This window comes from Micromonospora sp. CNZ303, assembly GCF_004345505.1.
Genome location: NZ_SLVT01000016.1, coordinates 113,078 through 170,748, shown reverse-complemented (window position 1 = coordinate 170,748; position 57,671 = coordinate 113,078). Strand labels below are relative to the sequence as shown.

The 57,671-nt window shown below is 71.1% G+C and carries 47 protein-coding genes and 1 tRNA gene (1 of these 48 cut by a window edge); 21 read left to right on the top strand and 27 right to left on the bottom strand.

The window, feature by feature from the left end; translation table 11 throughout:
* Positions 1-3 precede the first annotated feature (3 nt).
* Together EV374_RS23735 and EV374_RS23730 are read left to right on the top strand one after the other, a co-directional pair.
* On the top strand, positions 4-1,788 hold the full coding sequence (locus EV374_RS23735) for a hypothetical protein (RefSeq protein ID WP_132238928.1): 1,785 nt from the start codon (positions 4-6) through the stop codon (positions 1,786-1,788).
* Between the two features lie 228 nt (positions 1,789-2,016).
* Positions 2,017-2,514: a DUF4839 domain-containing protein gene (locus EV374_RS23730; protein ID WP_132238926.1), complete on the top strand. Its 498-nt coding sequence runs from the start codon at positions 2,017-2,019 to the stop codon at positions 2,512-2,514.
* Between the two features lie 118 nt (positions 2,515-2,632).
* Here EV374_RS23730 and EV374_RS23725 read toward each other — a convergent pair whose 3' ends face one another.
* The 3 genes from EV374_RS23725 to EV374_RS23715 all read right to left on the bottom strand — a co-directional run bounded on the left by EV374_RS23725 (position 2,633) and on the right by EV374_RS23715 (position 4,907).
* Positions 2,633-3,412 (bottom strand): transposase family protein, encoded by a 780-nt coding sequence (locus tag EV374_RS23725; RefSeq protein ID WP_132238968.1) that lies wholly within the window; start codon positions 3,410-3,412, stop codon positions 2,633-2,635.
* 336 nt (positions 3,413-3,748) lie between these two features.
* Complete coding sequence (locus EV374_RS23720; protein WP_132238924.1) at positions 3,749-3,970, bottom strand: hypothetical protein; 222 nt, start codon at positions 3,968-3,970, stop codon at positions 3,749-3,751.
* Entirely contained in the window at positions 3,921-4,907 is a 987-nt protein-coding gene (locus EV374_RS23715; protein WP_132238922.1) for a PIN domain-containing protein, read from the bottom strand. The genes EV374_RS23720 and EV374_RS23715 overlap by 50 nt, the downstream gene beginning before the upstream one ends.
* 219 nt (positions 4,908-5,126) lie before the next feature.
* On the opposite strand from EV374_RS23715, the gene EV374_RS33595 reads away from it, so the two are divergent.
* Together EV374_RS33595 and EV374_RS33590 are read left to right on the top strand one after the other, a co-directional pair.
* Entirely contained in the window at positions 5,127-5,546 is a 420-nt protein-coding gene (locus tag EV374_RS33595) for an ATP-dependent DNA ligase (RefSeq protein ID WP_486485923.1), read from the top strand.
* A gap of 32 nt (positions 5,547-5,578) precedes the next feature.
* Positions 5,579-6,079, top strand: coding sequence for a hypothetical protein (locus EV374_RS33590; protein ID WP_486485922.1), 501 nt, complete (start codon positions 5,579-5,581; stop codon positions 6,077-6,079).
* A 104-nt stretch (positions 6,080-6,183) separates the two neighbouring features.
* On the opposite strand, the gene EV374_RS23705 is transcribed toward EV374_RS33590, so the two are convergent.
* The 11 genes from EV374_RS23705 to EV374_RS23660 form a co-directional block, all read right to left on the bottom strand.
* Positions 6,184-7,107 (bottom strand): IS3 family transposase, encoded by a 924-nt coding sequence (locus EV374_RS23705; RefSeq protein ID WP_132238920.1) that lies wholly within the window; start codon positions 7,105-7,107, stop codon positions 6,184-6,186.
* Entirely contained in the window at positions 7,104-7,415 is a 312-nt protein-coding gene (locus EV374_RS23700; protein WP_165947884.1) for a transposase, read from the bottom strand. Before EV374_RS23700 ends, EV374_RS23705 begins: the two co-directional genes overlap by 4 nt.
* 177 nt (positions 7,416-7,592) lie before the next feature.
* On the bottom strand, positions 7,593-8,003 hold the full coding sequence (locus EV374_RS23695; RefSeq protein ID WP_132238916.1) for a hypothetical protein: 411 nt from the start codon (positions 8,001-8,003) through the stop codon (positions 7,593-7,595).
* A gap of 1,271 nt (positions 8,004-9,274) precedes the next feature.
* A complete protein-coding gene (locus EV374_RS23690) occupies positions 9,275-10,492 on the bottom strand; it encodes a 5-methylcytosine restriction system specificity protein McrC (RefSeq protein WP_207914482.1) in 1,218 nt (405 codons plus the stop codon).
* Entirely contained in the window at positions 10,489-12,717 is a 2,229-nt protein-coding gene (locus EV374_RS23685) for an AAA family ATPase (RefSeq protein ID WP_132238914.1), read from the bottom strand. The genes EV374_RS23690 and EV374_RS23685 overlap by 4 nt, the downstream gene beginning before the upstream one ends.
* Positions 12,718-12,758: 41 nt before the next feature.
* Complete coding sequence (locus EV374_RS32730) at positions 12,759-12,932, bottom strand: hypothetical protein (RefSeq protein ID WP_165947883.1); 174 nt, start codon at positions 12,930-12,932, stop codon at positions 12,759-12,761.
* Positions 12,933-13,013: 81 nt separating this feature from the next.
* On the bottom strand, positions 13,014-13,475 hold the full coding sequence (locus EV374_RS23680; protein ID WP_132238912.1) for a hypothetical protein: 462 nt from the start codon (positions 13,473-13,475) through the stop codon (positions 13,014-13,016).
* A gap of 155 nt (positions 13,476-13,630) precedes the next feature.
* A complete protein-coding gene (locus EV374_RS23675) occupies positions 13,631-13,963 on the bottom strand; it encodes a hypothetical protein (RefSeq protein ID WP_132238910.1) in 333 nt (110 codons plus the stop codon).
* Positions 13,964-14,280: 317 nt separating this feature from the next.
* The gene (locus tag EV374_RS33585; RefSeq protein WP_486485921.1) at positions 14,281-14,553 is read right to left on the bottom strand and encodes a hypothetical protein; all 273 of its coding nucleotides are present in this window, start codon (positions 14,551-14,553) and stop codon (positions 14,281-14,283) included.
* Between the two features lie 42 nt (positions 14,554-14,595).
* Complete coding sequence (locus EV374_RS23665; protein WP_132238908.1) at positions 14,596-15,054, bottom strand: hypothetical protein; 459 nt, start codon at positions 15,052-15,054, stop codon at positions 14,596-14,598.
* Positions 15,055-15,379: 325 nt separating this feature from the next.
* A complete protein-coding gene (locus EV374_RS23660; RefSeq protein ID WP_077938073.1) occupies positions 15,380-15,958 on the bottom strand; it encodes a class I SAM-dependent methyltransferase in 579 nt (192 codons plus the stop codon).
* Between the two features lie 120 nt (positions 15,959-16,078).
* Here EV374_RS23660 and EV374_RS23655 point away from each other — a divergent pair, with 120 nt between their 5' ends.
* The 5 genes from EV374_RS23655 to EV374_RS23640 all read left to right on the top strand — a co-directional run bounded on the left by EV374_RS23655 (position 16,079) and on the right by EV374_RS23640 (position 21,120).
* Positions 16,079-16,831: a TnsA-like heteromeric transposase endonuclease subunit gene (locus EV374_RS23655; protein WP_207914481.1), complete on the top strand. Its 753-nt coding sequence runs from the start codon at positions 16,079-16,081 to the stop codon at positions 16,829-16,831.
* 20 nt (positions 16,832-16,851) lie between these two features.
* The gene (locus EV374_RS33580) at positions 16,852-17,091 is read left to right on the top strand and encodes a hypothetical protein (RefSeq protein ID WP_486485920.1); all 240 of its coding nucleotides are present in this window, start codon (positions 16,852-16,854) and stop codon (positions 17,089-17,091) included.
* 18 nt (positions 17,092-17,109) lie between these two features.
* Positions 17,110-18,870 (top strand): Mu transposase C-terminal domain-containing protein, encoded by a 1,761-nt coding sequence (locus EV374_RS23650; RefSeq protein ID WP_486485919.1) that lies wholly within the window; start codon positions 17,110-17,112, stop codon positions 18,868-18,870.
* A gap of 89 nt (positions 18,871-18,959) precedes the next feature.
* Positions 18,960-20,774, top strand: a complete 1,815-nt coding sequence (locus EV374_RS23645; protein WP_132238906.1) for a TniB family NTP-binding protein — start codon at positions 18,960-18,962, stop codon at positions 20,772-20,774.
* Positions 20,775-20,829: 55 nt separating this feature from the next.
* Positions 20,830-21,120, top strand: a complete 291-nt coding sequence (locus EV374_RS23640) for a hypothetical protein (RefSeq protein WP_132238904.1) — start codon at positions 20,830-20,832, stop codon at positions 21,118-21,120.
* 377 nt (positions 21,121-21,497) lie between these two features.
* Here the strand turns inward: EV374_RS23640 and EV374_RS23635 are convergent, their stop codons facing one another.
* The 5 genes from EV374_RS23635 to EV374_RS23615 all read right to left on the bottom strand — a co-directional run bounded on the left by EV374_RS23635 (position 21,498) and on the right by EV374_RS23615 (position 28,962).
* A complete protein-coding gene (locus EV374_RS23635) occupies positions 21,498-26,369 on the bottom strand; it encodes a S1 family peptidase (RefSeq protein ID WP_132238902.1) in 4,872 nt (1,623 codons plus the stop codon).
* Positions 26,366-26,761 (bottom strand): CU044_2847 family protein, encoded by a 396-nt coding sequence (locus EV374_RS23630; RefSeq protein WP_132238900.1) that lies wholly within the window; start codon positions 26,759-26,761, stop codon positions 26,366-26,368. Before EV374_RS23630 ends, EV374_RS23635 begins: the two co-directional genes overlap by 4 nt.
* Before the next feature lie 505 nt (positions 26,762-27,266).
* On the bottom strand, positions 27,267-28,286 hold the full coding sequence (locus tag EV374_RS33575) for a site-specific integrase (protein ID WP_132238898.1): 1,020 nt from the start codon (positions 28,284-28,286) through the stop codon (positions 27,267-27,269).
* Positions 28,283-28,621 carry an AbrB/MazE/SpoVT family DNA-binding domain-containing protein gene (locus EV374_RS23620; protein ID WP_165947882.1) on the bottom strand — a complete coding sequence of 113 codons (339 nt, stop codon included), beginning with the start codon at positions 28,619-28,621 and terminating at the stop codon, positions 28,283-28,285. Before EV374_RS23620 ends, EV374_RS33575 begins: the two co-directional genes overlap by 4 nt.
* A 254-nt stretch (positions 28,622-28,875) precedes the next feature.
* Positions 28,876-28,962: transfer RNA gene (locus EV374_RS23615), tRNA-Leu, on the bottom strand.
* A gap of 222 nt (positions 28,963-29,184) precedes the next feature.
* Between EV374_RS23615 and EV374_RS33570 the strand changes: the two genes are divergently transcribed.
* The 6 genes from EV374_RS33570 (at position 29,185) to EV374_RS23575 (ending at position 41,060) form a co-directional block, all read left to right on the top strand.
* Positions 29,185-32,451, top strand: coding sequence for a fibronectin type III domain-containing protein (locus tag EV374_RS33570; protein ID WP_486485918.1), 3,267 nt, complete (start codon positions 29,185-29,187; stop codon positions 32,449-32,451).
* 155 nt (positions 32,452-32,606) lie between these two features.
* Complete coding sequence (locus EV374_RS23595; RefSeq protein ID WP_132238896.1) at positions 32,607-35,243, top strand: fibronectin type III domain-containing protein; 2,637 nt, start codon at positions 32,607-32,609, stop codon at positions 35,241-35,243.
* A 27-nt stretch (positions 35,244-35,270) separates the two neighbouring features.
* Positions 35,271-36,266 (top strand): AAA family ATPase, encoded by a 996-nt coding sequence (locus tag EV374_RS23590; protein WP_132238894.1) that lies wholly within the window; start codon positions 35,271-35,273, stop codon positions 36,264-36,266.
* A 12-nt stretch (positions 36,267-36,278) separates the two neighbouring features.
* Positions 36,279-37,433 carry a DUF58 domain-containing protein gene (locus EV374_RS23585; RefSeq protein WP_132238892.1) on the top strand — a complete coding sequence of 385 codons (1,155 nt, stop codon included), beginning with the start codon at positions 36,279-36,281 and terminating at the stop codon, positions 37,431-37,433.
* Between the two features lie 152 nt (positions 37,434-37,585).
* On the top strand, positions 37,586-39,838 hold the full coding sequence (locus tag EV374_RS23580; RefSeq protein ID WP_486485926.1) for a transglutaminase TgpA family protein: 2,253 nt from the start codon (positions 37,586-37,588) through the stop codon (positions 39,836-39,838).
* A gap of 154 nt (positions 39,839-39,992) precedes the next feature.
* Positions 39,993-41,060 (top strand): DUF2855 family protein, encoded by a 1,068-nt coding sequence (locus EV374_RS23575; protein ID WP_132238890.1) that lies wholly within the window; start codon positions 39,993-39,995, stop codon positions 41,058-41,060.
* 49 nt (positions 41,061-41,109) lie between these two features.
* Here EV374_RS23575 and EV374_RS23570 read toward each other — a convergent pair whose 3' ends face one another.
* Positions 41,110-41,754, bottom strand: a complete 645-nt coding sequence (locus EV374_RS23570; protein WP_132238888.1) for a response regulator transcription factor — start codon at positions 41,752-41,754, stop codon at positions 41,110-41,112.
* 708 nt (positions 41,755-42,462) lie between these two features.
* Here EV374_RS23570 and EV374_RS23560 point away from each other — a divergent pair.
* A complete protein-coding gene (locus tag EV374_RS23560; protein ID WP_132238886.1) occupies positions 42,463-44,223 on the top strand; it encodes a substrate-binding and VWA domain-containing protein in 1,761 nt (586 codons plus the stop codon).
* A gap of 207 nt (positions 44,224-44,430) precedes the next feature.
* Complete coding sequence (locus EV374_RS23555) at positions 44,431-44,640, top strand: hypothetical protein (protein WP_132238884.1); 210 nt, start codon at positions 44,431-44,433, stop codon at positions 44,638-44,640.
* A 132-nt stretch (positions 44,641-44,772) separates the two neighbouring features.
* On the opposite strand, the gene EV374_RS23550 is transcribed toward EV374_RS23555, so the two are convergent.
* A complete protein-coding gene (locus tag EV374_RS23550; protein ID WP_132238882.1) occupies positions 44,773-45,564 on the bottom strand; it encodes an SDR family oxidoreductase in 792 nt (263 codons plus the stop codon).
* Positions 45,561-46,535, bottom strand: coding sequence for an LLM class F420-dependent oxidoreductase (locus tag EV374_RS23545; RefSeq protein WP_132238956.1), 975 nt, complete (start codon positions 46,533-46,535; stop codon positions 45,561-45,563). Before EV374_RS23545 ends, EV374_RS23550 begins: the two co-directional genes overlap by 4 nt.
* Positions 46,536-46,906: 371 nt before the next feature.
* Here EV374_RS23545 and EV374_RS23540 point away from each other — a divergent pair, with 371 nt between their 5' ends.
* Positions 46,907-47,791, top strand: coding sequence for a DUF1028 domain-containing protein (locus EV374_RS23540; RefSeq protein WP_132238880.1), 885 nt, complete (start codon positions 46,907-46,909; stop codon positions 47,789-47,791).
* Positions 47,792-47,837: 46 nt separating this feature from the next.
* Here the strand turns inward: EV374_RS23540 and EV374_RS23535 are convergent, their stop codons facing one another.
* Entirely contained in the window at positions 47,838-48,506 is a 669-nt protein-coding gene (locus tag EV374_RS23535; RefSeq protein ID WP_132238878.1) for a maleylpyruvate isomerase N-terminal domain-containing protein, read from the bottom strand.
* 104 nt (positions 48,507-48,610) lie between these two features.
* On the opposite strand from EV374_RS23535, the gene EV374_RS23530 reads away from it, so the two are divergent.
* Positions 48,611-49,063, top strand: a complete 453-nt coding sequence (locus EV374_RS23530; RefSeq protein ID WP_132238876.1) for a YbhB/YbcL family Raf kinase inhibitor-like protein — start codon at positions 48,611-48,613, stop codon at positions 49,061-49,063.
* Between the two features lie 4 nt (positions 49,064-49,067).
* On the opposite strand, the gene EV374_RS23525 is transcribed toward EV374_RS23530, so the two are convergent.
* Positions 49,068-49,955: a phosphatase PAP2 family protein gene (locus EV374_RS23525; protein WP_132238874.1), complete on the bottom strand. Its 888-nt coding sequence runs from the start codon at positions 49,953-49,955 to the stop codon at positions 49,068-49,070.
* A gap of 84 nt (positions 49,956-50,039) precedes the next feature.
* Between EV374_RS23525 and EV374_RS23520 the strand changes: the two genes are divergently transcribed.
* Positions 50,040-50,732, top strand: coding sequence for a DUF3159 domain-containing protein (locus EV374_RS23520; protein ID WP_132238872.1), 693 nt, complete (start codon positions 50,040-50,042; stop codon positions 50,730-50,732).
* Positions 50,733-51,018: 286 nt separating this feature from the next.
* Here EV374_RS23520 and EV374_RS23515 read toward each other — a convergent pair whose 3' ends face one another.
* The gene (locus EV374_RS23515) at positions 51,019-53,910 is read right to left on the bottom strand and encodes a glycoside hydrolase family 48 protein (RefSeq protein WP_207914492.1); all 2,892 of its coding nucleotides are present in this window, start codon (positions 53,908-53,910) and stop codon (positions 51,019-51,021) included.
* A 960-nt stretch (positions 53,911-54,870) separates the two neighbouring features.
* On the opposite strand from EV374_RS23515, the gene EV374_RS23505 reads away from it, so the two are divergent.
* Complete coding sequence (locus tag EV374_RS23505) at positions 54,871-56,289, top strand: glycoside hydrolase family protein (RefSeq protein ID WP_486485917.1); 1,419 nt, start codon at positions 54,871-54,873, stop codon at positions 56,287-56,289.
* A 98-nt stretch (positions 56,290-56,387) separates the two neighbouring features.
* Here EV374_RS23505 and EV374_RS23500 read toward each other — a convergent pair whose 3' ends face one another.
* Both EV374_RS23500 and EV374_RS23495 read right to left on the bottom strand, forming a co-directional pair.
* A complete protein-coding gene (locus tag EV374_RS23500) occupies positions 56,388-56,810 on the bottom strand; it encodes a roadblock/LC7 domain-containing protein (RefSeq protein ID WP_132238866.1) in 423 nt (140 codons plus the stop codon).
* On the bottom strand, positions 56,807-57,671 hold the 3' portion of the coding sequence (locus EV374_RS23495; protein ID WP_486485916.1) for a sensor histidine kinase. Its footprint extends 1,649 nt past the window's final position; the window shows 865 of its 2,514 coding nt (coding positions 1,650-2,514); the start codon falls outside the window, past its right edge — the gene reads right to left on this strand; the stop codon is at positions 56,807-56,809. The genes EV374_RS23500 and EV374_RS23495 overlap by 4 nt, the downstream gene beginning before the upstream one ends.

Genomic DNA, 57,671 nt, shown 5'->3' with positions numbered 1-57,671 from the left:
GCCATGGGTGGCCTCTGGGTGCCCGGGCGCCCCCTGAAGGCCCGGAGTCCATGGTCGTTGCTGGGCCGTCCCTACTGCACCGGTGCCGAGGTCTTCGGTGCGATGACGGACCGCTCCTCTCGCGAGTTGCTCTGGGAACGAGTGCCCCTGGGCCAAGCCCTGTCGTTGCTGAGCGCCATGTTGCGTGATCTTGACCTTGAGGATGCCCCGGAGGCGGAGGTTGAACACGGGTGGGCGGCGCAGCTCCCCGGCGAGGCCGCATGGCGGGCACGTGCCGCGATTGCGAGGGGGCGACGTTTACTGCCGCCACAGCACTTACTGGTTGCGGTTAAGGAAGCCCTGACCTTCTGTCCCCCCGGGCAGGCGCGCGGCGACCTTAGTGATCTTGATGTGGTGCTGCAGGCGGCGCTGAGCATCGCCGACGAGCTGAGCCAAGTTCGCGAGACCAACGAGCCGCAGTGGGGCGGGCTCAGGGCGACTCTGGCTGCGGAGCTGCTGGCCAACCAGTACTTCAACGTGACCGCCCGCCCGGCGCCGCTGATGGCGCGGACCCAGGTGACCTGGCGTGAGGGGTGGTCCCCGGCTGTCGGCGAGAAGGAGCGGGTACGGGCCGGCGGGCAGCCGGCGGAGCTGTTCGCCGAGGCGACCGGGTGCGCGCTGGACGCGTTCCTCGGCGTGGCCACTCACCTGTGGGTGCAGGCATACATGCACAAGCACCTGCGCTTCCCACCGGAGTTCTTCGACCGCCTCGGTATTGACCCGGCGGCTATCGGCCTGTTCCTCGACGCCTCCTCGGTGCCCCTGGCCGACCTGCAACAGCGGGTGGCGCGACAGCCGCCTGCCACGGAGCAGCCGTGGGAGTTCAACGAACTTCGTCGCCGGCCCATCGTCCGGCTGCCCGATGGATCGGTGCAAGTCATCCGGATCGGCTTCGTGCTGGAGCGAGCCTTCGGGCAGGTACCCGAGTTCGATGTTGCCGACCACCTTCGAAAGATCGACGGCGGCACCGATCAGAGGATCATGGGCGGACGCGAGGAGGCGTTCAGGTCCTGTCTCAACTTCCAGTTCGAGTACAGCGTCGGGGAGCTTCTGCGGCGCATCTTTCCCGCGAAGGGCCACTTCAAGCGGGTGTACTCCGAGAGCGACATGTGGCACGCCTGGAAGACGAAGAAGGCTACGCCCAAGGTGTGCGACTGGGTCGTGGACTGCGGCGACGTGTGGATCTGCCTGGACGCGAACAACCGGCGACTCTCCCAACGCGTGGTCGGCGGTCACGCGGACGTTTCCGAGCTGGACAAGGAACTGGGGGCCGTCCTTGCCGGAAACAAGGCCCAGCAGATGGCATCCACCATCCGGCATCTCACCGAGTCTCTCCCACAGCTCACCGGCCGGAACCTAGTTCCTGGCACCCGCTTTGTCCCTTTGATCGTCACCCCGGACGACGGGCTGCCGTGGAACCCGGCGGTCCACCGCCGGGTTCAGGAGGTGTTGACCGCGAACGGGGCGCTGCAGACCAGACGGGCGACGGCGTTGGGAGTCATCTCCCTCCACGACCTCGGTCTGGTCGAGCACGCAGCCGACAACGGCCGGGACGCGGGTAACCTGCTGGCCACCTGGAGAGCCCAGCAGCCCGAGGTCGCTCTCCAGCACTTCATGCACGGACGGAACGAGGAGCTGCACAGGCCGCAGTGGGTGACGGAAACCTTCTCGGCGCTCGTGGACGAACTCGTGGAGCAGCAGACCAGCTACCTGGACAATGGCACGACCTCCCAGGCCACGGCGGACTGACGCCCGGCGCCGCAGGGTCGAGGTTCGCCGAATACAACACCGCCGTACGGTGGCTCACCTGCGGATAAGTAGTCCGGCTTCGACGCGGGCAGCCTGACCATATGACGCCGGTGCACCGGCCGGACTGGCGAGGTAGAGCGGCACGGCGTACCCGATCGGAAGGACGGCCCCGGACCATGCGGCGTTTCATGGTGGCCGGCTGGGCACCAGCTGGCATGCTTCGGCCGCATGAGGAAGATGGCCGCCCTGGTTGTACCCGTGCTCGCACTGCTCGTCGGCTGCGAGGTTCCGGAAGCCGAACCTACGGACGCGGGAACGGAGAAGGCGAAGGCGCCGACGACAATCACGGTCGAGAACAACCCCGACTTTGCAGCGCTTCTGGCGGGCCCGCCGCATGGGAAGACGGTTGAAGCGGCCGTTGAGAAGTTCCAGGCGAAGACAGTCGAGTTCGACGGGTTCGTTTCTGACATCTACATCAACCCGCGCGAGCACAACGGCGCATCAACCATCGACGTGATGGCGGGCGATGCGTTGGACGAGAAGCACACCGGCCCCGTCTTCCAATTGAGTTGGTACGGCCACGAGGACCCGATGGACAAGTTGGCGAAGGGCACCAACGTGCATGTGAAGGCCCTGGCCGGAGTCATGTACGAGTTCGAGCCGTTCCAGTACTACCTGATTGACGAGGACCCGAACGACTCGGAGTCCCCGCTCACCGCGAGGTGAGATCCGGCCGCGCGTAGACGGCAAGAGGCCCGGCCCTCGAAGGGACCGGGCCTCGATGCTTCTCGCTAAAGGACGTCTCGTAACTCGGTGAAGGGGTTGCCCGGCAACGGTGCTGGTGTCACCCGGCGAGGATGATGTTGTGGAGGTAGGCGATGCCGGATGCGGTGTCGGTCAATGTGTGGGCGGCGCGGCGGTAGTCGCGCAGGATCTTGAAGCACCTCATGCGGGCCAGGGCGTGTTCGACCTGCGCTCGGACGGTGCGGTGTTGCTTGTTCAGGTCCGTTTTCCATTCGGGTAGTCCGCTGCCGTCGGCGGGTTTGCGGTACGGGATGATCACGTCGGGGTTGCCGCGGTAGGCGCCGTCGGCCATGACGGGCCGCCCGTCGAGTTTCTGGTCTATGCCGCTGGTGCGGTAGACGATGGTGTCGTTGCGGTTGCCGGGTTGCGGATCGCCGAGGGCCACGACGAGGCGGGTGTGGGCGTCGATGGCGACCTGCAGATTCGTGCTGTAGCGGTAGTTCTTGCTCGGGGCGGCCAGGCGGTGGTCCCGGGTCGGGATGAGGGTGCCGTCGACGATGGTGATCTGGTCGATCCGGCGCCGTCGCCCCGGGGCCAGGGCGAGCAGGGGGCCGACGGTGTCGATGACCCGGTGCGCGGCGGAGTGCGATACCCCGAACAGCGGGCCGATCTGTCGCATGGTCAGGTTCGTGCGCCAGTACGCCGCGACCAGCAACACCCGATCGGCGAGGTCGAGAGCCCACTGCCGGCCGGGTCGACCGTCAGCGATCGCATCACCGCCACGCTCGGCGACCAACCTGATGAGACGGCGGAACTGGGCGGGCTGCAGTCCGGTGAACGGAAAGATCCACTCCGGGCGGGCCGCCGAGATCACCTGCACCCCGACATGATCCACCATGGACCGACCAGCGAGTTACGAGACGTCCTTTAGGCGTCGGGCTGATCGAGGGCGTCCTGCAGCATTCGACGGAGCACGTCGCGGTAGGTCACGGCGTACCCCTGTCCGCACCGGTCGAGCCCTCACGCCCACCACGTCGGAATTATGCTCGGCAGCGCACGAGTCGCCCTCGTCATTCTTCTGACGGTGGCCAGACAAACCCTTCCGGCAACTGCGCCCCGGACAGGTCCGCGCCCTCCAACTGCGCCCCCGGTCAGGAACGCGCCCTCCAGCCGCGCCCCGAGCAGGTCTGCGCCCTCCAACGTTGTCGCACACCATTCAGTACAGCGGATTGATGCACTGCGTGAGTGACTCGCGTGGGTCGGCGTGGGTCAGCACCCGCACCGCACGTCGGATCTCGTCCAGCTGCGGTCCCCGAGCGTGCCGCAGCTGGACGCCGACCCGACGGGCGGTGGCCACCTCGAAGGCGACCACCGCCAGCGGGCCGATCTCAGCTGGCGGCTCCTGCGGGGCCGCGTTCGTCTCGCCGCTCTCCATCATCGGCCTCTCCCCCATGGCGTCGCCGCGCCTGCCTCTTTTTGTCCTTCGGCGGCTGCTCCAGCCAGTGGACCTGGAGCCCGGCGGCTCGGCCCCGCATCGCCATGCCCGTGTCGTAGGTGAGCAGTCTGACCTGCTTGCCAGCGAGGGTTTTGATCGCGAGAGCGCGGCTGACGATCTCGTCGTCGTTGTTCGGCAGCCGAACGTGGCCAGGAGGGTCAAGGACGACCTCGATGGTGACTTGGCCTCGTGCCGTCTCGATGTTGCTCATGTCCTTCTCCCGCATCAGGCCGCCCTGCTGGCTGATGCGGTCGATGTAGGAAAGCGAGTAAGCGGCCTTCCACCCGTTCCAGCCGGACCGCTTGCCCTTGTCGAGTTCGTCGACGACCACGAGCGGCACCAAGATGTGGATCGGCTCGAACCCGCCATACAGCAGGGCGGCGACGTCGAGATCCTCCAGCTGCTGCGGGTGCTCCATATAGATGTTGGTGTCGAGCACCGCCAGGATGCCGTCGCGGTCGAACCGCTGCATCTCGCCTTGCAGCGCGTCGCGGGCGGTGCTGAGCGCCTCAATCTGCTCGTCTATGAGCATCCCCAGCAGGCCGTTAAGCTGGCGCTCCCCGCCGGCGGCAGTATGATGGATGTAGCCCTCTTGGCCGTATCGGTCGTTGGCAACCGCGCGGTTGAAATCTCGCAGCGCTCCTGCCGAGGTCAGCACCACCTCATAGTTTCTGGGGGGCAGGAAGTGCTCCAGATCGTCCGGGTGGATCTGGCGCCGGAGCATCCGCCGTGCCTCGTGGGTCCATTCGAGGTACCGGTTGGCGCGATCAACGGCGGAGACAGGCCCTGCGGCCTGCACGCTGTTGAGCGACTGCTGGAGGCTGTTCAGCGTGGCGTGCAGGTGCTCACGGTTCACGCCGGGGATGGGGGTGATCAGCACGGTGGGATCCTCCCCCCACGGCCGGCCCCAGCGCCAGCACTACGCAGCCGCGGACCCATTCGTCATGACGGATCTTCGCCCCGAACGGCGGTGACTCGCCCACGATGATTCGGGGGGCGAGGAGATGAGGAAAGCTCACAGCCCGCGTGAGCGGTGAGTGCGGTTCCGCGCCGGGCCGGGGCGAGGGCCGAGCCGGTGCTCCGGCGGCCGGTGGCGCCGATGCTCGCGGCGCCGGTCGACGCGGTACCCGAGGGCCCAGGGCTGGTGCACGAGCCGAAGTGGGATGGGTGGAGGTGCATCGCCTTCCGCGAGGACCACGGTGTGTACCTACAGTCGCGGGCCGGACTGAACCTGACCACCTACTTCCCGGACATCACCCGAACCGTCCGGACGCTCCCGCCCGGCGTGGTGCTGGACGGGGAGCTGGTCGTGTGGGAACGCGGCCGGACGAACTTCGCCCAGTTGCAACGGCGAGTCACCGCCAGCCGTGGTCTCCTCCGCCTGACCCGCGACTGCCCCGCCCACTACGTGCTGTTCGATCTGCTCGCCGACGTCGGTGGGCTGGTGATCATCGACCTGCCGCTGTCGGAGCGTCGGGCTCGGCTGGAGCGGCTGCTCGTCGACGCGCCACGCAACTGACTCTCACCTCGCAGACGGCCGACATGCGGCAGGTGTCGGACTGGCTGATGCACTGGACTGTCGCCGCCGGCATCGAGGGCGTGGTGACCAAGCAGCTCGGCAGCCGGTACCAGCCAGGCCGGCGGGGCTGGCGGAAATTCCGCACCCGAATCACTACGGAAGCGATCATCGGCGGCGTAACAGGCAGCCTCCGCAACCCGGACACGCTGCTGCTGGGCCGGTTCGACCGGCGAGGCCGGCTTCGATACACCGGCCGCACCCATCCGCTGGACGCCTACCAGCGGCAGGAACTCACGACGCTGCTGTCTCCGCTGCGGCCTTTGCAGCAGCGCCGCGCCGCAGTGGTGCACCCGTGGCCGGAGCCGCTGCCGGCATCGTGGTCGGGGCAGTTGGATCGGGCCGGACCCGCTGCGGTACGTGCAGGTCGAGCCGACGGTGGTGGTGGAGATCGAGGCGGACGTGGCCTTCGAGCACCAAAGGTGGCGCCACCGAGTCAAAGCCATGCGTGCGCGGCCGGGCATGTCGGTGTATGAGCTTCCCCCGGTTTCCCGGACAAAGTGTCCGGCCGATAGGGGTCACTTCAGGGTAGCCGCGACTGGGTTCCGTTTGAGTTCCCCCCGCTTTGATGGAGCGGTGGTTACCTGCTGCCGGCTGGTGCAGGGGTGACGATAGGTAGTTCGGCTGGTTGCGTCTGGCGGGTGTGCCAGGCGGTCTCGTACTCGTTCGGGCTGAGGTAGCCCAGTTCCTTCTGGATGCGGCGGGTGTTGTACCAGCCGTCGATGTAGGCGAAGATCGCGTTCTCGGCCTCGTCGCGGGTCCGCCAGGACGTGCGGTAGACAAGTTCGATCTTCAGCGTCGACCAGAAGTTCTCCATCAGCGCGTTGTCGTAGGAGTCGCCGACGGAACCCATTGACGGCAGGATCCCGTTGTCCTGTAAGCGTTCCGCGAAGCGAAACGACGTGTAGTTCGACCCGCGGTCGCTGTGGTGGATCAACTGGCCGTCGCGGACGTCACGCGACCAGATGCCGTATTCGAGGGCGGCGAGGATCAGGTCGGTGTCGCAGCGGTCCGAGGTTTTCCACCCCACGATTCGGCGGGAGAACACATCCCGGACCGCGGCGAGCCAGAACACGCCCTCACCGCACGGAATCCGGGTGGCGTCGGCGACCCACAGCCGGTTCGGCCCATCGGCGGTGAACTGCCGGTTGACCAGATCCGGTGCCGGCGTGTGCCGTGGGTCCTGCCGGGAGCCGCCGCGCCAGCCTCGACGCAGGAACGCCCCCTGCCAGCCCTGCTCGGCCATCAGCCGCTCGACCCGCTTACGGCCCACATGGATGCCGTCACGGCGCAACTGCCGATGCACCCGGTCCGCGCCGTAGGTGCGCCCAGAGGTCTCCCAGATCTCGTGGATGTTGGAGATCAGCCCCAGGTCGACCACGTCCCGGTCACAGGGCTGCTCGGCCTGCTTCACCCACGCGTAGTAGGTCGAGGCGCCGATGTTCAGGACCCGTAGCAGGAGCGCGACCGCGAACTGCTCACGATGTTCGTGGATGAACCTCATGACCGTCGCCGGGTCGGGTCGAGCTCCACCGCGAAATACGCGCTCGCAGCCTTCAAGATCTCGTTCGCCCGGCGCAGCTCGGTGACTTCCTTGCGCAGCCGGCGGTTCTCCTCGGCCATCTCGCTGGTCGGCCGGTCGTGACGCTCACCCTCGTCGGCCTCGGCTTGGCGGATCCAGTTCCTGAGCGCCTCGTGATGCACGCCGAGCTGCTCGGCCAGGCGCCGGATGACGGGCTTCGGGTCCGACTCGCGGTACAGGCGCACAGCGCGCTGACGTAGCTCATCGGGGTACTTCTTCGGTGCTGCCACGGACGACTTCCTCCTCACGGCCATCAGACCATGATCAAGAAGCTCCATGAAAGCGGGGGTAGCTCAGTTCGCTGTGTGGATGACTAGGCGGTCGCCGTGGGTCGCGTCCTCGAGGCGGTGTCCCCAAAACGGGTCGGCACCGACTGCACGCTTGGGTGTCGTGAGCCGGGACAAGTGTCAGGTACGCGAGCGGGTGACCTTCTGCAGGTGGTTACGCATCATTGACAGATCGCTGAGGTGCATACGTACCAGCCAGGGATCTTTGTCGCCGTACCGGTAGGGCTCGTAGCGGTACACCCGCTCGCTGGGCCGAACCGGACTTCTACGCAGCTCCTTGGTGGCCTTCAGGTCCATCGTCACATCGAGCCACCAACGACGGCTCGACCGGTATGGACTGGATGCGGCGTGGGCCAGGCCCGAGGCTCGGCGGAATGTGCGCTCGAAGACCCACAGCTCGTCGCCCTCACCGACAGGGTCATGGTTGTCAAGACCGATGCTCATGGTTTCGTAGCGGATGAACAGGTCCAGGCTTACCTCCTCGCCGTCGAAGAGGTCTGTGTCGTGGTGATCGATCACCAGCCACCACACCGGCTCAGCCTGCCGACAACAGGTAGTCCCGTCAACAAGTTCGAGGTCGCATGCATCTGCCCCTAGCGTAAATCATTCTGGCGAAACACCTCAAACGGGTTATTAGCGACAGAACTCTCATGCCACCGATCGGGCCGCGACTAATACTCGCAAGAAATAGCAAATCGGACGCCACCGCGATCCAAACCGAACAGAGTTACCACTGGCCCAGACGGCAGTCCGCGAGCTGTCGGCATGGCCGCCGGCAGGCGAGGCCGAGTCAGCGGGATCCGCCCGCGATGGCGCAGCAGAGGGCATGCTGTTATGAACAGCGGCACTGTCCCATGCTCGATACAGCTACCCCGCAGGACGGGCAGATGTCCGCGCGAGATTGCGGCGAAGCAGTTGCACCTTTGGCTCTGTGCTCCGACTTCGCAGCCCTGCCCTTCCAGGCTGCCGTTCGAGAGGGTTTGCGGTCCGGGCTTGGCGCGGACATGAACGATTGCAGCACCTTGCGGACGTCATCCTCGGTGAACATGGTCCACCCGTGTCCGTGTAAGAGCCTCGTCATCGCCTGAACGCTGAGATCTGGCGCCTTGGTCCACCGATTGCGCACTGCGACTACGAAGTCGCTCATTCGGCCGCTTGTGGCGGGTTGACCTACGGGTACAGGGAGGTTGCCGGCTTGCCTGGCCTGGTTTCCTCTGTTGTGACGCTCGCCGGGTGTCGGGGCAGGATCCCGTCGCAGGGCCTTGCGCACATCCGATTGCTTGACGCTCGTAAACCCCAGGCCATGGAGCCGCCGCGTGAGAGCTTTGTCGCCCATTTTGGGATGTTTCGCGCGCAGTGCATGTACGGCGTTGACGACTTCTTGGAAGTATGGCCGAGCGGCACGACTCGCGGGTCGTGGCACCGGTCGCGCCTCGCGGCTCGTCCTTGACTTACGACCCGTTGAGCGCCGTTGCGGCGGAATGCGGGGTTCCTCGCGTGGCAGTCGGTCCAGCCACGAGTCTCGGTTGCGATCGGGGTGGTCATCGTTCTCCCAGTCGTGGCCGTGGCTGTCCGAGTACCGTCCTTCGGCGTCGGCGTACCAATCGCCAATGCTCGTCGCCACGATTCCGCCTTCCGTGCCCCGCGGTGCCTGCTGTCTTCGCAGTAGGCATGACCTACCGTCGATCGTCTGATGTCACATTCTTCGCCGGCCGGAGCCACCGCGAAAGGGCCCAGGCTTACCCGGCTACAGAACGGCCAGGGGTGGTTTCTGCGAGGAGGGCTGGGCGCAGCACATACGGCTATCTAGCGGCGCCACCTTCGGCCTCGGTGTACATCGAGGCTGCGATTGCCTCGGCGATGCGACCGACCTGCTCGTGTAGTTCTGTGAGAGGAGCCGCCAGGTCGAGACCGTGCACGATGATCTGTATCCCGCTTCCCTGAAGGTGGTACGTCACTGGTTCTGTTCCTGCCGACGCGTAGACGAGGTGGCCGCGGGTCAGTTCGAGCGTGGTGCAGTAGGCGAGCATTTGGTAGATGTCGTCGTGGGGTGGAGTGTTGCCGGCTGCCTTGTATTTGGCGTCGATGACGGCCAGGCAACGGTGCCCGTCCCACCAGGTGATGTCTGGTCGCACCAGGGGTAGCTGGTGGTCGGTGTCGAGGTGCATCTGGTGCTGGCCGGTGACGGTTCCGCCGTAGCGTGTCTCGACTGCGTGCCGTAAGGCTGTGGTCAACCAGTCTTCGAAGACGGTGTTGAGGTCGAAGACGAAGCCTGCCGCGAGGGTTGAGCCGTGGGCGTGTTCGATGCTGACGCCGGCCAGGATCAGGCGGGCGAGTCGCAGGGCCGGTTGGTAGCGGTTGTTGAACCGGTTGGGCACGGTCTTGGGTATGGGGGCGCCCGTCGTGAGGGGTGTGACGTCGGCGAGTGCGGACGCGATGCGGTGCAGGGCGTTGCGGGTGGCCGGTGGGACGCCGGGTAGGCGGTGCAGGCGGCGTACGGCCGACAGCAGGATCTGGTTTTCTGGTGTGTCCGGGTTGTAGTCGTCGTAGCGCACTTCCACCGGTAGGGCCAGTCCTGGCCGCGCGCGCAGTTGGTCTGCCTCTCGGAGCCTGCCGCGCACCAGCGGCAATGCTTCCTCGACGGTTCGGTATCCCTGTAACAGGCCTGGGGCGAGTGCCTGGGAGGTGGCGGTGGCGAAGGCGACTGCCATCGCGGGCACGAGGTCGTGTTCAGGGGTCAGGCTGACGGGCTCGGTGCGCCAGCCGCGTGGGTCGCGGGCGTAGCCGAGCAGCCAGAGCAGCCGAGTGATGCCGATCTTCGGCCGTACGTGCAGCTCGACATATTCGTCGTCGGCGATGATGCGGGCGGCGCCGACCATGGAGCCGGATCGCAGCCGGAGTTGCCCGTCGAGGGTGAGTGAGGTGTTGACGAGCTTGGTCGCTGCCATCGCTCGGGCGACGTCCGGTGTCTTCAGCTCATACTCGTCTGTCTGGTGCTCGCGTAGGCTGATCAGCCTCACTGTGCTGCGTCTCCGGCATGTTCGCGGGGTGCCGGCACCGGGGTGGGGGCGGCGGCCTGCTTCAGGCGTTTGCGTAGTGCGTCGAGGCCGTAGCGGAGGTTGATGTCGATCCCGTCGCCGAGGTGGCGTTCCTCGAGCAAGGGCATGATGGCGTTCTTCCAGATCCTGGCGAGCCCCTTGTCGGTGGCTGCCTGGGTTGTCATCAGGTAGGACGGGCCGACGGCGGCGTCGCGGTCGCCGATGACGCGGTTGAGCTCGTCGAGTAGGTCCGCACGGTCGGCAGGGAGGTCGTGCTTCTTCAGCCACTCGCGGAGCAGTCCGTCAAGGGGTGTCTCGCCGGGGAACAGCGGTTGAAAGTAGAACCGGCGGCGCATGGCGGCGTCCACGAGTGCGATAGATCGGTCGGCGGTGTTCATGGTGCCGATGAGGTAGACGTTCGGTGGGAGTTCGAAGTCTTCGGTGGGTGAGTACTGCAGTTGGATGCTGCGGTTGCGGTACTCGAGCAGGAAGTACAGCTCCCCGAAGACCTTGGCGAGGTTGGCCCGGTTGATCTCGTCGATGATCAGGATGTAGGCCTGGGACGGGTCGTCCTTCGCGTCGGACACCAGTTGCTTGAAGGGTCCAGGCTCGAGTGCGAAGCCGACCCCACCGTCGGCGGTGGCCCGGGGGCGGAAGCCTTCGAAGAAGTCCTCGTACGAGTACGAGGGGTGGAACTGGACGAGCCGGTAGGCGTTGTCGGCCTGCCCGGTGAGGTACTGGGCCAGCGCCTGCGCGAGGTAGGTTTTGCCGGTGCCGGGCGGGCCGTACAGCACTATCTGCTTCTTTTCCCGCAACAGATCGATTGTCTCGCTGAGCCACTCACGATCGATGAGCAGCTCGTCGGCCAGCTCGGCGGTGGGCTCGGGCAGCTCCGCCTCGGCCACCTCGAGTTGGTCGTTGACGTCCTCCGCTCCGGGCTGGTCGTCGAGTTCGGCGAGGGCCGCGAACTCGGCGACGTAGCCTCCGAGGTCCGTTACGGTCAGCTGACCGGACAGCTTGCTCCGCGCCTCGGCGGAGAGCTCGTTTCGGGTGACTGGTGCGTCGGGATTCGCCCAGGCAACTGTCCGGCGGCGGTTCGACAGGTCGTCAGGCGTTTCTACCCAGGTGGCGGGGCCGGTGATGGTGCCGACATACACCTTGGGCCCGTCGACGGTGACGACGATGTCGCCCTTGCCCATCCGATTGAGGAACCGGTCGAGCACCCCCACGTGAAGACCACGCTGGGACGGTGAGAAGTCGGGTAGCGATTCCCGTAGCTGCTGGTCCAGTTCCGCCTTCGACAGGCCGGGCTTGAGGTCTGGCAATCCAGGGTAGGCGAGGGAGCAGAACCCTTCGGTGAGCCATTGGCCGATCAGGTTGTGTCCGTGCACCTTCGCGCCGCGCACCAGCCATCCGCGCGGTCCCTTGCCTTCGCTGGCAGGCCCGGTCTGCTGCCGCCACCGGTCGACCCAGGGTGGTTGATAGAAATGAACCGGCGTGCCGGCCTTGGCCGTAAGCACCGTCCGCAGCTCCGCCAGGTCCCGATCAATGTCGCCGGTCCGATGCGGCAGTTCGTCAGCGAACGCATCCACGATCAGCTTCTTGTGCCGCCGGGAGGCGACCGGTGGGAAGGTCTCGGGAAACGCGAGGTTCAGCAGGATGTTGCGTTGGCTGTAGGCGCTGTTGATCGGGAGCCTGTCCAGGATGTCCTTGAAGGCCCACGGGTCGTGCAGTGCCGCCTGCTGATGGTCGGCTGGCAGGCGCTTCCACGCCTTCACGAGCCGCACGAGCCACGCGATCTGCCGGTCCCGCTGCGTCATGTAGGCGGCGCCCGCCCGGACTACGCCGGCATCGAGAACCCTGTTGAGGTCCGCGGGGATCTCGACCGGCTCGGGCAGCAAGGACAGCGCCCCGTTGATCACGGCGCGTTTCGCGGCACCGCCGATGTCACGTGGCAGGAGCAGATGCAGGTAGATCAACTCGCCCATGAGCTGCACCGCCGTGGGCGGTGCTTGGCCAAGCTGCCCTTGTAGCTTCTTGACGAAGCTGCCCCTGCCCACGTCCGGTTGCCGGACAAACCTGTCATAGAGCTGGTCTGCAGCCTCCGCTGTCCACACAGCGCGGCCAGGGGTGAAGGCCGAGCCGTTGCCGGTCAGACCGGCGTCGATCACCCTGCGGGCAGCGGCGTAAACAGCATCCTCGTTCACGGCACTCCTTCTGGCTTTTGAGACGGCCGGCGGACATCTGGCTAGCAACACCTTAGGCACTCAGCTAGGGAAGTCACGTTTATGAGCGAAGCGATGCGCTTGTTGGGCGCCTCCACTTCGGCGATCCCGAGCATCCCCAGCAACTGGGTGATCTCGGTGTTGCTCAGCCCTGGCCAGTCGGTGCTGGCCAGGACGTCGGCGATCGCCTTGATCACGTCCGGTGACCACGGTATGTCGCCGCACCTAGTTTTCCCGGGCACGGGCACGGGAACGTGGTTGCTTCCGCCACCGCTGCATCAAACGACTGTTAGCCCGCCATCTTCGTACACGCTGCGCGCGGGTGGCGGAACCTCCAACAGCTCAACCCAAGACTGCTCAGCCAACCCGATCTCGATCCGCATCCGGATGGGGGTGTCGTCGTAGTCCTTCCGCCACGCCGCATCCCCACCCGAATACCAGCTCGGTGCTGTCGACCGCTCAAGGGTGAACAGCCATGAGTCTGTCACCGCCCGGCCTGCCTGCGTGGCGGTCCGCCCGTCCCGGTCCGCACCGTCGGTCCCGGGGCGCAGCCGGAACGGCCCCCACACCTGCCGCTGCCATTCCTCCTCGGAGTAGCCGTGGTGGGTGCCGGGAAAGACGCGATCTTTATCGTTGCGGATTTCCACGCGAATCCAGTCGTACCGTTCCACCTCGCGCGGCCCGAGCAGCTTCACGGTGAGCAGTCCCGTGTCGGGGCTGAACCGCAGATCGGAGGTCACGCCCAAGACGGGTCGCATCTCCCGGTGCCGGCGGCGTGCCTCAGCGTCGGCCTGGTCCCTTCGGGTGCCGGCGGAGGTGCGCCACGCCAACGTAGCGACCGCCGCCCCCACGACGGCGAACGGCACCCCTACCAGGGCGGCAATGTCTGCGGCGTTCACTTTTCGCCCGTCCACTGCTTGGCGGAAGGCCGAGACAGGGCCACACCAATCCCAACAGTCAGCGGCACCACCAGCAGTGCCACACCTGGGTTAGACAGCGACACCAAGCCCAGCAGGATCGCCAGCAGGTATCCGAGCAGCACGGCCGGGCCCCAACGGCGTTGCAGACCGAGAGCAGCCACCAGACATGCGGCGCCGACGGTTCCGAGGAACACAATCGCAGCCAACCGGTCCGAGCCGTCGGCGGCGGCGTTGAGGGCTGCGCTCACCACCATCGTCGCGCCGATGATCCAGTACAGGCCGACGGGGATGAGGACGCTATTGGGCATCGGCCCGTGGTGTAGAGCATCATTCACGGGCGCATGGTCGCCGACGACGCCACCACGATCACGGGTCGTGTCAGGTAGGCGACAACACTTCGGTGATCGTCCTCCCGCGTCAGGCCGTTTGACCTGCTCAAACCGTGGAGGTGGTTGATCAGCTCCGCGGGTGGGCCTCACCGACCGCCAAGAGCAACTGAATCGGCAACTCCGGATCGCCCTGACCGACGGCGAGCGCAACCCACTGACTAGCACCCGGCGGTCGCCAGACGAAGATCTCACCACTGAGCTGGCAAAGCTGGTTCATCGGCTCCGACGCTTGGTCCTCACTCCAGAGATAAGACTCGAGGTCGATTGTCTGAGGCTCGCCCCCAGCGGGCCGTCAGCGCGGTCGCTAATGCTTCGAAAGCGGTACCGATCTCCGCCTGGGCTGCCTCGACGATCTCCTCGCTGCGGTCAACCCAGAAATCCCGGCTGGCCTGTAGGACATACACGTGGAAACCGGGTCCGCTGGCCTGGCGGCCCTCCCGCGTGTTCTTACCGGGAAAAGGTAGCGCGAGCAGGCCATCGATGATCGCGAGCCGGTCTTGCATGAGCATCCCAAAGGGCGATAGAGCCGGCGTGCGTATGTCGTCACCGCACTAGTGATCGAGGGCTGCCGAACAGGAACGTGTCGAAGTGGAGAGCGATGATCTGAGCCGACTCGAGCGGCGTTGAAGCACGAGACGGCGCATCTGCTCCGCCAGCTCGGGGCTCGCCTGGGGCGATGACGTACTGACTCTGGCCTGACGTGGCAGGGCTTCCCGCCGCGCTTCCTCCCTGAGACGCAGGAACGCCAGCCAGCCCAGCGCCCCGCAAAGCATGATCACGGCGAAGCCCCACCAGCGCACAGAGCCCGGCAGGTTGGCCACCCAGAAAGCGGCTGCGAGTACCGCCATCCGCGCGACGATGCCCGCCCACCGCTGCCAGCCGCAGGCCGGATCACGAAAGATCGTGTATCCGCGTAGCCACCACCAGCAGCCCACGAGCGTCCCTGCGGTCAGGAGCATCGGCCAGACGACGACGAGCCGGTGAGCCGAGGCCGCGCGAGAATTCGACACAGGCCAATTCTCGCCGGTCGGAGATCGATCGCGCTCCCCCAAACGTCCGCGTGTCGGTCGTACTCTCCATACATCCATACACGGCGACCGGAAAGGGGAAGCGGATGAGTGTCGACTACGACGAGAACTGTCCCGTCCGCGTTGAGTTGGCACCGTCCGGTATGACTTGGCACGAGGTTGGCACTGTCCGGGTTGAGGTGGCACGTCCGGTACGGTGCTGTCCGGTCTCAGCGAGGTTAGCGGGTTCTCGGCGAGTTGACAGGCTTCCCGATGAGTGTGCGTGTATTTGGTCTCGACCGGCAGTCAGCTGTGTGCCGATCGGGCACTACGGCGCGGCGACTGTTGCGGCAATGGCCGCGTACTTGCGGTCCGGGCGGTCCGGGGACTGCTGCTGCAAGCGCTGAAGTTCGGTGAAACCAGCCTTTGCCAGGCGGGCAGAGAATGTGTCTACGGGCCAGCGGTATGCCGTGTGGACCTTGTGGTCGAACGCGGCCACATCGTCGTCGCTGTCGAAGAAGCCGATCACCAGGTTCCCGGAAGGAGGCAGCATCCGGCGGAACTCGGCGAGTACCGCATCCAGCTCCGATGGCGGTAGGTGGATGGTCGAGTACCAGGAGAGGATGCCGGCCACCGAGTGGTCGGGAAGGTCCAGGTCCGTCATTGATCCGAGCTGGAACGCCGGCCCGGGAAAGTGGGTCCGGGCGTAGCCGATGAACTCAGGTACCAAGTCGACGCCGGTCACGTTGGCGCCGAGCGAATGCAGGTAGGCGCTCCAATGCCCGGGGCCGCAACCGAGATCGAGCACGGCGCCGTCCAAGCCGACGAGGTGGTCTCGGACAAGGGCCGTGTCATCCACGTGGGCCTGCCAGTCACCATCGAACAGGGCGATGTACTGCTCGGACATGTGCGAGTAGGCGTCGCGGACCGGCTGGTTGCTCACGGCGCCACTCTAAAGTCTGCCCGCGTTCCGCCCCGAACCCAGTACGCGTCCGGGTTGAGGTGGCACGTCCGGTACGGTGCCGGGGTGCTGCGCGCGGTGCCGGGCCTGGGTGGGCCGCTGACGGCTGAGTTCGAGGTCGGCTACGTCGGCGCCGAGGGATCGGAGGTGCGCACCTCCTTGATCGACTCGGCGGGGGTGCTGTTCGAGCTGGTCAAGCCGGTACGCGGCTTCCCGTCGTACAAGCGGCAGCGCAACTTCCCGGGCTTGTGGTGGTCGTCGACGACCGGCGCTCACGTCGGGTACGAGTCGTGGCTGGAGCGCGATCACCTGATGCTGCTCGACTTCGACCCGGCGGTGGCCGGGATCGCGTCGCAGCCGTTCTGGCTGTTCTGGGACGACGATGCTTCTGGCCGGCGCCGTTCGCACGCGCCGGACTACTTCGCCCGGCTGGCCGACGGGCGGGGCCTGGTGGTGGACTGCCGACCAGTCGACCGGATCAAGCCGCGTGACGCCGCGGCGTTCGCCTTGACTGGCCGGGCGTGTGAGCTGGTCGGATGGGAGTATCGGCTGGTCGGCGCGCCGGAGCTGGTGATGGTGCGCAATGTGCGCTGGCTGGCCGGTTACCGGCATCCGCGGTACCGGCTGCCGGCGGTGGGCGCGGCGTTGCGGGAGGTGTTCGCCGAGCCCGCGCCGTTGATGGACGGTGCTGGCGCGGCGGGTGAGCCGATCGCGGTCCTGCCGGTGTTGTTCCACCTGCTGTGGTGCGGTGAGCTGGCCTGTGACCTCGGGGTACGGCTGCACGAGGCGACCATCGTGACCACGGCCGGGGCCTGCTGACGGGCGCGGGCAAGTTGCCGGTGCTGCGTGTCGGGGAGTGGGTGCGTTTCCACGGCGACGAGCACCAGGTGGTGGCGCTGGCCGGCACGTCGGTGCGGCTGCGCTCGCGGGGTGGGGTTGCGCAGGTGGTGCTGCTGGCGTTCCTGCTCGCCGCCGCGGACTTCGAGCTGCTCGACGAGCAGCAGGCGGTGCCGGCGGTGGAACCGCTGGGGCTGCTGGAGACCCTGCCGCACGAGGTGCTCGAGCGGGCCCGGCGCTGAGAGCGGCACCTCGTCGAGGTGGTCACCGGCCGGGCACCGGAAACGCCGGAGGGCGCCGGGCCACGGCCGGGTTACGACCCAGCGGCGAGCACGCTGAAGGACCGCGACGCGGCCAAGGCCGTCGAGCTGAGCGCCGCCGGGCAGCCGACCTCGGCGCGGACGGTGACGCGGATGCGGCTGCGCTACGCCGAGCAGGGCCTGTGGGGGCTGGTCGACCAGCGATACACCCGCGGCAGCGACCCGGTCGGCCGGGCCGACGAGCGGCTGGTCACGGCGATCCGCGCCGAACTGGACGCGCAGACGCACGCCTCGACGGGCACCCGCGGGCGCCTGATGCGACGGGTGCGCACCGCGCTGGACGCCGAGCACGGGCCCGGGGTGGTGCCGATTCCGGGTCGCAGCGCGTTCTACGAGCTGGTCGGCGTGCTGGCCGGCGGGCGGCACTCGTTCGGCGCGGCGACCACGCGCCGGTCCCTGGCCAACCGGCCGGTTGCGCCGTTCACCCCGACGTTCGCCACCCGGCCCGGTGAGCTGGTGCAGATCGACTCCACGCCGCTGGACGTGATGGTGCTGCTGGACTCCGGCGTCCCCGGCCGCCCCGAGCTGACGATGGTCGTCGACGTGGCCACCCGCACCATCGCCGCGGCGGTGCTGCGCCCGGCCGGCATTAAGGCCGTCGACGCCGCGTTGCTGCTGGCCCGCACGCTGGTCCCTGAGCCGATGCGGCCCGGCTGGTCGGCCGCGCTGCGCATGTCCGCCTCCCGGCTGCCGCACACGCGGCTGCTCGACATCGACGCCCGGCTGGAGACCGCCGCGGCCAAGCCGGTGATCGTCCCGGAGACGATCGTCATCGACCACGGCCGGGTGTTCGTCTCCGAGGTGTTCACCCGCGCTTGCGACCGGCTGGGCATCTCTATCCAGCCGGCCCGCAAGGGCACCCCGACCGACAAGCCGCTGGTCGAGCGGCAGTTCTCCTCTATCGCCAGCCTGTTCTGCCAGCACGTCGCCGGCTACACCGGCGGCAACGTCACCCGCCGCGGCGACCGGATCACCGACGAGCCGCTCTGGAGCCTGCCCGAGCTGCAAGACCTGCTCGACGAGTGGATCGTCGCCGGGTGGCAGCACCGGCCCCATGACGGGCTCCGCGACCCGCACGCGCCGCGCCGGGCGTTCAGCCCGAACGACGCCTACGCCGCGATGGTCGCCGTGTCCGGCTACCTGCCCCTGACGCTGTCCGGGACCGACTACCTGGAGCTGCTGCCGGTGCACTGGCGCCACGTCAACGAGTACGGCATCACCATCGACCACCGCACCTACGACGACGACGCCCTGCCCCACGGCGAACGCTCCACCGTCGCTGAGCAGGGCGGGCGCTGGGAAGTGCACTACGACCCCTACGACCTGTCCCACGTCTATGTCCGCACCCCGGCCGGCTGGATCACCGCGGCCTGGACGCACCTGCCGATGGTCAGCGCGCCGTTCGCCGACTTCACCGGGCGCCACGCCCGCCGGATGGCCGCCGCCCGCGGCCTGCCCGACGACAACGAGACCGAGGTCGCCCGGGTCCTCGACGAGCTGCTCACCCGCGCCGGCAACGGGCCGCCGAACAAGGCCACGGCCCGCGTCGCGGCCCGCACCCGGGCGGCACGCCGCCGGGTGCTGCCCGAGGCGCAGGTCATCGACCTGCCCACGCCCGCACCCGCACCCGGCGCCGGGCCGGCGCCGGTGGAGCCGTTCGGGCTGTTCGACGTCGACGCCGAAGCCGAGCGCTGGCTATGACCCGGCGCGGGGCCACAGTCCCGGCTCCCGTCTCGGTGCGCCTCCGCCGCAAACGTCCCTTCCGATAGAGAGGCAAAGGCCCCGCCCCGATGGAGCACCTGAGCCAGCCCGACCAGCCCAAGCAGGTCCTGGCCGACGAGCCGTTGACCACCAAGGAGGGCTGGGCGCGGTTCGTAGACCGTCGGCCCACCCCGCCGGCCGCCGGCAACGGGACCGACACCGACGACGCGCGCATCGACTACCTGTCCGAGCTAGTCATGGTCAACACCCCGGTCGTTGCCGAGGTCGTGACGACGGCACGGCGCTTGGTGCTGCTCAACCGCCGCCAGCTGTCCGCACGCCGCGGGCTGATCGTCACCGGCGTCCCGGGCACCGGCAAGACCACCGCAATCACCGCGCTGGGCCGCACCCACGAAGTCGCGGTGCGTCGCCGGCACCCGCACGAGAAGAACCGGCTGCCGGTCGTCTACGTCACCGTCCCGCCCGCGGCCACACCCCGGATGCTGGCCGTCGAGTTCGCCCGCTTCTTCGGTCTGCCGCTGGGCCGCCGGGCCAACATCACCGACGTGACCAACGCCGTCTGCGCGACCGCCGCTCACGTCGGTGTCGAGCTGGTCCTGGTCGACAAGGTGCACAACCTCAACCTCGCCACCCGCGCCGGGGCCGAGGTGTCCGACCAGCTCAAATACTTCGCCGAGCGGCTGCCCGCCACGTTCATCTACGCCGGCGTCAACGTCGAACGCGTCGGCCTGTTCGCCAGCCCCCGAGGTCAGCAGCTCGCCAGCCGGTTCACCACCATCCCCACCACCGCGTTCGCCTACGGCACCGCCGACCAACGCGCCGCCTGGCACGCCCTGGTCGCCAGCCTGGAAGCCACTCTGCCGCTGCGCGCCCACCAGCCCAGAACGCTCGCCGCGCTGGACGAGTACCTGCACCGGCGCACCGCCGGCATGATCGGCAGCCTGTCGCACCTGGTCCGCGGCGCCGCCATCGACGCCATCCTCGACGGCACCGAGCACCTGACCCGCGCCCACCTCGACCGGGTCCGCCGCGACCCACCCCAGCCCCGCACCGGCGCCACGGGCGCCGGCCGCCACGACCGCATGATCCGAAGGTTGCCGATCACGGTTCGGCCTGCCCAGCAGGAAACCGTCACCTCCTACGTCCGGCGCCTCGCCGCACTGCACTCCATCGGCTACCGAGACCTCTGGCAGCACCTCAGCGCTTCGGTGCCCTACAGCGGCACCAGCAAGCGCCGCCAGCTCATCGTCGCGCAGCGGCTCGTCGCCGCAACCGGCCACCAACTCGCCGCGCTCGCGCACGCGATGCCCGAACTGCGTGACCCCGCCCCGCGCTGGCGGGAGTTGCGTCACCTTCCCCAACGGGCCTGCCCCGTCTGCACCGCACGGCACCCGGACGGGCCGGTCGTCCGGTTCTTCGCCCACCACGAGTTCGTCTGCACCCGCCACGGCTACTGGATCGGCCCGCCGGTCCCCACCATCCCGGACCTGCGTCCTCGACAGCTCGCGCGGCTGGTCCCCGAACTCGTCACCGCGCAGCGACGGCACACCCGGCTGCTGCGCCGCCAAGGCTGGCGGCACGTCTTCAACGCGTTCGACGTCTCCATCGCCGTCTGCGTCGACCGGCGGTTTCAGCAACGTATCGACGTTCCCGGACGCCGCAGTTGGCAGGAACGCATCGACCTGCTCATCCCTACCCGCACCCGGTTCAACACCTCGGTGTTCCTCGCCGCGTTCTACCCCGAGATCGTCAACCTTGCGCGGCTGTTCTGCTCGCCTACGTGGCGGGCCGTTGCCCGCCGGGCGCTGACCTCCGCGGAGCACCGGCTCACCATCACCGCCGAGATCAGCCGGCAGATCGGACCTGAGCCCGTCCCCCCATGACTGGCCCGTCACCCAGGAGTGGACCGGGTACGAAACAGACCGTTGGCTGCGGGCGATGGCCGGCCTGCCGGATGTCGTCGTGCCCAACCGCACGTTCCCGCAGACCCGCCGGGTCACCTTCGACGGCGTCCCGGTCAACCACGCCACCTCCGACGAGACCCTCGCCAAGAAAGCCAACAAGGAGTTCAACAAGCACCGCCATGTTCCGAGCTGGGCGCTACCGAACTACGCCGACCGACCCACCAACCACGACCTGCCGCTCGACTACCAACCCGAGCCCGAACACCACCCACGCCTCAGCCTGTCGCAGCTGCTGGACGCACTCATCGCCGACAGTGCCAAGTAGATCCGGACGACTAACCTGATCTTGTCCGCGCGGACCTGGCACAACCGCAGCTCAGGCACCGACACCAGTGCCACTTTCCGCCGGACGGGACACATCTCATGTCAGGGCCGAGCGATGCCAGCATGCATGAGCGCCTGATAGAGGTTCCGAGCTGCGTGTCCGCGCGGTTGCAGCGCAGTCTGCATCCCGCACGCTGTTCGCCACGACGGTCGGCATGGCTTCGCATTGCACTACTCGAATTCGGGTCGCCTGCCGCCGAGATTACGGATATACCTGCGCCGCGTCCTGACAGCGACAAGTCTCGATGGCCGCAGCGCGCTACTTCATGTGCGGCTCCGGGAACCTTGCAATAAATCCGGATAGGGAACCTGAGGGCATCACCTGCTGTACGGCGCCAGTTCTTCGTTTCCGGCGACGACCAAGGAATCGACGAGCATCTGCCACTCGTCCAAGTGGTCCAGTTCCTCCGCCGTGCTGCGAACTTCCTTGAGCCAGTTGTTCGACAGCCAGGACTGCTTGACTGTGACACGGCCGTTCTGGATGCACAGGTCGGACACCCAGCGCAGGCCGCGAGTGACCTGCGCCTGCACTGGGAGTTTCCGCAGGAGACCGATGAGCCCGTCGACGCATTTGACCTCTGCGCGGGCGACGGGTAACCAGTCCTCGATCAGCTCGACGAGGTCTTCAGCGCGGACCCAGTCGATGGGTACACCGATGACCTCGTTGTACAGGCCTTTCGTCCATGGAAGCGGGTCGGGCAGGAGGGCAGCGGCGGCCCAGTCGCCCCAGTGTTGGTCCTGGTAGGGGCTCGGGTCGTCGCTTACATACTTGGTGGCGTGGCGCAGCAACAATGGCCAGACACCTCGAGCGGCCTCAGCCAGGCGTTCGTTCTCTGCGCCAGCTGCCGCGAGGCCGTGGAGGAAGTTCGACATCAGTCCTGCGTCCGCGCCAAGGACATCGAGGTGTTCGAGCACCGGTCTGACGTCACCGTTCTTTGCGAAGCCTTCGAGCAGGGCTCGTGCTGCGACGAGGGTGTGCGTCCCTCGGTGGTCCGCTGTCCAGCCCTTCTCCTTTTGGGCGACCATGGCACGTCGCTCGACGTCAAGAAGGCTGGCAAGCATCGTGGCTGCGTCGTTGGTGCAGCAGTGGTCCGAGGAGGCGGCTGCGCCGAGTCCGCGAATGGCTGGGTCGAGCACGGCGATGTCGATCGAGTCTCCAGCCAGCTGCTGAAGGCGTCCGGCGACGTCGCCGACAATTTGGACGTTCGGCCGCCGCTGGCGGTGCTGGTCCCATGGCCCGATTTCTGCATTACGAGCGGTCTCGACCAACCAGTTCAACGCGGTCCGGTGGATGCAAGGGTCGCCGTGGCACGGCGCCGTCCAGACGACATCGCAGCCGCGCGCCAAGTGCAGCCGCGTCTCCAGGGATGCCTTGCCTGCCATCACAAGGCCGGCCACGGCAACATCATCAGTCGAGCCTCCCGCCGCCCCCAGGGGTGTGGACATCGCAGATGTGATGAACACTGGCAGGGCGTGGGCCACGGCCCGGTCGGCGCCAAAGTCGAAGTACTGATCCTCGTGGCGCTGGTCCTCGACGTTCTGAAACGACATCGCTACCTTGAGAACAAACTCGGTTGCGAAGCTCGCCTCGTTGCCCAGCGCATCCATGTCACCGGCTGCGGCTCGTTCGACCGCTGCACGGACGACGTGGGCCACCGCGTCCACAGGCCGGGTCGGCATCAAATCTCCATCGGACTCGAGCAACGAACGGCTGGCAGCCAGGTCTGCGGCGATCTCCTCCGAGGTGGGGGGTACGTAGTCGACATCGTGCTTGGCCAATCCCCAGTACCGGTTCTGCAGTCGCAGGGTCCTCTGCACGATCTCCTGGTTCGCCGCGTGCCTCTCTTGCGCGGCCTGAACCTCAAGTGGCGGAACGAACTCGATGTGGTACTTATCGCCGTACTGCGTGATTCGGTACTGGGCGGAGTCCAGACTTGCGGCCCAATTCTTCGTACGCTCCTGGCTGACGCCGAGCCGGCCGCCGTTCTCAACGAGCTGCTCGGCGACCTTCTTCAACGCTTGGGCGCGCGCCTCCCCGCCGTGAATCACAAGCCACGCGGCCACCTCACGCGGTGTCCACTGGCGTCGCTCAAGGTTCGCGAGTCCTTCAGTCGTGGCGCGCAGCCCAGAGTACTCACTCGTCCGGCGAGCGAACTCCAGTTCCCAGACGATCGGCTCGGCAAGGAAGGTGTCGAGCTCGGTGTCGACGTTCTCCACATGACGCACCAGCAGACCGAAGAGCATCCCTGGGACCGCCAGATTCTCGCATCCGTCTAGGAGTACCTCAGCGACCTTCCTTGGCGAAGCACCCTGGCTCAATAAACTGTCAGTGAAACGTTCCATCGCCTGGAGGGCGCTCATCGCCGAGTACGGACCGACCGATGTGCCCCGATACCAACTCCACACATGGCCGTCGCCCACGTACAAGCGGGCGGTGCCGTCGAGGTTCAGGACGGCACCTTGGTCTTCACGCTCTTCGTCTGCGCCTTCGGTATCGGTATCGGAGTCTTCGCCGGGTTTGGCGACCGGCCCGGCAAAGAGGTTGGGCGAGTGGAGCCCCGACAGAATTTCAACTCGCGCCCGTGCACCGCTGTTCAAGATGTTGTTCAGTACCCGCACCGACGTCCGCAACGGTGCGGTCTGGAACAGCTGCCAGAATCCACCGAAGTAGTGTTGAAAGAACGGTGCTCCAATACCGGTCCAGCGACCTTGATGCCCTCGGACGCCCTCATCGCGGTGCCAGCTGCGCTCGTCGTCGATGTAATAGGCCTCCATCAACATCGCTAACAGCTCCGGGTCCTTCTGCGCCAAGGCCCGTGCACTCAACGGCGAGTCGGCAGCCGGGGCCAGGAACGCCGGCGCGTCGTCGGCGATGGCCCGAAGACAGGCTTCAGCGGCCTCGTCGATGTCGGGCCCGAGCAGCGCCAAGGTTTCGACGAATTCTTCCTTGGTGAGGTGATAATCCAGCTCACGTCGACGTCGACGCCGCTTGGACATCGAACTGGGCAGGTGGTCACCGCTGGTGTTGCGCGGAGGGAACGACTCCCAGTAGGCAAGGAGGCGGCCCCGCAGCCTGATGCGCAACTCGTTCCCTGTCGGTGCGTCCGCCAAGGACAGGGCCTGCAGCCAATCCGCTAGCAGCTCGAACGCCGCCTTCGAGACGTCCCACGGCTCTTCTTCATCGAGGAGAATCTGCACGACGGGGGCCGAGATGACAGGGTCAACCAGCGCGTTGACCTTGTGCCTCTGCTGAACCACCCGAACCACGTCACCGAGCACCAGGCCAACGGACTCATCCGCGAACGCTGCCTTCAGGCACCCGTACGCGAACGGCGTCTCCAGAACTGCCTCTATGGGGACGTCAGCCCACCGGGGTCCGTGCGCCGCCGCGAACGGCTTGAACTGCGAGAGCAGCTGGCCGAACACACGGGCAGGTCGTGCGCCCGGTGCCTTAAGTAGTCCCTTGCACGCGAGCGTGGCGGCTGACAGCGCCCACCGGGGCACGCCAGCTGCTTCCAGCAACTCGGTCGGGATCTGGCCGCGAACCAGAAGGATAGCGGTCGCGTACCGCCGGACTTCGTCGTGCGCGAACTCCGGCTGGCCCTGATACGGGCTCGCCGGCGCGAGCAAATGATCTCGGCGCAACGCATCGACCGCCGCCGCGTCGATGCCGGCACTAGGTCGTCGGTCTTTGGGCAGTCGCATCGATGACGCGGCGACCGCGACCAACGTCTGTTCGCGCGCCTCCGCCGAGCCGACGCCCGGACGACCGTCGCCCCGAACAATCTTGCGCCACACCAACTGCAGGCACTCCCACTCACCCAGTGAGCTATCGGGCTCCAACCCGGTCCGCGCCAGCAGGTCCAACACCACAGGCCGTCGCAACAGCGAGTTCGCAGGCAGGTCTCGCAGGACCGCACGCAGAAGCGGGAAGCCGTCCGATATGACCGAGATGTCCCTATCCTCGAGCGACTTCATCGTGAAGGATGAAATGGACCTCCCGAAGCCCAGCTCCAACTGCTCCCGCACAAAGCTGGATGCCAGATCAGACGTGACCGCGACGACCCCGACACCTGCGGCACCCGCAGCCAGCACCAAGTCGCTGAACAGACCAGCGGACCGCTCCAGTGCAGCATCAGCAGCGTCGATAACCAGGACCCGGCTTGGTGCCGAAAGCTCAGCCAGCACGTCCGCCATCGACATTCCGAGCGCGCCACGAAGCTCCAAGCTCGACTGCGGCAGGCCGCGGAAGTTCACCACCACCGCCTTGAACCCTGCGGAATCCGCAGCCTCAAGCTCTGCGATGGCCGACAGCGTCAACGCACTCTTACCGACGCCGGACTCACCAGACATCAGCAGAGCCGACCCCTGAGTACCCGCTTCGAGCAGGGCCTTAGCGAGCTGCTCGCGACGGTCGGCGAACGCGATCTCGACCGGCCCGCCAGACGACTCGTCACCAATCGTTGTCCGCACACCGGCAACCGCCAGATCTCGGTGCTCAGCAAGTACCGTCCACGCGTGCCGCCTTCGTGTCGCGGCCAAATCTAAGGCGACCGCATCTTCCCACTGACTGTGAACAACCGGCCGGGCCAGCCCCTCCAGCAGCGGCAGCAGCTCCTCGACGCGCGCAACCCACACCGTGCCGGCCAGCCAGCCGTCAGCGGCGTTGTACCGGCCTGACACCACCCCGACCACCACATCGTCGGCACGCCGCCGCACCGGGCCGCCACTCATCCCGCGCAGCACGTCGGTCGACGTTAACCGCCCCAGCTGCACCGCGTCATCGCGGGTCGTCCCGGACTTCCACTGCCCAGCCGCCGCGAGCCACCGATACTGCCGCGGCCCGTCATCAACGTGCACCACCCCGGCGACTACAACGTCGGCCAGCAGCGGGACCCAATCGGTTGTGGCCATGCCGGCAATAGACCTCGGCAGCGGCACATCGGTGACCAGGACCGCCAAGTCACTAACCGGAGCGACCCGCACCACCCGCGCATCCCAGGCAGCGGTGCCGCCGGCCAGCGCATCGACGGTCACCACCGCGTCTACGTCGCCGGCCCTGAGTGCGTCGAGCACGTGCCACGCCGTCACCAGCACGCCGGGCGACACCTGGAAACACGTGCCGATGGGGACCCCCCCAGCATCGAGGACCCGGCCCAGATACCCCGGCACGCGCGGGTCGCTGCTCACGACACCCCGTCCGCCTCGTCGTCGGCCTCGTCGTCGTCAGCCCGGCGCGACCCGGCATCAGCGGCATCGCGCCTCGGGTCGTACCCCACGATCACCTTCAACGCCACCTCGCCCGCGCCGCTCGCCACGATGACGTCGCCCTTCGCGGTGAACTTGAGCCCGAATTCCACCTCGACCTTGTCCGGCCGGGCTCCCCGCGCGGCCAGCTGCCGTACCGTCCCCGCCACCTTCGTCGACACAGCGATGATCGCGTCCTGCGCCCGCTCGAACGCATCCACCACCTGTTGCTGCGCCCGATCCCCGATCGACGTCGGCTCCGTCCCCACCACCCGCGCCGTCTCCACCAGCACTTCGACGCCGTCTACACGCACCGCGATTACCTGACCAGCCATAGATCAGAACCATGCCAGACTCGTCCACCCCCGACCAGCCCGGAATTCGACAGCAGTACCGAAACCTCTTGAAGACCACCCGCTCAGCCGCGCCGTGGACAACAATGCCGGATACGCGATCAACCAACCGGACACATTCCAGCTCGCTGGAGCGAAACACTGCGTCCACCACTATGCACCGACACGGACGGCGTTCAATTGCATCACGGCACCTCGGCTGGATCCAAGGTCGGGTGCGCGATCATCGGCCAGATCCGGATGCCGAGGCTAGCCCTCTTCCGCTACGCGCATGACGCGGCGGGGCAACGGGGGGCCTTGAAAGAACTCGCTTTGAGCGGGTATATCCGGGCACGTCAGCCAATACCGCAGCCGCCTGGAGCGGCTGCGCCGCCGGCACAGCCGGCAGGAAGCGCCGGTCACCGTGCAAGACATCGGCGCTGTTGCGAAGTAGCTCCCGCGGGTGGGCTTGGACGTAACCACCAAGCCCACCCGCGATGGTTCAAGCTCAAGCGAGCGGATGGGGCTCGTTGGTCAAAGCCGCTAGAGCACCGGCAACCTCCTGAAGACTCGCCCGGACGTACGTAGTGGTCGTGCCGACGTCGCTGCCGCTGTCGGAGTGACCGGCGTACGCGCGGGCCACGGCGTAGCCGAAGTTCCGCTCGACCCACGTCAACGTCGTGTGCCGCAGCCAGTGCGTGCTGATCTGCTGCACGTACACCCACGGCAGGTGCTCACCGATGCGCACCCACAGGTGGTCGTAGCGCCGGTAGGTGATCGGCTGCCCGTTGCGGTAACGCAGCAGTTGGCCCGTTCCCACCGCCTGGCGTTCCTCGGCATGCTGCTGCAGATGCCTCATCAACGTCGGTGACACCGGCTGCCACCGCACCGTGTCGCCCTTCTCCCGCAGCAGGATGAGGCACTGGTCCGGGTCCAGGTCGACGGGCCGCAGAGCCAGCGCACCGCCCCGGCGGCACGCGGTCTCGGTATGCAGTCGTAGCAGCAGGCTGTCCAGCGCGGGGTCGTCGCCCGTGCTGGCGGCGACGGCGTTGATCTCCGCCAGCCTGCTGTCTGCCACCGCTCGTCTGGTGCTGGGCAGCCGCCGCGGCTTGGCCACCTTGAGGGCGGGGTTGTCCGCCGCAGCGATGTACCCGTCGGCAACGGCCCGCTTGTACAGGCACCGCAGCGCAGCGATCAGGTGCTCCGCCGCACTTCTTCCGCCCCGGGCGTTACGCCGGGCCACCACGTGCGTCTTGGTGTACTCGGCGAGCTGCTCGATCTCCGACGGTGTCGGCTCGTCGAGCCGTCGCTGTCCCCAGTGTTCCAAGACCCGCTTCCAGTACGAGCCGTATGCCCTCCGCGTACCGTCGCTGACCGCCGCCGCTACCACGGGCACGTACTCGGCGAACGTCGGTGCGGGTGGACGGTCCGAGGCCGCGTCGACGAGGTCAGCCGGCGAGATCCCCATCCGTGCCAGCAACAACCGCGCGGCATCCAGCTCCGCCCGGCCCACGGTGGTGTCACTCATGCCTGACCACCGCCCAGCAAATCGGCGTGAGCCGCCACCACCATCGCGTCGAGGGCGGCGGGCGGGTGCACCACAAGCAGGCCGTCAGCTGGGCTGGCGGCCAGGAGCACCCGGTCGCCGGTGGTGAGCCCGCACCAGTGCCGGACAGCTGCCGGCAGGTGGAGATGGCCCTGGCCGGTGACGGTGAAGACGCCCTGCCGATCCAGCCGGACGACAATGACTCCGGAGCCCTCGCGGATGTGCAGCCGCGTGCCCGGCCCCCATCCGAGGGCCCGGATGACCGTCCGGTCGGCGATTCGACCGCTGTTGTCGATGGCAGCCAGGCCGTACACCATCGTGCCGGCGCGAGGCATCGGCAGGACCGGCAGGGGCAAGGGAGGACGGCGAGGAGCTCCACCGCGCGGGCGACGAGATCCCTGCTCCCGGTCCGACAGCCGCACGGGAGGGATGACGGGAGCCACGGAACGATCAGCCACGACAATCGCCCCCGATCGAGACAGGGTCGATCGAGGAAGTCGCTGCGCTGAGATTTGCGTGATCAAGCGTGCTTGACCACCAGTACGCGAAACACAGCATGGATGCTGCAATTTGGTGTCCGAGGGGGGACTTGAACCCCCACGCCCTATACGGGCACTAGCACCTCAAGCTAGCGCGTCTGCCATTCCGCCACCCGGACCTGCTCGTCCAGCCTACCGTGTCGACCGAGGGGATCTTCCACCCGTCGGCCGCCCTGGTGGGCCGCACGGGGAGTTACTGTACACGGCCCGGGTGGATCATGCACATCAGCTTCCGGCCGATGGGTCGCCGCAGGTCGGACGGGTGACCGGACCCGTGTGAGCCACAGCCAACCGGTGGACCTGGGTAGCGTCCGACAGGCCTCACGCGGCAGCATGGCCACGTGTCCCATCCCTCTCCCCTGGCCGCCGTGCAGCACCGGGCCCTCGCCCTGCGCGCCGCGGGCGATCTCTACTCCGCCCGTCGACTGCTCAACGACGCCGTCGGCTCCGCCCGGCCGCCGTACGGCAAGGACCACCCGGATGTGCTGAGCACCGCGCACCTGCTGGCCCGCCTGCACCGGGAGGCGGACGACCCGGGTGCCGCCCGGCGCGTGCTGGAGGAGGCGTTCGCCGCCGGCGAGCGCCTCTGGCCGCCGTCCGACCCGCTGATGCTGGCGCTCTCCTTCGAGCTGGCCGCCGTGGCGGACGAGCTGGGCAACCGGCACGAGGCGCGCCGCAACTACACCCGCGTCGCCACCCTCGGGCCCGCCGTGCTCGGCGCCGACCATCCTGCGGTACGCACGGCACGGCAGTATCTCGGCGACGCCGCTCCCGCCCCTCAGCCCGCGCCGCCGGCAGCGCGGCCCGACATGTCCGCGCTCTCCGAGCCGACGATGTCGCTGGCGGTGCTCTCCACCACCTGGCGGCCGCACGAGCCCGCTGCGGCCGGCCCCCCGCAGCCGCCCGCCGCGCACCCGACGCCACACGTCGCGAGCGGCCCGCCGGCCACACCGGCGGTCCCGTACACCCCGCCGATCCCGCCGCCACCCGTTCCGGGCGTACGCGGCGTGGGACGCGCCACCCCCGTCGCCCCGGCGCCGCACTCTGCGGCGTCCCCGCAGCCGCCCCACCCGGCCGGCCACGCGGCGCAGATGCCGCCCGCGCCGCCGCAGCCGTATCCGGCCCCGCCGCAGGGCGCCCAGGTTCCGCCCCCGCCGGTGGTGCCCGCCCCGCCCCGGCAGGCGTGGGCCCCGCCGACGCCACCCCACGTGCCGGCCCCGCCGCAGGCACCGCATGCCCCCGGGTGGGGACAGGCCACCCCGTACGCCGCCCCGCCGCAGCGGATCCCGCCACCAGCGACGATCCCGCCGCCGCCGGTCGTGCCCGCGCCACCGGGACCGGCCCGTGCCGCCGTACCCCTGCCTCCGGCCGTGCCGCCCTCGACGCAGGCGCCGTACGCCCCGGCGGTGCCCATCCCGCCGCCCCCGGTCGTACCGTCGGCGTCCACTGCCGCCCCGGCGCACCCTCAGGTGCCGCCGCCCCCGGTCGTTCCGGCGCAACGCCCCGCACCGGCATCACCGCAGTCTCCCTGGGCGCCGCCTTCCGGGCCGACCCCACCGTCGGCGATGCCGGATCCCGCCACGCCTGCGCCGCAGCGCCCGCCGCGTCCCGCCCCGCCTGCGACGGCCGGGGTCGCCTCGGTCGTCCCGGCCCCGAGGACAGCGCAGCCGCCGGCCCCGCCGGCGACGGCAGCCCCCGTGTCGTCTCCGCCTGCCGTGCCGCCACCCGCTCCGCCGTTCCCGCGTCACGCGGCCGCCGCTCCCGTCGTCGCCGCGCCGGAGCCGCCCGCCCCACCCGTGCCGGCCGTGCCGCAGCCGCAAGCCCCATCCGCGCCGGCCACGCCGCAACCACCCGCCCCTTCGCCGGGCGGAGCCGAGCCGCCCGCGCAGGCGAGGGCTGCGGTGCCCCCGACGGGACCCGCCGTTGCGCCGCGACACCGGGCCGCCGACGAGGCGTCCCCGACCGTCGAGGCGTCGGCCGGGACGGCGGCGTCCGGAGCCGCGTCCCCGTCGAGCAGCACGCCGCCCGCGACGACAGCGGCGCCCGCCGCCGAACCGTCCTCCACCACCGGTACGCCCAGCGCCGCGACCCCCGGACCGGGCAGGCCGGCTCCCGAGCCTGCCGCGCCGGACGTCCGGTCCTCGCCGCTGACCGGCTCCGTCGACGGGGCCCCGCGCGCGGCCGACCCGGAGCCGACCGCCCCGGCGTCGAAGGCGGAGGCGGCGGAGGAGGAACGCCCGGCGGGGCCGGCGCCCGGATGGGCCAGGCCGACCATCCAGGTCAAGCAGATCGAACCGCTGCTCGCCGAGGAGATCGCTCGCGCCACCGGCGCTTCCGCCGGACCGGATGATCCGGTCAGCGCCGCCCGGTCACCCGAGACGTCACCGCTCGACACGCCACCGGCAGCGGCACACGCCGCGCCGGTCAGCGCACCGCCAGTCAGCGCACCACCGTCGTCCTCCGTCAGCGCACCACCGACGCCTCCGGTCAGCGCACCACCGACGCCTCCGGTCAGCGCACCACCGACGCCTCCGGTCAGCGCGCCGCCCGCGCACCCGACGAGCAGCCCGCCCGTCAGCGCACCGCCCGCGCCCCCCGTCAGCGCACCGCCGGCGCATCCGACCAGCAGCCCACCGTTCAGCACGCCGCCGCGGGGCGTCAGTACGCCGCCGGTTCCCCCCTTGCCGCCGATCCCGCCCCCGCCGTCGGTGCTGCCACCGCCGGTCAGCGCGCCGCCCGCTCTTCCGCAGCAGTTCAGCGCGCCTCCCGGGGTGCAACCGCCGGTGAGCGCGCCGCCCGGGGGCCAGCCGCCGGTGAGCGCGCCGCCGTGGAGCATGTCCGCGCCTCCGTGGAGCAGCACGGCTCCCCCGCAGGCGCTCACGGGCGCGCCGACCGACGCCGACACCGACGCCGAGCAGCGGGACGTCGAGGAGGAGCTGGAGCGGGCCGAGTCGCAACGGCAGCGGGAGGAGGTGGAGCAGCCGGAGCCGGAGCGGGAGCGGGTCGACGACCTGCCGCCGGCGTACCTCGACATCGATGAGACGTTCCCGATGAAGGCGCAGCCCGTGCGGACCCGGTCGACGGCCGAGCACCCCGCGCAGCAGCAGGCGCCGGCCTTCCCGCCGCCGCCGGCGTACCCGATGATGCCGGAGCCCGAGGAGGGCGGCCGGAACCGCACGGCGATCGTCGTCGCGGTCGTCGTCGCGGTCCTGGCCGTGGTGGCGCTCGTCGGCGTGGGCGTGCTGGTGCTCAACCGGGACGCGGCGGCGCCGGCGGGACCCGCCGCGCCGTCGGCCGTCGCGCCGTCCGCGTCTGCGGCCGGTCCGCCGCCGGGCGGGCTGACGTTGAAGGACGACTCGGCGACGATCACCCTGAACTGGACGGACCCGGCGGGTGGCGGGGTGCCGTTCATGGTGGCCGGCGGCCGGACCGGCCAGGCGCTGGGTGTGATGGCCACGGTGGACCCGGGCCGGACCAGCTACACGGTCAACGGGCTGAACTCGCGGGTGGACTACTGCTTCACGGTGCTGGCGGTCTACTCGACGGACTCGTTCGCCACGTCCGGGCAGGTCTGCACGGAACGGGAGGGCGACACGCCGTCGAGCTGACCGGCCACCACGGCGCGGCGCACACGCTCGGTGTCCACAGGGAGACGGTGCGGGTTCCCATGCTCCCGACCCGGCCATATGATGGCACCCGGCTCAGGGGAGGGTCGCCGTCATGGCGTGCCACCTGCCAGGGACGACACGGGAGGCAGCCGGTAGTGGCCACCATCGACGACGCCGGGCACACCGGCACCGGCGCCCCGCGTCCCCGGCCCCGCCGGATGCGCGGCGGGGTCGTCACCATCGCGACGGTGGCCGCGCTGCTGGCCGCCATGGGGCTCACCGTCCACGGCCTCGGCGCGGCGGACAACGCGGTGGCGAGCCACGACGCGAGTTCCTGGCTGTGGAGCGCCGCGCGCAGCGAGCTGGCCCGCGTCAACGGGATCACCGCGCGGGTCGACACCCGCGTCGGGGTCCCGGGCGCCCGCCGGCACCCGGTGCAGGTCACCCAGACCGACCGGCTGCTGGTCCTGCGGGACCTGAACACCGGGCAGGTCAGCTCGCTGGACCTGGCCACCCTCCAGATCACCGCGACCACCCGGACGACCCCGGGGCTCGGCGTCAACGTCGCCCTGCACGAGGACGCGGCGTTCGTCGTCGACGCCGTGCAGGGTGTCGTCCGGCAGCTCGACCCGCGGTCGCTGACCCCGATCGGCGAGCCGGTGCGCTACCCGCCGGGCATCACCGGCGGGTCCTTCGACGGCGAGGGGCGCCTGTGGATCGCGGTGCCCAGCGAGGGCACCGTCTCGGCGGTCACCGCCGCGCCGCTGCCGTCCGCGCCCGCGTCGGCGGCCCCCGCCGGGGCCGGCCTCAGCCCGAAGAAGGTCGAGACGTACGACGTCGCGGACGCCAGCCACGAGCTGGTCCTCTCCACTCTGGACGACGGCGTCGCCGTGCTCGACCGTACGGCCGGGACACTGGTGCGGGTGCAGGGCGGCAAGGTCCACAAGACGTTGCTGACGATGGCCGCGCCGGGCGCGCTGCCGGCGCGGACGAGCGGGCCGGACGTGCCCGTGACGGTGCCCGGCGAGCGGCGGGTGCACGTGGTCGACAGTGGTGGCGCGGTGCGGGCGTTCACGGTGCCGGGCGCGGGCGACCAGCTCAGCCCGGCCGTGGCGTGGGCCGGCCGCTACTACTGCGCCGACGAGGCGTCCGGCACGGTCTACGCGTTCGACTCCGGCGGCCAGCTCGTCGACACCATCCGGGGCCGGGGCACCGGGCCGCTGGAGCTGGAGGTGCGGGAGAACCACCTCTTCATCAACGCCCCCGACTCGGCGACCGCGCAGGTGGTGGACGACAAGCACCAGGTCCGCGAGGTCGACAAGTACGCCAACGACGTGCTCGGCGGCGACCCGCCGCCGGCTCCCCCGCCGCCGCCTCCGCCGAAGAAGCCCGAGGTGGGCAAGCCGGGCGCGCCGCGCAGCGTCACCGCCGCCGCCGGCAACGCGCAGGCCCGGGTGAGCTGGCGGCCGGCTCCGGCCAACGGGGCGGAGATCGTCCGGTACGTGGTGCAGGGCGCCGGCCAGCGCGTGCAGGTGGGCGCCAACCAGCGGGCCGTGGAGATCAAGGGCCTGACCAACGGTGAGACGTACCGGTTCTCGGTGCACGCGGTCAACGCGAAGGGCGACGGTCCCGCGCGCACCAGCAACCCGGTGACGCCGACGGCCGCCGTGCCGGATCCGCCGGCCGCCGTCACCGCCCAGGAGCGCCCGGACGGCACGGTGCTGGTGAAGTGGCCGGCTGCCAACGGGCAGGGCAACAGGATCGCGAAGTACGTGGTCACGGCCACGTCGGCGGGCACCAACGCCCCGGCCGGCGAGTCCCGCAGGACGGAGCTGGTGGTGCCGGCGGGCGAGTTGGAGTACGGCACGCAGTACGCGTTCACGGTGGTGGCGGTCAACGACCGGGGCGCCGGCTCGGCGGCCTCGCCGGTGAGCAACACCGTCGTGCCGTACGCGCCGCCGGAGCGGCCGACCGACCTGCGACCGACCACGGTGGCCGACCGGCCGGGCGCCGTCGCGGTGCAGTGGTCCCCGGCGGTGGCCAACGGCCGGCCGGTGACGAAGTACGTCGTGGACGTGGGCGGACGCAGCAGCGAGGTGACCGACACCCGGGCCACGGTGGACGGGTTGGGCGACGGCCAGAACGTCACCGTGAAGGTGCGGGCGGTCAACGAGGCCGGACCCGGCCCGGAGGCCACCGCCACGGCCCGCACCGTGGCCGAGCCCCGCGTGACCGTGACGGGTTCCTCGGCGACCGCCACGTCGGCGACGGTGACGTTCACCGTGGACGCCGGCGGCGGCAAGGCGACCTGCTCGCTGAGCACGGGCGGTGAGCCGGCGAAGTCCGGCAACTGCTCCAGCATCACGATGACGGGCCTGACCCCGGGCACGAAGTACACGTTCACGGTGACCGCGAGCAACGCGGCCGGGAAGGGCACCGCCGCCCGCGCCCAGACCACCGCCGCCCTCTACGGGGTCGCCACCTGTAGGAACGGGCCGGACGGCGACCAGCGCACGTACTGCAACAGGGAAATCCCCGGGGATCGCAACGGCAACGAGATCTTCTCGGTCACCCGGCAGGACAACGACCGCCAGGTCGGGTGGGCGGAGCCCGGCACCCGGTTGAAGGCGTACTGCAAGAAGTCGGGTGAGAATGTCGACTCCTGGATCTACAACAACCAGAAGCAGAGCACCTGGTGGGTGCAGGTCGACTTCAAGGGGAAGAACTACATCCCCTGGGCCTGGCTCAACCTGGAGGGCGGCGACGACATCAAGGACCTGCCCACCTGCTGACCCACCCAGGCAAGGAGCACCACCCGCGTGAACACCCCAGAACCGCTCACCCAGCAGGAGGTGCAGGGCTTCGCCGCCCTCGCTGCCCGGCTGGCCGAGAACGTCAACGCGGTGGTGCTGGGCAAGCCCCAGGTGGTCCGGCTGGCGCTGACCGCGCTCTTCGCCCAGGGGCACGTGCTGCTGGAGGACGTGCCGGGGGTCGGCAAGACCACCCTGGCCCGGGCCGTCGCGACGACGGTGAAGGGGCAGTGGCGGCGCATCCAGTTCACCCCGGACCTGCTCCCCTCCGACGTGTCCGGGGTGACGATCTTCAACCAGGCCACCCGGGGCTTCGAGTTCCACCCGGGCCCGGTCTTCGCCAACATCGTCATCGCCGACGAGATCAACCGGGCGTCGCCGAAGACCCAGTCGGCGCTGCTGGAGGTGATGGAGGAGCGCACCGTCACCGTCGACGGGGTCCGGCACCCGGTGCCGCAGCCGTTCCTGGTGGTGGCCACCCAGAACCCGGTGGAGATGGACGGCACGTACCGGCTGCCCGAGGCCCAGCTCGACCGCTTCCTGGTGAAGCTCTCCGTCGGCTACCCCGACGAGGCGGTCGAGGTGGAGGTGCTGCGCGGGGCGACGGTCCGCTCCCCCGAGGCGCTGACGGCGGTCACCGACACGGCCACCGTCGGGGAGATGGTCCGCATGGCCCGCCGGGTGCACATCGCCGAGCCGCTCTACGCGTACGCGGTGCGGCTGGCCGCGGCCACCCGCACCCACCCGCAGGTGCGGGTCGGCGTCAGTCCCCGGGGCGTGATCGCGCTGACCCGGGCGGCGTGCGCGTACGCGCTGATCGACGGGCGGGGCTGGATCATGCCGGAGGACCTGAAGATCCTGGCCGAGCCGGTCTTCGCGCACCGGCTGCTGCTCACCCCCGACGCGCAGGTGCGCGGGGTGACCGCCGCCGAGGTGCTGCGCCAGGCGGTCGCCTCGGTTCCGGTGCCGCTCCCCTCGGGCCAGCCGGCCCCGGTCCAGGGCTGACCGGCGACGCCGGTGTCCGCGCTCACCGCCCGGTGTGTCGGGCTGCTCGTCGCCGCCGTCGTGCTGCTCGGCGTCGGCTTCCGCTTCGCGTACCCGGAGCTGACGCTGCTCGGTGCGGCGGCCGGCATCGCGGTCGGCTACGCCGTGCTGAGCGCGGCGTGGCGGCCCCGCCTGGAGGTGACCCGCAGCGCCGACCCGGACCGGGTGGCGCGCGGTGAGCCGGCCGCGGTGACCCTGACGGTGCGCAACGCGGGGCGGCTGCGGGCGGCGAGCCTGGTGGCCGAGGACCGGTGCGGGGACCGGTCGGTCCCGGTGCCGCTGCTGCGGCTGCGACCGGGCCGGGACACCACGGTCCGCTACGAGGTGCCGACCGTCCGCCGGGGCGTGGTGCCGGTGGGGCCGCTGCGGGTGACCCGGCGCGACCCCCTCGGCCTGGTGGCGCTGGCCCGTCCCTACGGCGGCACGGTGCCGGTCTGGGTGCACCCGCGCGTGCACCCGCTGAACGCGGTGCCCACGGGGGCGGGGCGCAGCCTGGACGGCCGGGTGGACAAGGTGCCGCACGGCTCGATCACCTTCGACTCGCTGCGCGAGTACGTGGTCGGTGACGAGTTGCGCCGGGTGCACTGGCGGACCAGCGCCCGGGTGGGCGAGCTGATGGTGCGGGAGAACGTGGACACCAGCCTGCCCCGGATCGTGGTGCTGCTCGACAACCGGGCGGGCGCCCACCCGGAGCGCCTGGACGGGGTGGCCGAGTCGTTCGAGTCGGCGTGTGAGGCCGCCGCCTCGGTGCTGGTCGCCGCGTACCGCGAGGATCTGCCGGTGGTGCTGCTGCTGGTCGCGCCGGAGCCGGCGGGCGGTGACGCGGCGGCGCAGGGGCCGCTGGACCGGCTCGCGGCGGCGGAACTCACCGACGGGGGTGACCTTCAGCCCGCCACCGGCCGGCTGCGGCGGGAACGGCTCGGCGACACGCTTGTCTTCCTCACCGGGCCGGGCGGCCGGGACGACCTGGGGACGGTGGGCGCGCTGCGGGCCGCGTACCCGTCGGTGGTGGTGGGGGTCTTCGGGGCGACGGAGCCGGCGCCGTCGGGCGCGGCCGGCCTGGTGGTGATCGACGCCGCCGACGGGGCGGCGTTCGCCGCCGAGTGGGACGGGGTGCGCAGGTGGTGACGGTGGCCGACGGTCAGGCGGGGCGGAGCACCGGCGGCGCCGCGACGGACGCCGCCGGGCCGTCCGGGGCTGGCGGCGGGGCTGGCGACGCCCCCGCGCCGGCCGGTGGCGGTGGGGTCGCCGGGCCAGCCGGTGGCGGTGCGGTCGCCCGGGTGGCGCGGGCGTTGCGGGCCGTCCCGGTGCCGCTGGCGCTGATCGCGATGATCGGCCTGGCCGGCGCGGTGCTCGGCCGGGTCTACGCCGGCCCGCTGCTGACCTGGCTGGTGCTCGGGGCGGCGGTGGGCTCGGTACTGGTCAGCGTGGCCGCCCGCCGGCTGCCCTCGTGGCTGGTCGCACCCGTGTCGGTGCTCGCGATGGCGGGCTGGACGGCCTGGTCGCTGCGGCTCACCGCGACCCGCGCCGACCTGCCCGGGGGCCTGGCCGAGGTGACCGCGGACGCCGCCGCGAACGGCATCCCCCGGCTGCTGACGGCGATGATCCCGGTGGAGCCGACCCCCGACACGGTGCTGGTGCCGCTGGTCGCCGCGTGGCTGGCTGGTCTCGCCGGGGCGGAGGTGGCGATGCGGGCGGGTCGGGTGCTGCTCGGCTACCTGCCCCCGGTGCTGCTCTACGCCGCCGCGCTCTACGTGGTCGGCCCGAACGCCGATCCCGCGATCGGGCCGACGCTGGCCCTCGTGGCCGTGGCGGTGCTCGGGCTGGCGGTGCCGCCGCGCGGGGCGGCCGGCGCCGACGCGGCCGCCGGGCTGGCCCCGGCGGTCCGCGCGGCCGTCCGGGCCCGGCTCGCCGCCGCCAGCGCCGCCGGCCTCGCGGTGGTGGTCGGCCTCGTCGCGCTGCTCGGTCCGCTGCTCGCCGGCCAGGTCGACGGCCGCCCGGTGGACCCCCGGCGGTACGTCGAGCCGCCGCAGGTGGAGACCCTCGACGAGAACCCGCTCATCCGGATCTCCGGCTGGGCACTGAACCCTGGGCAGCAGCTGCTCGACGTGCGTACGCAACGGTCGGGCCCGCCGGATCCCGCGCCGGCCGAGGAGCCGGGGACCGCCCCCGGACCGGGCGCCACCGCAAGCCCGGTGCCGATCCGGCTGGCGGTGCTCAGCGACTACGACGGGGTGACCTGGCGGGTCGGCGCCACGTACCGCAACGCGGGGCGGATCCTGCCCGTGACGGCGCCGGCGGCCGACAGCACCGTGGAGACGGTACGGCAGGAGATCACCGTCGCCGGGCTGAGCGGCCGGCTGCTGCCCGCCGTCGCCACCCCGCGCCAGGTCACCGGCGCCCGGGTGGCGTACGACCCGACGACCGGGACGCTGATCCGCCCGGAGGGCCTGACCCCGGGGCTGCGCTACGACGTGACCTCGGCGCTGGAGACGCCCGACTTCAACCTGCTCGCCACGGCGGACGTGCCGGCCGGCGGAGAGGTGGCCCGGGTGCTGCGGGTCGCCGACGGGGTGCCGGAACCGTTGCGCCGGCTCGCCGCCCAGCTCGCCGAGTCCAACGGCGCCCCGTACGCGCGGGCCGCCGCCGTGGAGCAGTTCCTCGCTGAGCACTACCGCCTCGTCGCGGACGCGCCCAGCGGGCACGCGTACCCGAACCTGAACTTCTTCCTCTTCGGACCCCGCAACGCCGGCGGGCAGCGGGGCACCTCCGAGCAGTTCGCGGCGGCGTTCGCCGTGCTGGGCCGGCTGACGGGGCTGCCGACCCGGGTGGTGGTGGGCTTCCGTGCCGCCGGCGACGGTCCGGTCCGGGCCGGCGACGCGTACGCGTGGCCGGAGGTGCTCTTCGACGGGCTGGGCTGGGTGCCGTTCGACCCGCTGCCCAGGCCCGACGAGGAACCGCGCCCGGTGGAGGAGGACTTCCGCCCCACGCCGGAGGAGCCGCCCCCGTCGGAGGTGCCGGAGCCCACGGTGGAGCCGACGGCCACCCCGGAACCGGCCGCCGCGCCGGGCGGGCCGGCCGACCCGGGTGGACCGTCGACGGCGCTGCTGGTCGGCGGCGGGACGGGCGGCATGCTGGTGCTGGCCGGGGCCGCGCTGCTCGCGCTGCTGCTGATGCGCCGGGCACTGACCCGGGCGCGGCTGGAACGGGGCGACCCCGGCCAGCGCATCGCCGGTGCCTGGCGGGAGGTCACCGACGCGCTGCGGCTGGCCGGGCACCCGGTGGGCGGTGACCTCTCCGCCTCCGAGGTCGCCGCCCACGCCCGCGCCGTGCTCCCCGTCGGGGCGGACGTCGAGGAGTTGGCGGGGCTGCTCAACCGGACGGCGTTCGCCCCGGGCACCGCCACGGCGGAGCAGGCCGCGCGGGCCACCACGACGGCCGGCGACTACGTCGCCGCGCTGCGCGCCGCCCGGCCCTGGTGGCGGCGCCTGCTCTGGTCGGTGCGCCCCGGTCCCCTGCGCTGGCCCCGCTGATCCCCTCCGCGACGCGGCGCGACGCGATCCATCGCCGTCGCTGCCGCCGGTCCCGATCGCCGGGCGAAGTGTTTGCCCCGTCACCGGATCGCGAGTGGGATTTTGCACTCGCAGTGCACTTGTCTCGGTCTCCGGGGCTGCCTAGCGTCGGATCATGCCTGCTTCCTGGACCTTCGCCGTGGCCCGTGACGACCTGAGCCGGACCACCCTCGCCGAAGGCGTGACGCCCACCCTGGCCGACGGCGAGGCACTGCTGCGGGTGGACCGCGTCGGCCTGACCGCCAACAACGTGACCTACGCGGTGCTCGGCGACTCGATGCGGTACTGGGAGTTCTTCCCGCCCGGCCCCCGTGGGCTCGGCCCGCAGTGGGGACTCCCGCCACTGTGGGGCTTCGCCGAGGTGGTGGCGTCGACGGTCGACGGGGTCACCGCCGGGCAGCGGGTCTACGGCTACCTCCCGCCGGCGGGTCACCTCCTGCTGCGGCCGGACCGGGTGGACGCGTCCGGATTCCGCGACGCGAGCGGACACCGGGTCGACCTGCCCTCGCCGTACAACGTGTACCGGTCGACCACCGGCGACCCGGCGTACCGGGAGGACCAGGAGGACCTGCTGGTCCTCTTCCGGCCGCTGTTCTTCACCTCCTTCATGCTGGCCGACCAGGTCGTCGACAACGACTTCCACGGGGCGGCGACCCTGGTGCTGTCGTCGGCGTCCAGCAAGACCGCGTACGCCGCCGCGTTCGAGCTGCACGGCCGGGGCCCACGCCTGGTCGGGCTCACCTCCCCCGGCAACCTCGCGTTCACCCGGTCCCTCGGCTGCTACGACGACGTCCTCACCTACGACGACATCGCCGCCCTCGACGCCGTACCGACCGTCTATCTCGACCTGTCGGGGGCGCCCGCCATCCGCGCGGCCCTGCGGCGGCACCTCGGCGACCGGCTCGTACGGGACGTCGCGGTCGGGCTCACCACCCAGATCCCGAACGCCGACGCCGCCGACGAGGTGTTCTTCGCCCCGGTGCAGATGCGCAAGCGCCGCCGGGACTGGGGGCGCGACGGGCTCGACCAGCGGTTCGCCGACGCCTGGCGACGGTTCACGGGAGTCGTGGGCGGGTGGCTCGACGTCCGGGTCGACGCCGGCCCCGACGCCCTGGAGCGCGCCTGGCTGGAGGTGCTCGCCGGCCGGACGCCGCCCCGCGTGGGTCAGATCGTCCGGCTGTGAGCGAGCCCCGCGCGCAGCCTGGTCGGCACGGGCCGGCGACCCTGGGCGGCTAGGAGCCGAGGTGGTGCAGGATCGCGAGGACCCGGCGGCTGTAGCCGGTCACGTGGGAGAGGTCGAGCTTGTCGAAGATGGTGTTGATGTGTTTCTCGACCGCGCTCTGCGACACGTGCAGGCGCTCGGCGATGGCGGCGTTGGTGTGCCCCTGAGCCATGTGGTGCAGCACGTCGCGTTCCCGCGGGGTGAGGCGGTTGAGCGGGTCGCTGTGGCTCGTGGCGGACATGAGCTGCCGGACGACCTCGGGGTCGAGCGCCGTGGCACCGGCGGCGACGCGGTCGAGTGCGTCGAGGAAGTCCTCGACCTGGGCGACGCGGTCCTTCAGGACGTAGCCGACGCCTTCGGACCGGTCGGCGAGGAGCTTCGCGGCGTAGCGCTTCTCGACGTACTGGGACAGGACGAGCACGGCGACGTGGGGCCACCGGCGGCGGATCTCCAGCGCGGCCCGCAGTCCGTCGTCGGTGTTGGTGGGCGGCATGCGGACGTCGGTGACGACGACGTCGGGACGGTGCTCTTCGACGGCGGTGACGAGCTGGTCGGCGTCCGCGGCGGCGGCCAGCACCTGGTGTCCCTCGTCGGCGAGGAGGCGGACCAGCCCCTCGCGGAGCAGGGTGGAGTCTTCGGCGAGGACTGTGCGCACGGCAGCTCCGCTCGGATCGTCGTGGGGCCCCCGGGTGGGCTGTGCACGTCGAACCGGCCGTCGAGCGCGGCCACCCGGCGGGCGAGGCCCTGCAGGCCGCTGCCGTGCGGGTCGGCGCCGCCGACGCCGTCGTCGCGTAGGCGCATCTCGATCGTCGTCCCCCGCGCCTCGATGTCGTGAGGTCGACCGCCAGCCTCAGCGGGCCACCCGCAACCGCCGGGGTGCGGAAAACCGCACCCACGCCGACGGCCGTGGCAGACCCCGTCGCCGCCGACGAGGTGTTCTCCGCGCCGGTGCAGACGCGCAAGCGACCGGCTGCTGGCGGACGAGCCACTCACCGCCCTCGTGCGCGGCGAATCCACCGCCATCGTTACTTCGGTCGAACCGCGAGACGACACGACACGCCGAAGGCGAGCGGCTTTCGTGCCGCCGGGCCGTGGCACCATACCTCTGTCGTCCGTCGCCTCGGCGCGGCTCGTCAAGGATCCGGTGGAGTCGCAATGGCTGGGCTGACAGGGCAGCGATGCCGGGCACCACGCCGCCGGGTCCGGGTGATCCGCGCACGGCGGGCCCTGCCGGCTCATCGAACGGCCGGGCGTGGGCGGCCGAGGCGTCGTCCACCGGGGCAGGGATGGACACGGCTGGCGGGTAGCGGCCGACCCGGCAGGCCATCGCCGACGCCACCACCGCACCCCTTGGAGGGACCAGATGGTTTCAGGTCGACCGACTGCCCGACCGTGGCTGCCGTACGCCGCGGCCATCGTGGCCGGATCCGCGGTCATCGCGGCGGCCTACCTGGTCGTCCGGCCGGCGGCGGATGTCGGGTGCACGCCGCTGGAGGTCAGCGCGTCGATCGAGAAGGACGTGCTGCTCGGCGAGCTGGCGGAACGCTACAACAAGAGCGATCGGCGAGTCGGCGACCGGTGCGCCGTGGTGACCGTGCACGGCCTCGCCTCCGGTGCCTCGACGGACGCGCTGGCCGGCGACTGGGCGGCCAAGCAGCCCAACCTGCCACGGCCGCAGGTGTGGTTGCCGACGTCGAGCCTGTGGACCGGGCAGTTGACGTTGCTGGACGAGGCCGCCGGACGCCCGGCGCAGACCCCCGGCCGGTATCCGTCGATCGCGAACAGCCCGCTGGTGATCGCCATGCCGCAGTCGAAGGGGAAGCACCTCCAGCAACAGGGCCCACTCGGCTGGGGTGAGGTCCTGGGCTCGTCCGGGCGCACGGGCTGGGCCACCTTCGGTCGCCCCGACTGGGGGCGGTTCAGCTTCGGCAAGGTCAACCCGAACCTGTCCACCTCCGGGCTGGCGGCCACGATCGCGAGCTACTACGCGGCCATCAACCGGGCCAGCGACCTGACCGAGAGCGACATCGCGAACCCGGCGGTGACCCAGTTCGTCCGCCGCATCGAGGCCAACGTGTCCCACTACAGCGACGACATCGTGGACCTGTTGAAGGACCGCGCCGAGGCGGACCTGTCCAGCGCCGACACGGCGGCCCCGACGGACATGAGCGCAGTGGTGACGCAGGAGGAACTGGTCTACCAGTACAACGAGGGGAAGCTGAGCCCGACCCCGGGCGCGAAGCCGAGGGTCCCGCTGGTCGCGATATACCCGAAGGAGGGCACGTTCAACCTCGACCACCCGTACGTGGTGCTTCCCTCGGCCAGCCCGGAGCAACGTGACGCCGCCGCCGACTTCCTGGAGTTCCTCCAGGAGCCGCCGCAGCAGCAGAGCTTCAGCCGGCACGGGTTCCGCGACCACGAGCGCAACGCGGCCGGCCCGCTGATCGCCGCCGTCGGCGGGCGGGGGGCCGAGAACCTCACCTACTTCGACCCGCCGGATCCCGCCGTGGTCAAGGCGATCCTCACCGGCTGGAGCACGCTGCGGAAGAAAGCCAACATCCTCGTGGCCGTCGACACGTCCGGCTCGATGAACGCGAAGATCGGTGACCAGACCCGGTTCCAGGTGGCGACCAGGGCCGCCGCCAAAGGCTTCGGCCTCCTGAACTCCGAGGACAAGGTCGCGCTCTGGTCGTTCTCGTCCGAGACCCCACAGCGGCCGAGGTCGCCGTACAGCGAGGAGGTCCGCCTGTCGCCCTTCGACCAGAAGGCGCTCAGCAAAGAGATCAAGAATCTTCACGTCGAGGGCGGCACGGCGCTGTACGCCACCGTACGGGCGGCACACCGGCACATGCTCGACCACTACGACCAGTCCCGGATCAACGCGGTGGTCGTGCTGACCGACGGCACGAACGAGTACACCAAGGACAACAACCTCGCCCGGCTGCTGAAGGATGTCGCGTTGGATCCGGAGCGACCGATCAAGATCTTCTGCATCGCCTTCGACGAGAAGTCCGACTTCGGGACGCTGGACCGGATCGCCAAGGCGTCCGCGGGCAAGGCGTTCGACGCCCGCGACCCGGCGAAGATCGACGACGCGTTCGTCAAGCTGGTCAGCAGTTTCTAGCGGCGCTCAGGCGTGATCGACCGTCCCGGGCAGGAACCGCGGGTGCGAGCCGTGCGGAGGCGCCCTGCGTCAATCGCCGTCGCCGTCGCCGCCACAGCCCCCGATGTCGCCCGGGCTCGCCAGCCACAGCAGGCCGGCCGGGGTCGCGGCCTGAGTCGTCACGACCTGGTCGAGGACCAGTCGCCCCGCTACGCCGGTGATCCCGTCATGGTGACGGTCGACGGGCACGACTTCCGGGTGCGGGTACGGGCCGGGGAGCCGGGCACGTACGACTTCGACTGGCTCAGCGGGCCGCACGACTACGGCTTCGGCCTCTCCAGGGCTGCCGGCGCCCCGATGAGCCGGGCCGCGATGGAGGAGACCATCCGCGGCTTCCTCGCCGAGATCGACCCCGCTACCGGCTACCTGGCGGAGTGACGGCAACCGGCGGCAGCACGGACAACCCCGGTTCCTGGCGCTGCTGGGCGCGGTCCCGGGTCAACGAGCCCGGCCCCGCACGGCCGGACGCGGCCGTGACGCGGCAGAGGACCGCATCCGCGCGGCCGGGTCTCAGGATCGCAGGCGGCGGACGAGCTTGCGCAGGCCGGACTGCCAGCCGTCCGGGTCCTCCGCCTTGCGGCGGGCGTAGTCGGCGACCTCGGGGTGCGGGAGGATCAGGAAGCGCTCCTCGGCGATGCCGGCGACCGCCGCGTCGGCGACCTGGTCGGCGGTGAGCACCGCGCCGGAGGCGGCCACGACCCGCGCGCCCAGGTGACCGGCGGCCAGCCCGTCGGCGAGCATGGGCGTGTCCACGCCCTGCGGGCACAGCGCGCTGATCCGGACGCCCTGGTCCCGGTAGGTGACGGAGAGCCACTCGGCGAAGCCGACGGCGGCGTGCTTGGTGGTGGCGTACGGCGCGTCGCCGACCGAGGTCAGCACGCCCGCCGCCGAGCAGGTGTGCAGCAGGTAGCCGCCGCCCCGGGCGAGCATCGCCGGCAGCACCGCGCGGGCCGCGTAGACGTGGGAAAGCACGTTCACCCGCCAGGCACGGTCCCAGCCGGCGTCGTCGACCTCCATCCCGCCGCCGGAGGTGACGCCCGCGTTGGCGCAGAACAGGTCGATGCGCCCGTACCGCTGCTCGGTGTCGGCGACCAGCGCGCGGACCTGCTCCTCGTCGGTCACGTCCAGCCCGACGGCGTGGGCGACCGGGCCGAGGTCGTCGGCCACCGCGCGCGCCGCGTCGGCGTCGAGGTCGGCCACCACCACGGCGGCGGCGCCCTCGGCGGCGAAGCGGCGGGCCAGGGCGGCGCCGATGCCGCCGGCCCCACCGGTGATGATCACCACCCGGTCGGTGAGGTTCACCGCGACCCACCCCCACCCAGGCGCGTGATCAGGTCGCCCAGCGCCGCCGCGCCACCGGCGGCGAGTTCGGGGGTGGGCAGCAGGGCCAGCACCGGTACGTCCACGCCGGCGTCGGCGTAGCGGCGGACCTGCTCGTGGCAGTGCTCCGGCGAGCCGTGCAGCACCAACGCGTCGACCACGTCGTCGGGCACCGCCGCGCCGGCGCCGCGCCGGTCCCCGGCGGCCCAGGCCCGCCACATCGGCCCGAGCACCTCCTGGCGGCCGAGCCAGCGGTGGAACTCGGCGTACGCGGGGACGGTGAGGTAGCTGGTGATGAGCCGGCGGCCCAGGGCGCGGGCGTGCGCGGCGTCCTCGGTGGGGCAGACGAAGATCCGCGCGGCCACCTCGAAGCCGGGGCGCCGCTGGCCGACCTCGGCGAGGGCCCGGGGCACGTCGGTGGCGGCGAGCCAGTTGAGGATGACGCCGTCGGCCTCGGCGCCGGCCAGCCGCAGCATCCCCGGGCGCAGCGCGGCGAGCAGCACCGGCGGCGGCACGGCCGGCTTACGGTCCAGGGTGAAGCGGCGCACGGCGAAGGTGTCGTACTCCTCGTCGACGGTCTCCCCGGCCAGCGCCGCGCGCAGGAACCGCAGCACGTCGCGGGTGCGCCGGAACGGCTCCTCGAACGGCACGGCGTTCCAGTTGCCCACGACGACCGGCGAGGACACGCCGATGCCGAGCGCGAACCGGCCCGGGGCGGCGTCGGCCAGCGCCGCCGCGCTCATCGCCAGCAGCCCGGGGCCCCGGGTGAAGACCGGCGTGATCGCGGTGCCCAGGCGCAGCCGGGGCTGCCATGCGGCGGCGAGTGCCAGCGGGGTGAAGGCGTCCGCCCCGTTGACCTCCGAGGACCACACGTCGGTGAAGCCGGCCCGGTCGAGGGCCGCGTAGATCGCGGCGTGCTCGGCGAGCGGGATGCCGTCCAGCGGCACGGTCATGCCCCATCGCGTCGTCATCGGTCGATGGTGCCCGCTCGCCGGGCCGCGGAGCAAGATCCTGTGACTTTCCCGGATACCGCGAGCCCGCCACCCCCGGGTGGTACGACTGCCTGATGGGCCCCGAAGCGAGTGGAGGCCGCTGACCGATGGCCTCCAGCGGCAGGCGACACCTCACCCTCCACGCGAAGGACACGGGCAGGGCGGCCTTCCTGGAGCTGGGGTCGGCGGCCCTGGTCGTCGTCGTGTCGACCGGGGTCGCGCTCGCCGACGCCCTTCGGGCCAGGGGTCGCCCGGCCGGAGCCGGCGGCCCCACCGCCCTAACCATCGACACACGACGATCGACACCCGGTGCCGCGGGATAGTCTCCATGCGTGACCTTCTCGCTCGTCGCCCGCTCCGCCGACGGCCGCCAGCACGGCGTCGTCGTGGCCAGCCGGTTCCTGGCCGCCGGCGCGCTCGTGCCGGCCGCCGATGCCGAGGTCGGCGCGCTCGCCACCCAGGCGCACGTCAACCTCGCCTACCGTCCGCAGGGGCTGACGCTGCTGCGCACCGGGGTGGCCGCGGCCGACGTGGTGGCCGGGCTGGTCGCCGCCGACCCGGACCGGGACCACCGCCAGCTCGGCGTGGTGGCCGCCACCGGTGTGGGCGCCACCTGGACCGGGCCGAGCTGCCATCCCTGGGCCGGCGGCCAGGCCGGCGACGGCTGGGCGGCGCAGGGCAACATCCTGGTCGGCCCGCAGGTGATCGACGCGGTCCGGGACGCCTGGCTGGGCGGGGCCGCGCTGCCGTTCCCCGACCGGCTGCTGGCCGCGTTGCGCGCCGGGGACCGGGCCGGCGGGGACCGACGCGGCCGGCAGAGCGCCGGGCTGCTGGTGGTCGAGCGCGGCGGCGGATACGACGGCACCGGCGACGTGCTGGTCGACCTGCGGGTCGACGACCACCCCGATCCGGTGACCGAGCTGGGGCGGCTGCTCGCGGTGCACACCCTGCTCTTCGGCCGGCCCGACCCGGCCACCCTGCTCGACCTGACGGGCGCGGTCGCCGCCGAGGTCGGCGCGCTGCTGGGCGCGCTCGGTCATCCGGTCGACCCGGCGCGGCCGGAGGAGGCGCTCTTCTCCTGGGCCGGCCTGGAGAACCTGGAGGAGCGCCTGGTGCCGGGCCGGATCGATCCGGTCGTGCTGGACCACCTGCGCAGGGCCGCCCCGCACGTGCCCGCCCCACGCCCGGAGGCGGACCCGCTCGGCGCCGACGCCTGACCCGCCCGCCGGGCCGGGCCCGGTGCCGGCTCGGGGCCCGCCCGCCTCAGCCGCCGAAGGAGAGCCAGCGGAAGCCGGCGGCGTCGACGACGGCCCGCTCGCGGCCCGTGAGGCCGACCCGGCCGGTCGCCTTGCGGATCAGCGTGAGCCGGTCCCAGCCCAGCCCGGGCGGGACCGGCCGCCCGCCGGTGAGCAGGCCGGCGACGACCTCCGCCGCCGTCGGCGTCAGCCACGGCCGCCGCTCCAGCGCCGCCGCCAGGTCCAGGCCGTGCACGCCGACCTCCACCACGCGGGTACGCAGGAACTCGCCGAGCGCCATCGCGTCGCCGTGCCGGGTGCGCACCACCCGACCCGGTGGTGCGGCGTCGACGGCGTCGAGGGCGGCCCGCCAGGCCCGGTCGAAGTCGGCCACCAGGGCCGCCCCGTCGAGTTCCCGGGCCTCCCGCCGGCCGCTGTCGACGCGGGCGGCGTCCACGGACGGGGTGAACTTGGCGGCGCCGTAGTAGGCGGCGGCGTCGACCTCGGCGCGGGACGGGGCGGGCGCGGCGAGCATGTCGACCAGCCGGCCCGCGCCGGTGCGTACGTGGGCCAGCAGTTCGCGTACGGTCCACGGCCGGCAGTCGGTCGGCCGGTCGAGATCCGCCTCGTCGACGCCGCGCAGCACCTCGCCGAGGCGCTCGCACTCGTCCCGGAACGCCGCCCGTACGCTCTCCATGGTCCCCTCCCCCGTCCCGCCCGACCCTCTCACACCGGGGCGGCCGTTTCGGGGCCCGTCCGGCGGGTACGCGCGCGGCCGGGCCGACGGAAGGAGCGCCAGGGATGGCCGGGATCATGCTGCGCAGCACCGCGTTCAACGACCACGACATACTGCCGAGCCGCTTCTCGAAGGAGGGCGGCAATGTCTCGCCCCCGCTGGAGTGGGAGCGGGTGCCGGAGTCCGCCGCCGAGCTGGTGCTGCTCGTCGAGGACCCGGACGCGGGTAGGACGCCGTTCCTGCACTGGCTGGTCACCGGGATCGCGCCGAGCGCCGCCGGGGCACCGGAGGGCGGCGTGCCCCTGGGCGGCCGCGAATGGCCCAACGACTTCGGCACCACCGGGTGGGGTGGCCCGCACCCGCCCCAGGGCGACGATCCCCACCGGTACTTCTTCCGGCTCTACGCGCTGGACCGGCCGCTGGAGCTGCCCGGGACGCCGCGGGCGGACGAGGTGCACCGCCTGCTCGTCGAGCGGGACACCGCGAGCGGAACGATGGTCGGCACCTACTCCCGCTGAGCGGTCAGCCCTTGACCCGGGGCACCAGCCGGTGCACGGCGGCGAGCACCAGCGCCATGACCACGCCCATCGTGCCGGCGATCCCGGCGGCGCTGCCGGCGTAGCCGACGAGGAGGGGCCTGCGGGCCAGCTCGCTGGGCGGGGTGGCGCGCAGGTCGACCAGCCAGGAGAGGGCGAACCCGCAGGCCACCACCGCCAGTACGCCGCCGACGCCGAGCACCGTCGCGGCGACCCGGTGGGCGTCGGCCGACTCCACCTGCGCCTGTTCCCGCTGGGTGATCAGCAGCACCAGCCCGGCCAGCGCCGCCCAGACCCCGACCACCAGGAACGCGGCCACCGCGTCGCTGGGCCGGTGCCAGCCGGCGGAGAGGGTGGCCACCCCGGCGATCGCGGCGTAGCCGGCGCCGAGGAAGGCGCCAAGCACCCGCACCTTGCGCGGCAGGACGAGCACCAGGGCCACCGCCACCGAGGCGGCGACCGTGGCGTGCCCGCTGGGCAGGCTGTTGCCGGCGTAGATCCGTTCGGGGTCGATGCCGAAGTCGGGCCGGGCCAGGCCGTACTTGAGCAACTGGGTGGTGGCGTTGGCGCCGGCGATCAGGAGGGTGGCCGTGACGGCCAGGGCGATCCGGCCCCGGATCAGGGCGATGAAGCCGATCACCGCGGTCGCCGCCAGCAGCGAGACGACCGACATGGCGTTGAGGAGCCGGTTCACCGGCTCCTCGATGTGGTCCTGCCCGATCCGGTTGCCGGTCAGGGCGACGGTGTCGACCCACTGGCCGATCTCGACGTGCACGGCGACCCGCCACACGGCGATGAAGGCCGCCGCCTGGACGAGCGCCAGGACGACCAACCAGACCGCGGTCCAACCCCTCGGCGTCGTTCGCACCCGCACACCGTAGCGGCAGGCGCGGCCCGGTCGGCGGGTGGCCTGTCGCCCGGCTACGGCTAGGTTGGTGACGGACGTGAGGAGGGTGCGGTGACGCGTACACCGGAGGGTGCGCCGGCCCCGACGGACCGGCCGGAGACACTCGCGGACCTGCTCGGCGGGCGCCGGGGCGCGGTCGACGCCAGCCTGCCGCCGGTGGCGTTCGCCCTCGGTTGGCTGCTCGGCGGGCACTCGCTGTGGGGCGGGGTGGGCGCGGCCGTGGTCACCGGCGCCGCGCTGGCCGGCTGGCGGCTGCACCGGGGCGACCGGCCGCGTTCGGTGCTGATCGGGCTGCTGGCCGTCTGCGTGGCCGCGCTTGTCGCGTTGCGCACCGGTCGCGCCGAGGACTTCTTCCTCGTCCAGCTGCTGTCGAACGCGGCGAGCGCGCTGGCCTGGGTGGTCAGCATCGTGGTGCGCTGGCCGCTGCTCGGGACGGTGGTGGGCGTCGCGCTCGGCCAGCGGACCAGGTGGCGGCGGGATCCGGCGCTGCTGCGCGCGTACGGCCGGGGCAGCTGGGCATGGGCGGCGTCATACGTGCTGCGGGTGGCGGTGTTCCTGCCGCTGTGGCTCGGCGGTCAGGTGGTCGCGCTGACGGTGGCCCGGGTCGTGTTGTCCTGGCCGCTGGTGGCGGCGGTGCTCGCCGTGAGCTGGGTGGTGGTGCGCCGGTCGTTGCCGGCCGGTCACCCGGGGCTGCGCCACCCGGTCGTGCCGGCCCGTGCGCCGGTGGAGCCGGCGGGAAAGTAAGGGAGAGGCCGCCACGGGGGGAGCGGCCTCTCCGGTGACGTACGTTACTCCGTCCCGGCCCCATGCGTGATCCCGTGGTGGCCGGTTTTTCGGGCGTTTTCGCACCCGGTGCATATCCGGGTGCGGTGGGGTGGGCCGGCTGCCCCGCTGCGTCGGCCGGTTGACCGGCCCACCCCGGCCTGACCGTGGGAGTCAGGCCGTCCGCCGACCGGGCGTCTCCGTTCCCCCAGGCCCGCCCGGCCGGCCTCCGGGTGGGCGGGCCGCGCCACCCACCCGGAGGAGTCGGTCAGCCGTTGGGGAACAGCTTTCCGTAGTCGGCGTACGCCATGGCGACGTCCGCCTGGGCCCAGAACCGGTGGTACTTGAACTCCGGCTCGGGGCCGCCGTTCAGGTACGCCTGGACCTTCGGCCAGGCCGGGTCGTTCTTGTAGAAGGAGCGGATGTCGAGGAAGCTCTTGCCCGCGGCGATGGGGTCACCGTTGGCCATGGTCCCCGTCCAGCCCGGCGGCACGTAGAGGCCCTGCCCGGTGCTGGCGTCGTAGACGTCGTCGAAGCGGCGGTAGTCGCCGCGCTTCTCCACGGTGGAGACGCCCTGGGCGTCGCTGGCCGCGTGCAGCGCGTCCAGCAGCCCCTTGGCGGTGTTCTTCGCCGCCGCGTTGCCCGACTTCGCCGCGTACGCGATGAGGGTGCGGGCGTAGGCGGCGGCGATGCCGACGTCCTGGCCCTTGACCGTGACCTCGACGTGCAGGTTGGTGTTGGGCTGCGGGTTGGCCGGGTTCCAGGTGGTCGGCTGGCCGGTCCACTTCATGTCCGACGGGATCGACCAGTTGGTGCCCAGCGTGGTGTTGGCGATCGCCCACGGCACCCACTTGTCCAGCAGCGCCTTGGCCTTGGCGTTGCCGGTCTCCAGGTACAGCTCGGCGATGCGCTGCATGGACCATGCCTGCATGCCGAACCACTGGTTCGACGGCGGGTCGTTGTAGACCGGGTCGACGTCGTAGAACATGCCGTAGAAGGTCGACGTGCCGGCCGGCGGCTGGCCGTAGTGGCCGCCCCAGCTGTTGGTGGCGCCGCCGGCGATGCCGCCCTCGGCGGACTGGAGCCAGGTGTAGAACTCCAGCTGCCGCTCCAGGCTCTTGGTCCAGTCGGCGACCGCGGTCGGCGACTTGGGCTTGAGCTCGTTGATGTTGGTCAGCGCCCAGGCCGCGAACGGGTTCTGGTAGCCGAAGTGGTTGTGGCTGGAGCCGATCCGCCACGACCAGTTCTGGTTCGGCTCGTACGCGCCGCCCCAGGCGTAGTACCAGGACATCAGGTAGTGCGCCGAGTCCTTGCCGGTGCCGGCCGGGCAGGTGGCGGCCCCGACGCAGTTGCCGATCTTCTTGAAGTACTTGTCGAACATGGCGTAGCGCAGGTAGTCGCCCATCTTGGCGGCCTTGGCCACGGTGGCCGCCACGTCGGCCTCCTTGCCCTGCTCCTTGGCCCAGGTAAGGGCCCAGTACGCGGCCTGCACGGCGCGGGCGTCGGCGTCGGGGGCGTTGGTGTACTTCCACTGCTTCGCCGGCGCGTTCGCCTCCTTGACGAACAGGTCGAGGTAGCCGTTGCGGCCGCCGTGGGCGAAGGTGTCACAGGACGGCTGCGGCACGGTCTCCCACACCGACTCCTGGGTGCCCCGCTGGAAGGTGTTGATGTACGCCGGCCGGGTGGTGCCGTCGCCGCAGCGGCCGTAGCCGTAGGTGTTGTCCACGTCGAGCAGCCAGTGCATGCCGTAGATGTCACCGGTGCCGTAGGTGTTCTGCAGCTCCGAGCGCAGCGGGTCCTGGCCGACCGGCACGTTCGGCTCCAGCTGCGACGGGTACTGGCTGGGCAGGTCGTGCTCGGCGGCGTACTGCGCGGTGCCGGCCGCGCCCGCGGTGGGCTGGTCGGCGTGCGACGGGATGATGTACTTCTCCATGACGTTCCAGGAGTTGTTGAACGGCGCCCAGTTCTGGGTCACCCGCCCGTACTGGGCCTCCAGCCAGAGCCAGAAGCTGAACGCCTCGGAGGTCGTCTCGTGCCCGTGGTCGGGCGCCTCGACGATCAGCGTCTCGATCGAGTGGTACGGCACGCCCTCGGGGCTGAAGTAGCCCGAGTTCTTGATCTTGCCGTACTGGTCGAGGAACCGCTTGACGTAGGTGTTGTCCCCGCCGCCGGTGTCGTTGTCGATCTCGGTGGCGGTGATCGCCAGCGGCGCGTAGCCGGTGGCCGAGGCGGTGACGGTGGCGGTGCCGCCGAGCGTGTCCGCGTCCTCGGCCGCCGCGACGGTCACGTTCACCCCGGTGTTCCAGTTGCTCGGGGTCAGCGTCACCGAGGCCGGCGAGACGGTGATGTCGGTGTCGCCGGTGCGGGACAGCGAGACCGGCACGTTGGCCGTCGGCGCGGCGCTGAGCTTGAGGTTGACCGTCGAGCTGCCGCCCTCGGTCACGCTCACCGCCGACGGGGTGGCGACCAGCACCGGCCCGGACGCCGCCGTGACGGTGAAGGCCTTCTCCGCGGTGGCGGTCAGGTTCGCGTTGTCGTACGCCTTGGCCTGCACGGTGTACGCGCCGGCGGGCAGGTCCTCCAGCGTGTAGCCGTACGGGGCGGTGGTGTCGGTGTTGACCAGCAGGCCGTTGCGGTAGAACTCGACCTTGCTGATCGTCCCGTCCGGGTCGCTGGCGGTGGCGCTCAGCGGCACGTCGGCGGGGGCCTCGAAGGGGCCGGCCGGCACGTTCAGCGCGACCGTCGGCGGCTGCTGCTGCGTGCCGCCACAGGTGACGCCGTTGACCGAGAAGGACGTCGGCTTCGGGTTGGTGCCGCCGTGCGAGCCGTTGAAGCCGATGCTGGTCGAGGCGCCGGTGCCGAGGTTGCCGTTGTAGGACTCGTTGGTGGCCGTGACCTGGTTGCCGGTCTGGCTCCACTTGGCCGACCAGCCCTGGGTAACCCGCTGGTCGCCGGGGAAGGCGAACTTCAGCGTCCAGCCGTTGATCGGGTCGCCGAGGTTCTTGAGGGTGACGTTGGCGGTGAAGCCGTTGTTCCAGTCGCTGGTCGCGTAGACCACGTCGCAGGCGGGGGCGGCCTGTGCGGCGCCGGCCGGCAGGGTCACCCCGCCGACGGCGAGCGCGGCGGCGGCGACCATCGCCAGGCGGCGACGTCTTGCCAGATTTCTCATGTGCGCGGTGTCTCCTCGGACCTGGCCGGGGACGAAGGGCCCCGGCGGGGCGCCCTCCCGCGAACGGGGAATTCGGGGGCACCCGGGATGGTGGTCGCCCCGGCCCGGGGCCGGGGTACGGCGGGCGGCGCCCCCTGCGGGGCGGCTGCTCCACCGACTGCGTCGGATGCCGTACCGGAGACACCGGCTGCCCTCGGCGACCCACGCTTGCGCGATCTGGCTCCGCGTCGCGGTGGCGACAGTGTGCCATGCATGGAAGCGCTCCCACAATGGCCGGGGGCGCACCGAAGCAGCAACATGTTTCGATCTCGTTTTGGGGCTTTCACAAAGCCGTGACGGGCGTTACAGTCGCAGCATCGGTCGATGGGAGCGCTTCCATCGACGGAGATCCAATTAAAAGATCACCCGGAGTCCGTCCACGACGGACCCCGGGGACTCAGCCCGAGGGCTGACGGCGGGCCAGCCCGGACACCGCCGTCAGCCGTTCCCACCGACATGGAGGGAGGTGGATCCTCTAGCCACTCGCGTGGCCCGGCTCCCGCGCGACACGCACGACAGGACGCCAATTCCGCCCGTGCGTGTGCAGCAATGGTGGGGACGGGGGTTGCCCTCCCCCGTCCCCACACACTAAACCTCCCGCCACGGCGGGAAAAGAGGCCGACGGGACTGGCCGTGTCGCCGTTCCGACCGGCCTCGTCCGCTGTCCGCCCGTACCGCCCGGTCGACGCCCCGCGCCCCGGCGCCCCGCGTCCCGCGGCCGGCCACCCGAGCGCCGGCGCCACCGCGCGCCACCGCTCCCGCACCGCCGCCACGGGCGCAGCACGCACGCACCCTCCGCCGTCCCCGATCGCCCTTCGCCCGGCCGGGCGGACGCGACCGGCCGGCGGCTCCTGCCCTATGCTGGGAGCGCTCCCGGCCCGGCGGTGGCCACGCAGACCATGAGGAGAACCGATGTCGATGCCCACCCCGCGCCCGCCCCAGGGCGCCGCGCTCTCCGCCACCGCCCCCGCCGCCACGACCGGCCCCGCGCCGCGCGCCGACGAGACGCCGTCGGCCGGCCTGCGCTTCCCGCCGGGCTTCGGCTGGGGGGCGGCCACCTCCGCCTACCAGATCGAGGGCGCGGCCAAGGAGGACGGCCGGGGCGAGTCGATCTGGGACACGTTCAGCCACACGCCGGGCCGCACCCGCAACGGCGACACCGGCGACGTCGCCGCCGACCACTACCACCGGTACGCCGAGGACCTGGACCTGATGCGCGACATCGGGCTGGACAGCTACCGGTTCTCCATCTCCTGGCCGCGCGTACAGGCCGACGGCACCGGCGCGCCCAACCAGCGCGGGCTCGACTTCTACCGCCGTCTCGTCGACGGGCTGCACGAGCGGGGCATCGCGCCGATGGCGACGCTGTTCCACTGGGACCTGCCGCAGTCCCTCCAGGACGCCGGTGGCTGGGAGTCGCGCGACGTCGCCCACCGGTTCGCCGACTACGCCGAGATCGTCTTCCGCGCGTTCGGCGACCGGGTGCCGGTGTGGCTGACCGTCAACGAGCCGAAGACGGTGGTGCAGAACGGCTACCTCGAAGGTCACCACGCCCCGGGCCGGCAGGACCCGGACGCCGCGTACCTGGTCGCCCACCACCTCCACCTGGCCCACGGACTCGCCGTGGCGGCGTTCCGCGCCACCGGCTCCGGCCGGATCGGCCCGGCGCTCAACCTGCACCCCTGCTACCCGGCCGACGACTCGCCCGAGGCCGCCCGGGCCGCCCGGCTCTACGACGGCTACGAGAACCGCCTCTACCTCGACCCGATCCTCACCGGCCAGTACCCGCAGGACGTGCTGGACGACCTCGGCCCCGACAGCCGGCTGGTCCGCGGCATCCGCGACGGCGACCTGGCGACCATCGCCGCGCCGGTCGACCTGCTCGCCGTGCAGTACTACACGCCCTACTACGTCACCGGCGACGGCGCGACGGTCGGGCGCTGGCCCACCTCACAGGCCTCCTGGCAGCAGATCCACCCCGACGGGATGTACGACATCCTGACCCGGGTGACCCGCGACTACGGCCCGATCCCGCTGACCGTCACCGAGAACGGCCTGCCCACCCCGGACACCCTCGACGCCGACGGCACGGTCGACGACGCCGGCCGGGTCACCTTCCTGCGCGACCACCTCGCCGCCGTGCACCGGGCCATGGCCGCCGGTGTGCCGCTGGAGAGCTACCACGTGTGGTCCCTGCTCGACAACTTCGAGTGGGACGCGGGCTACGACGAGCGCTGGGGCCTGGTCCACGTGGACTACCAGACCCAGCAGCGCGTGCTCAAGCGCAGCGCGCACTGGTACCGCCAGGTCATCGCCGCCAACGGACTCTGACCGCCCGGCATCCGCCACCCCGGCGCCGCTCGGCGGCGCCGGGGTGGACGCCGTCGGCGCGCCCGCCGGGTGGACGCCGGGCGGGCGCGCCGACCCGGTCAGCGGGGCAGGGCCTGCTGGAGTTCCGCCCGCAGCGCCGGGGTGAGCATCTCCCCCGCCTGCTTGGCCAGCCGCGCCATCTCGTAGCCGACCACACCGATGTCGGCCTCCGCCCCGGCCAGCGTGGCCAGGATGGAACCGTCACGCACCTGCATGACCAGGAAGTAGCCGCGCCCCATCTCGACGACCGTCTGCTTGACGACGTCCCCGTCGAACATCTGCGCCGCGCCCGCGGTGATGCTCATCAGTCCCGAGGTCACGGCCGCGAGCTTGTCGGCGTGGTCCCGGGGCAGGTGGTCGGAGATGGCGACCAGCAGGCCGTCGGAGGAGACCACGATGGCGTGCACCACCCCCGGCACCCGCTCCGCGAACCCGCTGACCAGCCAGCTCAGGTCGCGGGCCTCCCGGCTCAACGTCGTCATCGCTGTCCCCCTTCGGTGCGTACGCCGCCCGGCGGCATGGAAATCTCCGTGGTGTCCTCGGCCTCGGCCCGCCGTACCCCGCTGTAGAACCGGGACAGCATCCCCCCGACCGCCTCCGGGTCCGGGTCGTGGCGTACCGCCGGCTGCTCCGGCCGGGCCGGCCGGGTGACGGCGGAGAGCTGCGCCATCGGCACCCGGACGGGCAGGCCGCGGTCGTTGGTCCCGCCGGTGACCGGCACGGCCGGCGGCGTGGGCGAGGCCCCCGGCACCGGACCGGGCGACGGCCCCTGCCGGGACCACCAGCCCCCGCCGGTCGACGCGGGCGGCCGGGCCGCAGGGGCGAGCACGTCCTCGGCCCGCACCGGGACCGACCGGGCCTGCCGGGGCGGGGCCTCGGCCCGCCGCCCGGCCGCCGGCAGCTCGCCCGCCGGTCGCACCCCGCCCCACGCCGGCGGCCGCCCGGCCACCGGCAACCCATCGGGCGGCGCCCCGTCCCACGCCGTGGCGGCCAGCATCCGGGCCGTGACGGGCGCCTCCCGCTCGGGCGCCGGTGCCAGCAGGCCACCGGGCAGCCGTACCCGGGCGACGAGGCCCCCCTCGCCGCCGGCCAGGCGCACCTCGACGCGGAGCCGGGCGGCCAGGTGGCTGACCACGAACAGGCCCATCCGCTCGACCGTCGCCACGTCGGCGGCCGGCGGGGTGGCCAGGACGGCGTTCGCCTCGGCCAACGCCGCCGGGCTCATGCCGAGCCCCCGGTCGGTGATCTCGATGACCGCGCCGGCGCCCTCGGCCCGGGCGGTGACCGCCACGACCGTGTCGGGACGGGAGAACGAGGTGGCGTTCTCCAGCAGCTCGGCGAGG

Bases quoted from the DNA above. Each gene is read 5' to 3' on its own strand.
- EV374_RS23735 (WP_132238928.1), top strand. From the start codon at position 4: ATGGGTGGCCTCTGGGTGCCCGGGCGCCCCCTGAAGGCCCGGAGTCCA.
- EV374_RS23730 (WP_132238926.1), top strand. From the start codon at position 2,017: ATGAGGAAGATGGCCGCCCTGGTTGTACCCGTGCTCGCACTGCTCGTC.
- EV374_RS23720 (WP_132238924.1), bottom strand. From the start codon at position 3,970: ATGATGGAGAGCGGCGAGACGAACGCGGCCCCGCAGGAGCCGCCAGCT.
- EV374_RS33595 (WP_486485923.1), top strand. From the start codon at position 5,127: ATGCTCGCGGCGCCGGTCGACGCGGTACCCGAGGGCCCAGGGCTGGTG.
- EV374_RS23705 (WP_132238920.1), bottom strand. From the start codon at position 7,107: ATGAGGTTCATCCACGAACATCGTGAGCAGTTCGCGGTCGCGCTCCTG.
- EV374_RS23675 (WP_132238910.1), bottom strand. From the start codon at position 13,963: ATGCCCAATAGCGTCCTCATCCCCGTCGGCCTGTACTGGATCATCGGC.
- EV374_RS33585 (WP_486485921.1), bottom strand. From the start codon at position 14,553: ATGCTCATGCAAGACCGGCTCGCGATCATCGATGGCCTGCTCGCGCTA.
- EV374_RS23660 (WP_077938073.1), bottom strand. From the start codon at position 15,958: ATGTCCGAGCAGTACATCGCCCTGTTCGATGGTGACTGGCAGGCCCAC.
- EV374_RS23645 (WP_132238906.1), top strand. From the start codon at position 18,960: ATGGAGCACCTGAGCCAGCCCGACCAGCCCAAGCAGGTCCTGGCCGAC.
- EV374_RS23640 (WP_132238904.1), top strand. From the start codon at position 20,830: ATGGCCGGCCTGCCGGATGTCGTCGTGCCCAACCGCACGTTCCCGCAG.
- EV374_RS23630 (WP_132238900.1), bottom strand. From the start codon at position 26,761: ATGGCTGGTCAGGTAATCGCGGTGCGTGTAGACGGCGTCGAAGTGCTG.
- EV374_RS33575 (WP_132238898.1), bottom strand. From the start codon at position 28,286: ATGAGTGACACCACCGTGGGCCGGGCGGAGCTGGATGCCGCGCGGTTG.
- EV374_RS23620 (WP_165947882.1), bottom strand. From the start codon at position 28,621: ATGGTGTACGGCCTGGCTGCCATCGACAACAGCGGTCGAATCGCCGAC.
- EV374_RS23575 (WP_132238890.1), top strand. From the start codon at position 39,993: ATGCCTGCTTCCTGGACCTTCGCCGTGGCCCGTGACGACCTGAGCCGG.
- EV374_RS23560 (WP_132238886.1), top strand. From the start codon at position 42,463: ATGGTTTCAGGTCGACCGACTGCCCGACCGTGGCTGCCGTACGCCGCG.
- EV374_RS23555 (WP_132238884.1), top strand. From the start codon at position 44,431: ATGGTGACGGTCGACGGGCACGACTTCCGGGTGCGGGTACGGGCCGGG.
- EV374_RS23545 (WP_132238956.1), bottom strand. From the start codon at position 46,535: ATGACCGTGCCGCTGGACGGCATCCCGCTCGCCGAGCACGCCGCGATC.
- EV374_RS23535 (WP_132238878.1), bottom strand. From the start codon at position 48,506: ATGGAGAGCGTACGGGCGGCGTTCCGGGACGAGTGCGAGCGCCTCGGC.
- EV374_RS23530 (WP_132238876.1), top strand. From the start codon at position 48,611: ATGGCCGGGATCATGCTGCGCAGCACCGCGTTCAACGACCACGACATA.
- EV374_RS23505 (WP_486485917.1), top strand. From the start codon at position 54,871: ATGTCGATGCCCACCCCGCGCCCGCCCCAGGGCGCCGCGCTCTCCGCC.
- EV374_RS23500 (WP_132238866.1), bottom strand. From the start codon at position 56,810: ATGACGACGTTGAGCCGGGAGGCCCGCGACCTGAGCTGGCTGGTCAGC.